Below are 57,671 nucleotides of genomic sequence, written 5' to 3'. Positions count from 1 at the left end.
GCTGGCGGCCTGGCCGGATGGCAGGCGCGCACGGTCCAGTGGCGAGCGCGCGGCAAGGGCTTGCACGGCTGCCTGACGCAAGGCGGCAAGCTGGCTGCGCGACACGGCGAACAAGCGGCGTGCACCCCACGCTTCGCTGCTGGCGCGCAAGACGCCAAGGGCCAGGAATGCCAGCGCCGGCAGCAGCATGTCGGCCAGACCAGCGCCCTGGGCCAGGCGCCCCACTGCATGCGCCAGCAGCGCCGCCTGCGGAATCCACAGCAGCGCCGCGCCGCTCATCGCCAGCGTGGCGCCACGCGCAGGGCCAAGGCCTGTAAGCAGTGCCGGGCGGCGGGGTTGGCTGCGGTGCATGGTGGTTCTCCAAACGTTGTTGCAACAAAGCGGCAGACGTACGGGGGCCATGGCCATCAGCGTAGGACGGGCCCCGGAATAAACTTTTTGTATTTTCTAGAACTTCAGAAATTTCGGAAGGTGAATGGATTATGCGCTGAAACTTCTGGTTTGTCTGTAATGGGTGACCAGGTTAGTCGGGAATTACGAACGTATTAACAACAATGGCGGCAAACACGTGCATGCGTGGTACGTGTCCGGGTGACGTGGGATAATTCACCTTTCACAAGCATCGAAAAGTTCGCAACCATGACGCCACTTGTCCAAACGTTTGTCAGTCACTTCGGCGAGATGGGCAGCCGCTGGGGCATCAACCGCACGGTGGGGCAAATCTATGCCCTGCTCTTCGTTTCTGAAGAACAGCTGCATGCCGACGACATCGGCGAAAAACTCGGTATTTCGCGCTCGAACGTGAGCATCGGCCTGAAAGAACTGCAGTCGTGGGGCCTGGTGCGCCTGTCGCGCATTCCGGGCGACCGCCGCGAATACTTCACGTCGCTGGGCGACGTGTGGGAAATCTTCCGCGTGGTCGCTGCCGAGCGGCGCCGGCGCGAAGTCGCCCCGACGCTGTCGGTACTGCGCGAGTCGCTGATGGCCAACGCCAATCACCCCGAAGACAAGTTCGCGCAGGAGCGCATGCGCGAGATGCACGAGCTGGTCGACCTGGCCAACAACTGGTTCGACGACCTGCAGCGCCTGTCGCCCGAGTCGATGGCGCAATTGATGAAGATGGGTTCCAAAGTCCAGAAGCTGCTCTCGGCCAAGGACCGCCTGTTCGCTGCCAAAGACGGCAAGGCGCCGAAGCAAACACCGGAAGAATAAGGCGGTCGGCAGAGCCGTGCTCGCCTCTTTCGGCCGACCGGCTAGACTGGGCTTTTCCTTTTTCTCTTACCAGTCCAGTCCATGAATATCGCTTGTATCGCCTGGGGCTCGCTGCTCTGGAAACCCCAGGGCCTGAAGCTCGCCTCCGGATGGCATCCGGGTGGCCCCGCCATGCCCATCGAATTTGCCCGCCAGAGCGACGACAGTCCCGAACTGGCACTCGTGCTGTGCGACAGCGCGCGCCTCATGCCCACCTACTGGGCCTACGTCGCCACCGATGACCTGGATACCGCCCGCGCCATGCTGTTCGCGCGCGAAAAGATCAGGGCTGCGTTCCCCGAGTGGGTCGGCAGCGTGCCGACGCAGGATGGCGCAGAAGACAATCCGCGCGTGGCCGCCTGGCTGCGCGCCAAGGGCATTGACGCCGCCATCTGGACCGCGATCCCGCCGAAATTCAATGGCGTGAGCGGCCGCGTGCCGACCGTCGACGAAGCCGTGGCATGGCTGGACAGCTGCAGCGGCGCGCAGCGCGACGCCGCCGAGGATTACATCCGCCGCACGCCGGCCCATATCGACACCGCGTACCGGCGCATCATCGCGGCGCGCCTGGGCTGGCACCCGCTGCGCGAAGCGCATGTGACGCAGATGCGCTGACCGGCGCGATGCGTTGCCGCACCCACGCCTGCGCATGCGCCAGCGTCACCCTGGCCATCGCGGTCGGAAAATGAATGAAACCATGTGGCGCTTCGGGCGCCACGTTCAGTTCGACGTCGGCCACCTGCTGCCAGCGCTGCGCCATGCGCAGCGTGTCGTCGAGCAGCGGATCGCCGCTCCCAACGATCATCAGCGCCGGCGGCATGCCGGCCAGTTCGCCGAACAGCGGTGACAGCGGCGGCTGGCGGCGCGCGACGTCGTCCAGGTCGGGCGTGAGCCTGCGCAGTCCGGCCAGCATGCGCGGCCCGTCGAGCACCAGCGTTTCGGGCCCTGCCCTGCGCACGCTGTCGGTGCCGGCCATATCGTAGACGCCGTAGTACAGGACGGCCCCGGCGATGCGCGCCAACAGCGCCGGCCAGGCCCGCAGCCCTTGCAGCGTGGCCGCAGCCAACTGCGCGCCCGCCGATTCGCCGACCACGATCACCGGCAAGCCGGCATGGTCGGCATGGTCTGGCAAGCCGTCCTGCAACAGCCAGCGCGCCGCAGCCAGACATTCTTCCATCTGCTCGTGCACGGAGGCGCGCGGCGCCAGCCGGTAATCGACCGACACCACTGCCAGGCCACAGCAGCTGGCGAAGGCCGCATTGAACGCATCGTTCATGGACGCATTGCCGACCACCCAGCCGCCGCCGTGGATGTCGAGCACGATGCCGGCCACCGGCCCGCGCGGGCGGATGATCCGGACCTGCACCTGCACTCCCTCCAGCCCCACCATGCGCGTCTCGACCTGCAGGCCAGCGCGGCGCAGCTTGCGGTCAGCGCCGACCTGGGACAAGCGCAGCAAGCCCTGCACAAGCGGCGGCATGAAGCGGTGGCGCGATCCGAAGCGCGGCGCGCGCGCAAGCCGCGCATTGAAGCGTTTTGCTTCGTTCAGCGTGGCGTCGTCAAAGGTCAATGGCATCGGCGTTTCTGAAACATGGCGTATGAGAAAAGAGTCAAACGGCCGGCAAGCGTACCACCGCATTCAAACCACCCTCGGGATGGTTCGACAGCACCAGCCGGCCGCCATGCGCCTCGATCACGCCGCGCGCGATACCCAGGCCCAGTCCCATGCCGCCATCATTCTGCTCGCGCCCATGCGCCAGCCGCACATACGGGTCGAACAGGCTGGCAAACGCTTCATCGGGCACGCCGGGCCCGTGGTCGCGCAGGCAGATCAGCACCCAGCCAGGCTCCTGGCGCACGCTGATTTCGGCGCGCGCGCCGTAGAACAGCGCGTTGTCGAGCAGGTTGCCAAGCGCGCGCTTGAGCGCCAGCGGCTTGCCGCGCACCGTCACGCCGGACGGCTGCCAGGCCACTGCGTGCCCCGCCAGTTCGGCGCTGCGCACCATGCGGCCCAGCATCGTATCGAGCTTGATCTCGGTCGGGTTTTCGTGGATGTCGCTGTCCTTCACGCATTGCAGCGCGCCCTTGACCATCATGTCGAGTTCATCGAGGTCTTCCTCGAATTCGTCGCGCAGGGCTTCGTCGTCCAGCAGTTCGGCGCGCAGCTTGAGCCGTGTGATCGGGGTGCGCAGGTCGTGTGAAATCGAGATGAACAGGCGCTCGCGGTCGTCGATATAGCGCCCGATGCGCTCGCGCATCGCGCTGAAGGCGCGCGCGGTGTTGATGAATTCGCGGCTGCCGGTTTCAGGCAGCGGACGCGCCTCGTCGTCATGACCCTGGCCCAGCGCCGACGCGGCATCGGACAACGCGGCCAGCGGCCGCGTGATCGAGCGCACGACGAGCAGACAAAGCAGCAGCACCACGGCCAGCGACAGGATCTGCGGCATCAGGCGATCCCACGCGAACGGGTCGCTGCTGTCGAGGAAATACGGGTTCGGCATCAGCGCCGCCATGTACAGCCAGTTACCGGGCTCGATCTCGGTCTGGATCACGAGGATCGGGGCCGGATCGGGCTTGAGCAGCAGCACATGCTGGACCCAGGCATTGGGCAGGTCGTCCAGGCGCACATCGTGTTCGGCCACCACCAGCCGGTCAGGCCGGGCAAAGGCGAGCCGGAAGCCCGGCGAATGCGGCAGGTCGCTCCTGAGCGTGGCGTCGACGGTGGCAATCACGCTTTGCGCCAGCGGGTGCGGCGCGATCTGCTCGATCGGCACGTAGGCATGATTGAGGTTGACGAAAAAGCGCGTGCCGCCCATTTCACGCAACTGCTGGATGATCAGCAGCCGATAGGCCGGCGGCAGGCTGCGAAAGAAGCGGATTGCGCCGGCCGCGCTGTGCGCCACGTACTGGGCCGACGACTGCGCCTCGACCTGCGATTTGGCGCGCAGCTGGCTGGCCCAGATCGCACTGGCCGCCAGCTGCGTCACCAGCACCCCGGCCACCATCACGAGCGTCAGGCGGCCAAGCAGCGACGCCGGCAACCAGCGCTGCAACGGCTGGTGCAGCACGCGCGCGAGCGGGTTGCTGCTACGGCTAGACACTGGACACGCTGACGTCGGCCGAGAACACATAGCCGGCCCCGCGTACGGTCTTGATCAGCGCCGGCTGCTTGCCGTCGTCGTTCAGCCGCAGGCGCAGGCGGCTGATCTGCACGTCCAGCGAGCGGTCGAGCGGGCCGGCGTCGCGCCCGCGCGTTTCTTCGCACAGCAGGCCACGGTCGAGGATCTTGCCTGGGTGCTCGGTGAAGTATTTGAGCAGCTGGAAATCGAGCCCCGTGAGCGCCACCGGATGGCCGGCGCTGTCGGTCACCGTGCGCTCCATCAGGTCGAGGGTGAAGCCGACAAACCGGTGGTAGCGCACCGACGGCGTCTCGGGCGCGGCGCGGCGCAGGATCGCCTTGATGCGCGCCAGCAGCTCGCGCGGGCTGTAGGGCTTGGCGATGTAGTCGTCGGCGCCCAGCTCGAGGCCGACGATGCGGTCGGTTTCGTCCGAGCTGGCCGTGAGCATGATGATCGGCACGTTCGAGCGCTGGCGCACCTGCTTGCACAGCGCGAAGCCGTCGGTATCGGGCAGCATCACGTCCAGGATCACCATCGACAGCGTCTCGAGGTGCGCATGGAATTCGGCCAGGAAGCTCTCGCCGTTGTGCGACAGGATCACGTCGTACTGGTTTTTCTCCAGATACGTCTTGAGCAGCACGCAGGTCTTTTTATCATCGTCTACGATCAGTATCTTGCGCACCCGGCGTCCCCTGGCTGGTTAAATTGAATAGTCTGAACAAGGCGGCGAGGCGGCGCTGCGCCACCGCCACCGGCACGGCGTCGTCGAGCAGGTAGCGATGCACCTCGGCGATGATGGCGTCGCGGCTGGCTTCGTCGGTTGCCATGCGGTGCACGAGGCTGGGCGCCTGCACGGCCTGGCCGCCGGCGAAGGTCGTCCACGACGCCCGCGCGCAACTGTCCATGCGCGCCGGATCCGCATCGCGCCGCACCGGCACCGCGCCCTTGAGCAGATTGAAGTCGGCCTGGATCGACGGCGACAGCAGCAGGCGCGCCATCTTTTCCTGGGCTTCGCGGTGCCGGTAGTCGCCGGCGAACATCGACAGCGTGTCGACACTGTACAGGTGATACGCACCGGTGCCCGGTGCGCCGACGCAGCCATAGTCCTGGTCGAGCACCATCCGGTGTTCGGCCAGCTCGGGCTTGGCCCAGTCGCCCATGATCATCATGCCGGCCTGGCCGGCGGCGAAGCGGCGCACGACCTCGGTCCAGGGCCGCTCGGCCAGCTGGCCGCCGGCCCAGCCCTTGATCGTGCGCAGGCGCTGCAGCGCGTGCGCGGTGCGCGCATCAAAAGCGGCGGCCGGACTGCGGCGCACGAACAATGCGCGATAGAAGGCCGGCCCGCTTTCGGCCAGCACCAGGTTTTCGAACAACGCCGCCACCTGCCAGGCTTCGCTACTTTGCGCCAGCGGTTGCACGCCCGCGGCCAGCAGGCGCGCGGCGACGGCATCGAATTCGGTCCAGGTGGTGGGCGGCGTGAGCTTGAGCCGGGCGAACAGCGCGCGGTTGTAGAACAGCGTATTGACGCGGTGGATGCCCAGCGGCGCGGCCATCGTGTGCTTGCGGTACTGGATCAGGTTCTGGACCGTGGGGAACAGCACGCCGCGCCAGTTGTCGGCAACGGCCACGTTGTCCAGTTCGAGCAGCAGGCCCATCTCAGCCCATTCGGCGACCGACACGCCGATGATCTGCGTGACTTCGGGCGCGTCGCCGGCCAGCACCCTGCCCTTGAGGACCTTGCCGGCGCCGATGCCGGCGCCACCGGGAATCGCGGCGTCTTCCCACTGCACGCCTTCCTTGCCAAGGCGCTGCGCCAGCAGGTCGGCCGCGCGGCGTTCGCTGGCCGAGGTCCACCAGTGCAGCACCTGCAGGCCGGACGATGGCGCTGCGGACGACGTTGCAGGCGCCGGTGGCACGATCGCCAGCATTGGCGCTGCCGCCTGCACGGCGCCGGGGAAGGCGCAGGCAGAGGCCAGTACGGCAGCAATCCGCAGGCGTCGCCAGTCGCACCAACGCCCTGCCACTTTTCCGATCGACGCTCTCACCCGGTATCCCGCAGAAAACGCTGATTATAGCCCCGTGTTCCGCTACCCAGCAGGCATTTCGGCCACGCCGTCAGCGCCGGTCGATGCGCGCCACCAGTCCCGGCCTGCCATTGCGGTCGAACGCTGCGACCTGCACCAGCCCACGCTCGGTGATCGGCCCGGCCACCGGCCGGCTGCTGGCGCTCGGCGTGCTGCCATCCACGGTATAGCGCAGCGCGATCCCCGGCAATACATGGTTGACCAGGACCTTGTCGCCGTCGAGCAGCAGGCCGGGTGGCGCAATGCGGTACGCCACGCCGGTGCGATCCAGATCGAGCCGCGGCAGCACGCGCTGGCCCAGCGCATTGACAAAGCCCGACCAGGCCGTGCGATGCAGCGCCGCCGCCTTCGTGGCATCGGGCTCGGTGGCCCAGGCCGGATCCGGCGCCCAGGCCCGTTCTGCCACCGCCAGCAGGCGTGGCATGACCAGGTAATCGATGCGGGCCGGGTCGCGCACCGTTTCGGTAAACAAGGTCGCTTCCAGGCCGCGCACGCGGCGCTTGCCGTAATCGGTCAGGCCGTCCTTGCCCACGCGCGCAGCCTCGGTCGCGTTCTTCAGGTAGTCAAACGGGATGAAGTCATACGGGGTCTCAAGTTCGACGTAGTCGCCCCAGTTCACGCCCGGTTCTTCCGGGTTGGCGTTGTGGGCCATGTCCATGTACATCTTGGTCACGGGCGCGAGCACGATGTCATAGCCGGCGTTGGCCAGCCGATAGGCCAGGTCTTCGGCGCCTTCGGTATTGTTCCAGACCCAGGCCAGGAATCCTTTTTGCGTGAAGCGCGGGTTCGGGATCAGCTTGTTCTTGCCATGCAGCGTGGTCTTGCGCGCCGCCAGCTCTTCCCAGCCCGACGTGTAGAGGCCATGCTTGCGCAGCATGCCGTCAACCCGTTCATAGAAATAATCCCACAGGTCGGCTGTCGATTCGAGGTGTTCGCGCGCCATCATGGCGCGGCTGGCCGGGGACTGCTCCCAGGCGCCATTGGGCAATTCGTCGCCGCCCATGTGGATCGTATGCAGCGGCACGCCCGCTTCGCGGTGCAGCTTCACCACTTCGTCCACCACGTGCTGGACGAACGTGAAGCTCGATTCCAGACCCGGATTGAGCACGTGATCGTTGTACAGCTGCGGCGACTTGTAGACCGAGCGATCGGCGAAATCATTGAGCAGGTACTTGGCCGCGTCCTTGTCGCCGGCTGCCTTCAGGCGGTGGTAGCGCGCTTCCATCGCCTGCACGGCGGCGCGCGCGTGGCCCGGCATTTCGAGCTCGGGAATCACTTCGATGTGACGCGCCGCCGCGTAGCGCAGGATCTCGATGTAGTCGGCGCGCGTGTAGTAGCCGCTGCCGCCCGTATCGCGCGGGTCGGGTCCGGAGCCATAGGCCGGCTGCAGGCGCACGCCCGGCCTGGCGCTATGGCCGCGCACGGCGCCGATTGACGTCAGTTCGGGCAGGCCGGCGATCTCGAGGCGCCAGCCTTCGTCCTCGGTCAGGTGGAAGTGGAACTTGTTCATCTTGTAGCGCGCCATCAGGTCGAGCCACTTGAACACGGTTTCCTTGGTGTGGAAGTTGCGCGAGACGTCCAGCATGAAGCCGCGATAGGCAAAGCGCGGCGCATCGACGATCGTCACCTCGGGCACCGACTGCTCGGCGGCGCCAGGCAACGGCAGCAGATCGCGCAGGGTCTGCAGGCCATACGCCACGCCGGCCGGGCTGTTGCCGACGATGGTGATGCCGCTGGCTCGCACTGCAAGGCTGTACGCTTCGGGCGAGGTCTGTCCTTCGACCTTGCCCACGCTCAGGCGCAGCGCCGGCCCGCTGCCCTGCAGCGATGCCGGGAACAGCGAGCGCGCCAGGTCCGCTTCGCCTGCCAGCGCCGCTGATGCGTTCACCACCGGCTTGCCTGTCAGGCGCAGCTTGCCACTGCCCTGCGTCAGTTGCAGGGGCGTCGGCAGCACAAGGGGCACGGCGCTCGCCGGCAGCAGGTCGGCACGCTGGTTGCTGCGATACGTATCGGCTGCGGTGACCACGGGCCGGGCACCCATGTCGCCCTTGTCGAGCTGCTCGGGCCGCGTCACCGGCAGCAGCGCAAAATCGGTGATCGCCACGCCGACCTCGGGCTGCGCGTCGTACACCAGATAGGGCCCGATGGGCGCCCGCGCCATCTTGATGATCACCTGCGGGTGGTAGTAATCAATGTCGAGCGACTGCCCCGGCGCCAGGCCCGCGAAGTTTGCTTGCGGGCGCAGGCGGTACAGATTGCCGGCGACCTGCTCCATGCGCAGATTGCCTCCCACCGCGCCCTGCACGACGCCATCCATGCTGTTGAAGTACAGCGTCCAGCCCTTGGCTGGCAGGCGCTGGCTGTCGTTGTTGGTCAGGGTCATGCGCGCCTTGGCGCGGCCTTCCGGCATCTGCGGCGTGTACTCGTTGCGCAGCAATTCCCAGCGCATCTGCAGCCGGGCGCCGCTGGCGACGCCTTCCATGCTGGCTGCAGCAGATGCTGCGAGCGGCGTGGGTGGTGCGGCGGCCATGCCGGCCAGCGGCGCAGCCAGAAGCAGCGATGCCAGGGCGCAGCGTCGAACCAGGTGTGTGGTATCCAAGAGTGTCTCCAATCCAGCCAAAAATGGGTTCGTCGTTCAGGGTTGCGGGGGCTTGTACCACCGGTCGAAATCACGTTGCAGCCTGGCGGCCGCAGGTTCGGGCGCCAGCGTCCCTTTCAGCACGTCGGCGTTGACGCGCCATAGCACGCTTTCCATGCTGGGTTGTCCGCGATGCAGCACTTGCGCATTCAGGCGCACGGTCGACGCGCAGCTGTTGCGCCACTCGACCATCTGCTTGGCGACCGGATCGCGCATCGCAATCAGGTGATTCGACAGCGTGAAAAAGCCGGTCAGCCGGTTGCTGTAGATGTCAGCAAATTCCTGCGAGCCAACCCAGGCCAGGAACTTGAAGGCATCCTGCTTGTTCTTCGATGCGCGGTTCACGCCCAGCCCCAGGTCCATGTGGTCCGAGATGAAGCAGGCATCGCCCCGCCGCTTCACCGGCGCGGCAAACACGCCCAGCTCCAGGCCGGGCGCGCTGCTGAAACGCGCGATATCCCAGGACCCGGCCGGATAGATCGCGGCGCGACCCGTGGCGAACATCGCCTGGCTCTGGCCATAGGTTTGCGTTGCGGCGCTGGCGGGCAGATAGGCGCCCATGCGCGCACCGAAGCGCAGCGCCTCGACGAACGGCGGATCAGTCAGGCGCGCGCGCCCGTCGGCCAGCGCCTTCTGGCCGGCTTCGCCGCGCCAGAAATTCGGCCCGATATTGGTAAATACCAGCTGGCTCGCTTCCCAGCCATCGGCCATGCCGAGCGCCAGCGGCGCGACGCCGTTCTTCTTCAGCACATCGAGCACGCGAAAGAATTCATCCACGGTGCGCGGCGCCTGCAGGTCGTATTTTCTGAAGATCGCCTTGTTGTACATGAAGCCGTGGATCACCGACGCCACCGGCATGCAGAAGGCTTCCTTGCCGCCGGCCGTCTGCCAGGCCACCATCGCGCCCGGCTCGAAATACTGCATCCCGGGCTTGCCATCGAGGCGCTCCAGGTGCCCCTGCGCGTACAGGGTCAGGGATGCGTCGAACGGGCGGCATGCAACCAGGTCACCGGCGCTGCCGTCGGCCAGGCGCGCCGCGAGGCGGCCATCGTAGTCGGTCGGCGCGGTCGGCGCGAACTTGACGTCGATGCCGGGATGGCTGCGCTGGAACGCGGGGATCAGCACCTTTTCCCACAGCGCCTTGTCGTCCACGCGCCAGCTCTCGATCACGAGCGTGCCGGCGTGCGCGAGCGGCGCCGCAAGGGTCAATAGTGCGCACAGCATCCATCCGGCAAAGTGCATCGACCTGCCCTTCTCAGTAGTGCGCGTACGGATTCTTGTTCCGGTTCGCGTAGTACAGCCAGGCGGTGCCTGCCACGCTGCCCGAACTGGTGAAGTCCGCATTGGTATTGCGCGTTGCGTACGGCATGCTGCCCAGCTTGTCGACCATGTAGTTCAGCGACTCGAGCATCTGGCTGGCCCCGTTCCCCGCACACTGCATGGTGGGTGCGCCCTGGCGCATCGCCATGATCGCACCCAGGCTGCCCTCACTCCAGACAAACGGCGCACTTGACGGCACGTTGTCGTAGATGACGTCGTAGAAGCCGACGATGCCAGTCACATTGCGCGACGGGTAGTCCAGGCGGCCGCCGACATTGAAATAGTCGCACATCCCCGGCAGTGCAGCGGCGAAGTTCTGTCCGGCGCTGCCGACGTTCCCCAGCGCCAGTACCGACCACGAATAGGTGTCGAGATAGCGCTCGCCCGTATTCAGGGTGCCGGTATTGGCGTCGTAGCCACCCAAAAAGCGCGTGCCGTTCCACAGGCTTTCCGCCATCTGCCGCAACTGCGTGGCGGCGGTCAGGTATTGGCTGCCGCCATTGAGCGCGTGGTACTGGTGCAGGCTGGCGTAGGCGTCGAGCTGGTGCTCCAGCGCGAAGATGCCGGTGCGGCCCGCCACGTAGTTGGTCGGTGCGAAGCGCAAGCCGCTGCGGCCCACGCCATTGATCGTCACGGCCACGGTTTCTGCGCGCAGGTAGTCGTGCAGGCGGGTCGACATGGCCAGGTACTTCGTGCTGCCAAAGGCTTTCTGGTAGGCGTTGAGCGCCATGCCGAACCAGGCGTTGGCGCCGGCGATGCGCATGTCCACGCCAGGATTGGCGTCGGCGCCATCGACCAGATAGGCAAACACCCAGGCGCCGGACGCCGACTGCGACCTGGCCAGCGCGTTGATGATCTGCTCGGCGCTGGCCTGCTCGCCGGCCAGGCTGAAGGCGATCACGGCCAGCGCCTGGTCGTACAGGAAGGCCGAGTCCATGTCGTGGAAGCTGCGGATCAGGCGCCCCGCGCCATACGGCCCGCCAGTGACCTGCGGCGTATTCATCATGCGCTGCAATGCGGCGATCTGCGCGTTGGCGGATGTTGCCGGCGCCGGGAAATAAGCGGCGGTGTAGGCCGTGACCGCCGCCGGATCGACTGGCAGCGACAGCTTGGTCGTGCCCGTGATCTGGCCGCTGCAAAAGCCGCCGGCCGCATTGCAGTTGGGGCCCGAGAGCGGATCGTACGATGCCGGATGCAGCACCAGCACGGCGCGGTCGGCGCTGCCCACCGAACGTGGCAGGGTCAGCGTGAACGTGCCGTCGGCGTTGATGACGGCGCTTGCATCGGCCTGGTAATAGAACACGTCGTGGTGGACGAACACGCCGATACGATAGTTCTGCACGCTCCCCGCCGGCAGCGTGTGCGCGCCCCGGAAGACGGTCTGCGTGGCCGACTGCGTCAGTTGCGAGACGCCGAACGCCACCGCCGGGGCACTGGCGAGCGGCGGTTCGTTGTACGGAAAATCCCACCCCGACCAGAGCGGCCACGGTGACGCGGCGGCCACGGCGACAGGCACCGCCGACAACTGCCGCGACATACCTGCCTGCACGCCATCATCGGCGGCGTTACCGCCACAACCGGCCAGCACCAGCGCCGTCGCTACCGCCGTTGCCACACCACCCCGACCATTGTTCGCATCACGCATCGCATTCTCCTGAAGGACACACTGCTGACATTTGCTTTACCAGTCGACACCCACGCGCACACCGAACATGCGCGGCTCGTTGTACTGGCCTATGACGTACCCAGGGTCGACGATGCGCGCATTGTTTTTGGCAAGCACGTCGTTCAGGTTGTTCACATACACCTCGGCGCGCCAGTTGCCGCTCGGTGCCGTCAAGCGCAGCGACGCGTCATACGTTGCGTAGGCGTTCTGCTGGTTGCCGACCTTGGGGTTGTCCAGGTTCTGGATGCTGAAGTACATCTTGTCCTGCCAGCGCGCCGACAGGCGTGGCGTGAGTTCGTAGTCGCCGGCCAGCATGAAGCGCTGCGAGACTTCGATCCGCGCCGAGTTGCGCGGCGCGTTCGGCAAATCATTACCCACCACGTTCGCCGGGAAGCGGCCGACCAGCGCCTGGTTCGGGCCCGTGTAGCGCACGCACGGCTCCACGCCGTAAGTGGCGCGGAATGGCCCGCACGGTACGTCACGCCAGGTCTGCGTGTAATCCGGGTACGACACCACCTTGGCGCGCAGGTGCGAGTACTGGAAATTGACTTCGGCGCCGGCCCATGGGCGGTATTTGCCTTCCAGTTCCAGGCCCGAGATCTTCGCTTCGGCCGCATTCGTGGTGCCGTACAACACCGCCGAATCGCACGATGGATTGGCGGCGGTGCACGGGATCGCCGGGATGATCTTGCCCATCTCGACCGCGCCGGTCATCTGCATGTCCTTGTAGCGGCTGTGGAAGGCGGTGGCCGAGAACGACAGGCGGTTGTCCAGCATGCGGCCCTTGTAGCCGACCTCGAAGTTGGTCAGCGTTTCAGGCTTCCATGGCAGGAAGGTGTAGTGCGGGCCCGGCTCACGGTCGGCGCAGTTGCCGCCCAGGCCGCGTGCGCAGATATTCTGCTTGTCGCTGAAGCCGCCGGCCTTGTAGCCGGTCGAGAGCGAACCGAACACGAAGTCGTCCGGCGTGACCTGGTAGCTCAGGCCCAGGCGCCAGGTGAACTTGTTCCACGAATCGCGGTTGCTGCTGATGTCGGGCGTGATGCCGGCCATGCCGGCCACGCCGTAGTACGAACCCATGCCGGGTTTGAGGTCGCTGCTGTTGAAGAAGCGGCCCGGGATCGGCGTGTACTGGCCCTGGAAGTACGAGTACGGATCGCCCGTGGTGCCCGAATCGTAGAACTTGCCGTTCTTGTCTTCGCGCTCGTCGCGCGTCATGCGCCCGCCGACCGTCAGGTTCCATTTCGGCGCGAAGGCCCAGTCGACTTGGCCGAAGGCGGCCATCGATTCGGACTGGCGGTCGGTCTGGTCGTACAGCGCGTAATACGGCGCGCCCGGTGCGTTGACCATCGCCGAGATCGAGTCTTCGCCGAACTCGATCGCGTTCTTTTCGTGCATCCAGAACAGGCCGGTGACGTAGCGCAGATTGCCCTGCTCGCCGCGCAGCTGCAGTTCCTGGACCGTGGTCTTGAACTTGGACGAATTGGTAAAGCCGGCTGAATCGTTGACGAAGCCGCCGTAGATATTGATGTCTTCGGCCAGCGGCTGGTAGCCCGAGTCGCCGTCGCGGATCTGGCGCCGGTTCTGCTCCGAGTACGACACGTTGTATTCGACGGTCGTGTGGTCGTTCACGCTCCAGGTCAGGCGGTTGCGGAAGGTGTCAATGTTCCAGTCGAGTTCACCCGGCCGGTTGATCTTGACGTCCCACTGCCCGCCCGGACAGGCGTGGGCCGTGCCGGCCGCCATCGTGCAATCCTTGAGCGCGATGTCGCCGGCGCCCTTGTTGGTATAGCGCTCGTAGGCGCCGAGCCATTCGAGATCGTTGCGGATCTTCCAGCGGCCCTGCAGGCGCGCCGCCCATTCGTCCTTGTTGCCATAGGCATCGCTGGCGCCGACCTTGCGGTTGTAGCGCTGGTCGACATCGGGAATGACGTTGCCGGCCGCATCGCGCGCCGGCGTCACGCCGAATTCCGGAAAGTTCGCCGCGTAGAAATCCTGCTCCTGGTTCAGGTAGCTGTCGCGCTTGATGACCATCATCGTGGCACGCATCGCGAAGGTGTCGCTGACCGGGATGTTCTGCACGGCCGTCACCTGGCGCAGGTTGTAGCGCCCGAGCGTGAGGCCAGCATTGCCTTCGGTCGAATTGAACTGCGGCTTGTTCGGGATGATGTTGATGCTGCCGCCCGTCGCATTGCGGCCAAACAGCGTGCCCTGCGGGCCGCGCAGCACTTCGACCTGCTCCAGGTCGAACAGCAGCGCCAGCGCCGATTGCGGGCGCGGCGTGTAGATACCGTCGACGTTCAGGCTGACCGCCGGATTGCCGATCTCGGTGAAGTCGTTGCTGCTCACGCCGCGCACCGAAATCTTCACGCCCGAGCTGCCATCGGTCGCACTGCCCAGCTGCAGGTTGGGCACTTCACCACTCAGGCCGCGCACGTCGGTGATGCCCTTGCGGGTCAGTTCTTCCTGGCCGACGGCGGTCACCGACACCGGCGTGCGCAACAGCGACGTCGAATGGCGGGTGGCCGTCACCCGCACCTCGGCGATCGCTTCACCGGTGTTTTGGCGGGGCGTTGGCGCCTGTGCAGCGTCCTGCGCCAGGGCCGGCATGGCGATGCAGGCGCTGGCGACAGCCGCGCTGATCAGCGTTTTATGTGGTTTCAGTAGAGACATCCGGTGCTCCTGGTATGAAATGAAAAACGATGGACCGCGCAGCAGCGCCGTGCGGACAAGTCCTGGTGGGGTGGAAATCAGGGTCGGGCGGATGCGCCCGGACTGCGCCAGCGGCGGATCTTGTGGCCGTAGGCTGCGTACCAGAGGATCAGGCCGTAGCACGGCAGCAGCATCCAGTAAGCGCCGCGCGAGGTATTCAGATCGGCCAGGTGGCCGTACAGCAGCGGCAGCACTGCGCCGCCGGAGATCGCCATGACCAGCAGCGCCGAGCCGCTTGCCGTGTAGCGGCCCAGGCCCTGCAGCGCCAGCGGCCAGATGGCCGGCCACACCATGGCGTTGGCCAGGCCCAGCAACGCCAGGTACATGACGGTGTCGGGCACCGTCGGCACGCCGGCCCAGCCAATCAATGCCTGCGAGACGCCGCTGTCGGTGGGCGAGCCGGTGGCCACGCCGACCGTCAGCAGCAGGCCGGCCACGGCCGACAGCAGCAAGGCGCGCTGCTGCGACAGGTAGCGCGGAATCGCGACCACGCCGATCAGGTAACCGAGCACCATGCACATCATCGTGTACGACGTCAGCACGCCGAAGTTGGCCACGTTCAGTTCATGCCCATACAGGCCGATGGTGTCGCCGGCGATGACTTCCACGCCAACGTAGGCAAACAGCGCCATGGCGCCCAGCACCAGTTGCGGGAACTGCAGCACGCCGGTGCGCTCGACACCTGCCTCGGGCGTGTCGGCCTCGGGTTCGATATCGCGCAGGTTCGAAAAATGGATGAACACCATGATCACGAACAGCACCGCGGCCATGCAGACATACGGCAGCACCAGGCGCTCGGACAGGCCGGCCCGCGCGGCGCTGCGGGCAACAGGGTCGAGCGCTTCGAGCGCCGTGTGCGAGAAGCTGTCGATGTCGGCCAGCATCAGCGTGGAGAACACCAGTGGCACCACCACCCCGGCACCCTTGTTGAACAGACCCATGATGCTGATGCGCATGGCGGCGCTCTCACGCGGGCCAAGGCAGACGATATACGGATTGATCGCGGTCTGCATCAGCGTCATGCCGCTGGCAAGTGTGAACAGCGCCACCAGGAACAATTCGTAACGCGCACTTTGCGCGGCCGGGATGAACAGCAGCGCGCCCACACACATGATGCCCAGACCGATTGTCATACCTTTCTTGTAGCCGGTGCGTACCAGCACCGCAGCCGATGGCAGGGCCATGGCCGTGTAGGCGATGTAGAAAGCGAAGGTCACCCACAGGGCCTGGAAGTTGTTCAGGCCGCAGACGATCTTCAAAAAGGGAACCAGCGAGCCATTGAGCCAGGTGACGAACCCCAGAATGAAAAACAGCAGGCCGACGAATGCCATGCCGAGGACAACGTCGCGCCTGGAATTGCCGGCCACCGGCGCGCTGGCGAGGGTCACAGCCATGCTGTGCTACCTGCGTCAATGGCGGCCAACAGCGCGCACGACAAGCGGTGCGGGAGCGTTTTGAACTGTTGCATGAATGTCCTCGTGTTATCGATGATTCATGCTAGCAGCGGTGCCAGCGGGCGACTACCTACCGCCAAGAAACACATAACCTCATGATTTCATTGAATTGTTGGTTGCTCACCGACGGCTGTTGCTCACACTTCTTTACAAACGGGGCCTGATCACACCTCCAGGCGCGAGAAATGCGCAGCGCTTGCTTGCTTGCTTGCAAAACTTTACAAAACGACGCGAGAAATTACAGGAGTGTGACGTCAGCGCCACATGAAGGCGGTTTCGCCGATTGCGACGTGCGATGTCGGCATGCTTTACACCGTAGCCGCGCTGTATGCAGCATTAATCTATAACTGACTGATTATTCAGTAATATTCGTCGTCGGCATGCGACTTGCTTAATTTTGAACACCAACTAAAAAACATACTGGAGACTTCGATGACCATTCCTTGCAGCCTGCGCCGTTCCGGCACGGCACTCTTCGCCGCATTCGCACTGGGCGGCCTGGCCGTGCCCGCATCCGCCACGACGATCCTCTTCGTCGGTAACAGCTTCACCTATGGCGATCCTGCTGGCGCCAAGCCGCCCCTCGTGCAGAACTACCGCCCCGATACCGTGACCGACCTGAACGGTCTGGGCATCGGTGGCGTACCGGCGCTGTTCAAGGCCATGACGATGCAGGCCGGCCTGGATTATCAGGTGAGCCTGGAGACCGAGCCCGGTTCGGGCCTGGATTTTCACTACAAGAACCGCTTCAACACGATCGTGAAACCGTTCGACATGGTGCTGCTGCAAAGCTACAGCACGCTCGACGGCGCCAAGCCCGGCAACCCGGAAACGCTGATCCGCTATTCCGGCCTGCTGGCCAATGCGTTTCGAGAACAGAATCCGGATGTCGACGTGCGCCTGACGTCGACCTGGTCGCGCGCCGACCTGACGTACCAGAATGCCAATAGCCCGTGGTTTGGGAAATCGATCTACGCAATGGCGCAGGACGTGCGCGCCGGCTACGATGCCGCCGATTCGGCCTCAAGCATCATCAGTGGCGTGATCCCCGTGGGCCAGGCCTGGAGCCAGGCCATCGCAGGCGGCCTGGCCGATGCCAACCCGTACGACGGCATTGGCGCCGGCCAGATCAACCTGTGGGCGCCGGACTCCTACCACGGCAGCAACTACGGCTACTACCTGGAAGCGCTGACCATCTTCGGCAACGTCACCGGCCTCGATCCACGCTCGCTGGGCGCGGACGATTACGTCGCGCGCGACCTCGGCATCGATGTGGCGACTGCGCTGGCCCTGCAAGGCTTTGCTGCCGCGCAGCTGGACGCGGAAGAAGTGCCCGAGCCCGGCATGCTGGCCATGTTCGCGACTGTCGGTGGCTTGCTGGTCGCCGTGCGCCGCCGTCGTGGCAATGCCAAGGCACGCCACGGCGCAGCCGCGTAGCACCTGATTACGACACTGGCTGCCATGTCTGTACGAATTGCCATAACTTCTGGCTGATTTGCACGATGTGGCAGTCAGGCATGTCAATACTGCAGGTTCTGCCAAATTTCCGTTTGGAAATTACTCACACTTTCTCACTTTTCTCATCAAATTTACCGATCTCCGGTCTGCCAGTAGATACAAGAATGGCAAGAAGGCACACGATCCGACAGACTTTTAGCAGGGAAAGATATTGAACGTCGCCAACAGTTTCTCTGAATCTATATTTTTCAGGTTAAATGGTGAAAAATCACTATGCGAGACTTTGATGCCGACCCAACCCAACCTGCTGCCTGTCTACCGCCATGCCGACCGCTTGCTGATCATCGTGCTATGGGCGATGCTGGGCTTTTCGCTGGCATTGGCCGGCATGCACGACACCATGAAATGGTCGCTTTTCGTCGGCCTGCCGATCGTGGCCATCGCGAGCAGCGTCACGTTCCTGGCCAGCGGCACGCTCACGAGCCGGCTGGTCAATGCCGGCGCGCTGATGGCCATGTGCGCGCTGCACATCCATCAAGGTAACGGCCGGGAAGAACTGCACTTCGGGATCTTTGTCTCGCTGGCGATCCTGCTCTGCTACCGCGACTGGCGCGTGATTCTGTTCGCGGCAGGCCTGACCGCTGTGCACCACTTCAGCTTCAACTACCTGCAAGAGCTCGGCTACGGCGTCATTTGCCTGACCCGGCCGGGACTGGCGATCGTCTTCATCCACGCCGGCTACGTCATCGTCGAAACGATGGTGCTGTGCTACATCGCGCTGGTGCTGCAACGCGAAGCGCTGCGCTCGGCCGAACTGCGCGCCAGCGTGTCGATGCTGCAGGCCCAGCACGGGATCATCGACCTGCGCTCGCTGGCGCCGGTCACCAGCAGCAGCGGCCGCGCCCTGCGCGATGTGCTGCACACGCTGCAGACGGCGATTGGCCAGGTACGCGACACGGTCGAGACAACACGCGGCGCCGCCAGCGACATTGCCGAAGGCAGCGCGCTGCTGTTCGAACACTCGCGGGACCAGACCGAGGCCTTCGGCCGCGCCGCCGCCTCCATCGACGAACTGGGCGACATCATCCGCGCCAATGCGGAGCACGCCCGGCAAGCCAATGCGCTTGCCACGCAGGCATCGGGGATTGCCGTCCTCGGCGGGCGCCAGGTCGGCGCGGTCGTCGAGCGCATGGGCCTGATCGACACGTCGTCGCGCCAGATCGCCGAGATCACCGCCGTCATCGACGGCATCGCGTTCCAGACCAACATCCTGGCTCTCAACGCTGCGGTGGAAGCCGCCCGTGCCGGCGAACAGGGACGCGGTTTCGCCGTCGTCGCTGCCGAAGTGCGCCAACTGGCCCAGCGCTCGGGCGCCGCCGCCCGCGAAATCAAGGGCCTGATCGAGGAATCGGTGCGCCAGGTCAGCGCCGGCAGCGCGCTGGCCCAGGAAGCCGGGCGCACGATGGACAACATCGTGCAAAGCGTGACCGACGTGACTGGCATGGTCGGCCGGATCAGCGCGGCTGGCGACGATCAGGCCGTGCGTGTGGAGGCGGTGGCCGACGCCATCGGCGCCATGGACAGGTCCTTGCAGCACAATACGCAGATGGTCAGCAAGACCGCGGCCGCGGCCGATTCGCTGCAGCAGCGGGCTCATGGCCTGGCGCAGATCGTGCGCATCTTCCGGCTCGACCCGCCAGGCACGGCCCAGATGGGATTATCCTGAGCGCAGTACAATGACGACGTCATGAAATTCATGTTGACTACCCAGGCGGCGCGTGGCGTCGTCCCCGTCGCCCTGCTGCTCTGCCTATTGGCCTGGCCGCAGGGCGATGCGCGCGCGCAGGCAACGTGGAAGATGACCGGGTTCGGCACCGTCGCCGCCGTCCATGCCACGCAAGACTATGGCGACTACACGGTCAACCCCAACTCGCCTGGCCAGGCGGGCTACTCCAAAGCGTGGGCCTTCGACGTCGATAGCCGCGCCGGTGCGCAGCTTGATGTCCGGTTCGACAAGCGCTGGTCGGCCGTGGTCCAGGCAACGCAGGAAAAGAGCATCGAGAATTCCTACAAGACCTACCTTACCTGGGCCAACGTGAAGTTTCAGGCAACGCCGGAGCTGTCGCTGCGCGCCGGGCGCATTGCACTGCCGCTGTTCCTGGCCGCTGACTATCGCAAGGTGGGCTACGCCCTGCCCTGGATGCGCGCGCCCGTCGAACTGTACAGCCTGATACCGATTTCCTACAGCGACGGCGTCGACGCCTCGTACCGCTGGCATACCGGGCAGGTCAAGCACGAGACCACGCTCTCGCTCGGCCATGCGGCCGCGCGCCTGAACAAGGACCTCACCGGCAAGGCCCGCAACATCGTCGGCCTCACCGAGAGTGCGACCGCCGGCGCACTGACCGTGCGCTTCACGGCGGCCCAGGCGCTGTTGGTGGTGCCGGGTGCGGAAGCGTTGTTCGACGGCCTGCGCGCCTTCGGCCCGCCGGGCGAGGCGCTGGCAGACCGCTACGATATCGCCAAGCGCCATGTGCGCGTGTTCAGCGCCGGCTTCAACTACGATCCGGGCAACTGGTTCATCACCGGCGAGAGCGGGCGCATCAACACCAGCTCGCTGCTGGGCGATCAGACTGCCTCGTATCTGTCTGCCGGCCGGCGCTTCGGCAATGTCGCGCCCTATGTCACCTACGCGCGCCTGGTCGCCAACCTCGCCACGCAGACAGCCGGGCTGCCGCTGGACGACTTGCCGCCCGAAGCGGCGGCGCTGGCGGGCTTGTTGAACAATGCATTGAATGACCAGCTGCGCCAGATTGGCGTGCAGGACACGGCCAGCGTCGGCGTGCGCTGGGACGTCGCGCCGAACATTGCACTCAAAGGGCAGTTTGACCGCGTCAAGCCGCGCGGCGGCTCGATCGGCACCCTGATCAATGTCCAGCCGGGGTTCCGTTCCGGCCAGGCGTTCAACGTCATCAGCCTTGGCATGGACGTCGTTTTCTGACCATGATGAACCGTTCTCTTTCCACACTGCTGCTGTCGATGTGCCTGGGTCCCGCACTTGCGCTGGCACCCAACGCTGCCTCGGGAGCAGAGCTGGCCGTGATCGTCTCGGCGCGCAGCAACATCAGTATGCTCAGTGCCGACCAGGTCGCCGAGATCTTTCTGTTCCAGACCAATCGTTTCCCGAACGGCAGCGAAGTGGTTCCTATCGATCAGGATCTGGGTTCGCCGCTACGTGACGAGTTCTACAGCAAGGTCACGAACCGCACCCCGGCGCTCGTGAAAGCGCACTGGGCCAGACTGATCTTTACTGGCCGCGGTCAGCCACCGGCCGAGGTCGATGGCAACGCCGCCATGCGCAGAATGATCGCCGAGAACCCGGGAATGATCGGTTATGTCGAGCGCACGGCACTGGATCCCAGCGTGCGCGCGGTGCTGATCGTACGCTGACAGGCGTTGCTGCCAGCGCACGATCAGCTGTTTTCAGCGATTTTCGGGATCGGCACGCCGTTCCGGCGGATCGCCCTCTTCGAAGCCGGCGACAAACACCAGCAGCACATCATTCAGGATTTTTTCCTGGCCTGCTTCGAGCAGCGCATTGGCCACCCGCGACAGTTCGACCGGATCGGCCTTGCCATAACTGCCATCGATTGCCCTGCGCGTTACCTTGCCAAGTTCAAACGCCAACTCGGCGGCTGCAGTACTTTCTGTAGATCTCATATCACCCTTTGTCGTGTCGAGCGAGCGCTCCATGCAAAACCGCCATCGTTAGCGGTCCCGGTTCCATGCATGATACCGGCGAATCGAGAAATGAGATTTCTCGCGATGTGCGTTCATGGATGCTGGGAGTCAGATTGCCAAATACAGAATGCAGGCGTTGGCACTCCTGGAAGCCAGCGATGTAATTGACCATGTCAATCCTGGCTTCTGCATGATTCACATCATCGCAGACCAGAATGCCTAGCATACTCGGCGCCACGTTTGGGCCACGGGTCTGCGCAAGAAAGGTCGAGCATGACAGCCAAGTACAACCAGCCGATGCCATTCCAGATGCAGGTGATATCCGGGGCACAGGCCAGATCAGCGCTGCTGGGTCGAACTGCCTGGCAAGGTGCTCGCACAACATGCAGGACATGCGTGCTGTGGGTCGTGTCCACGAACCTGCACTTCCAGACTGGCTTCAGGCGGACCAGCAATGGTAATAAGAACCACTGACCGAACGAGGGAAGCCACTATGGCGCGTTCAAGGGCCCCCTAAGGAAATCCAGGAGACGAGATCACCCTATCCGATCCAAGCCTCACTTCATATCAGGCTGTCATCAGTCGATTTACGTATTTTTGTAGTTTCAATGAACCGGTATAGGGCACTGGCTCATACTTAAATAATGGACATGGCAACAGGCCATATTGCACGCCGAGCATTAGCCTGGGATTGGCTGTTGGAATGCTCCCTTTGTGCAAACCACGTGTATCAATGAAAAAGGTCGTTCCGGCGCTGCCGAGAATCACCTTATGCTCTCCACCGACCTGATTGTCTGGGAGAGGATGGAGACGTACTGGCATTCTGTCGAGATGGGTACCGGTTGCAAAGGTGTGAGGTCCACATTCAGCGTCCACATCTGTAAGATACACCATTAGTTTGATGCTGCCCATTTCACAATCACGATGGAATCTTTGTACTTTATCCGGTGTATTTGAATGAGGAAAAGTCCACCGAAGACTCATCCCCGTTATGACTGGCATGAATCCAAGATACTCGCAAGCCAATGTCAGGATGTCTGGATGGTTAGCGAGTTCCATCACGTTGGGACAGTTGACTACGGTAGACAGTGGGTAATCGCCGATTGTGCAGTTTTCAGGAACATCATCTAACGAAAAAGTTTTTCCAGATCCTTTGGTATCCAGTATGGGACAAGTTAAAAGATATGAGTGGATTTCTTGACATTGCACGTCAGAAAGAATGGGAGCCAATTCGATGTAGCCACGGCTTTTAAAATCTTTTAACTCGGCTCTTGGTTTTGGACCAGCAAGCGTGCAGTGCGGAAAGCAGCGTAGTAAAAAAAAGAGCAAGATGCGATGAGAGAATCGTCGAACTTTAAGATTGGTGATAAGCCGCTGACAATAATAAAATCCTAGCCGGAGGCGCTCGATCATAGATGCAGATGCAAAAGTGATGTAATTTTGCACAATCATAGTCCTTAACTTAGCTGAGCCAGCGATACCACCATTTTCATCGCTCACATGCGGTCTAACGGCATCGAGATAAGAACGATTTCCCATTAAAATTTCACTAAAAAAGATAACACATCAGCAACCAGGCGTGCGGCGTATGGAAGATTATTGGATCATGATGCACAATTTGTATTCTATTAGCATAGACTGCTGCAAAATTGATTTAGATCAAACCGTATTTATCTGCAAGAGTTACAGATATTCCCTACTCATGAAGATGCGTATTCATCGTGGGCTTCATCGCTACGTCCAGCAAATCGATGATTACAGTAGAAGCACAGCATTGCTTGAATCCGGAAGGACCGATTGCGTTGTGCTCCATCGGGCCGTATCGAAGGAGACAGGTGTCGGCTTGTTGATGCTGGCTCGGGGTGCACAGCTTTAAAGGCCAGCGATGTAATTGGCCACGTCAAGTTTAATTTCGGCCTGATTCGCGCAATTGCATTGCCAAACGCGCTTCATCTTTACATCCGGGAGAAGCGTACAGCGACGGCGTTCTCCCAGCAGTACCTTTGCGGCTCATGCTGCAAACGAAGCCAGACTTCGTCAGCATGGCCGGATACTGGTCGCTCACATACTGGCGGCCGCGACCGGAATGGGCAACCAGTCCAGCCGCTGGACGGCATGCCTGTATCGGCATGCGCGAAAAACCACGACACTTCGCATGTCACTTGACGGCTCTGCAGCCGCCAGTTCGCCAGCTAGTCGAACTTGCTGAAATCCGGCTTGCGCTTCTCGAAGAACGCGGTGAAGGCTTCCTTCGCTTCGGCGCCGCCCAGCATCGCGCTGAACTTCTCATTTTCCGCCGCGATGGTGTCCCTGACGTGCGCGGTGCGCGCGCGGCGCATCAGCGCCTTGGTGGTGCGGATCGAGGCTGGGGGCAGCTTGACCAGTTTTGCCGCCTGCGCCTGCGCGAACGCGAGCAGTTCCGCTGCCGGCAGCACGCGCGCGACGATGCCCATCTCCAGCGCTTCCTGGGCCAGGAACGGCTCGCCCAGCATCAGCTTTTCGGCGGCGCGCGTGTAGCCGGCCGACTGCGCGACCAGCAGCGACGAGGCAAACTCAGGGCACAGGCCCAGCTGCGAGAACGGCATCGAGAATTTGGCGTTGTCGGCCGCGTAGACCAGGTCGCAATGCATCAGGAGCGTGGTGCCGATGCCGACGGCGGCGCCGGCCACGGCAGCCACCACCGGTTTGGTGCAGCCTTCCAGCGCCAGCATGAACTGGAACACCGGACGCTCCGGCGTCATTGCGCCTTCGCCGGTGTTGTTCAGGAAATCGTCGAGGTCGTTACCGGCGGTGAAGATCTCGGGCTGGCCGGTGATCAGGATGGCGCGGACCGTCGTGTCCTGCTCGGCGGCGCGCAAGGCGTCGGCCATCGACTGGTACATCGCGCCGGTGATCGCGTTCTTGCGTTCGAGGCGGTTGAAGGTGATCGTGAGGATGCCGTCGGCGGTCGTGGTGAGGATGCTCATGTGGTTGTCTCCCGTTTATTCTTGGGCTGGTTGGACGCGTGGGCGGGAGACCCGCCCACCCTACACAGTCGATTGTAGGATGGCCCGGTCTCCCGCCCACGCGGTGATCGTACTGGCTGGCTTAGACGCGTTCGATAATGCCCGCAGCGCCCATGCCGGCGCCGACGCACATCGTCACCATGCCGTACTTCAGGTTATTGCGACGCAGTGCGTGCACGACGGTCGCGGCGCGGATCGCACCGGTTGCGCCCAGCGGGTGACCCAGGGCAATCGCGCCGCCCAGCGGGTTGACCTTGCTGGTGTCCAGGCCCAGGTCGCGGATCACGGCCAGCGCCTGCGCGGCGAAGGCTTCGTTCAGCTCGATCCAGTCCAGCTGGTCCTGCGTGATGCCAGCGGCGGCCAGCGCTGCAGGAATCGCGAACTTCGGACCGATGCCCATGATTTCCGGCGGCACGCCGCGCACGGCGAACGACGAAAACTTGGCCAGCGGCGTCAGATTGTGCTCGCGCAGGATTTTTTCGCTGACGACGATCAGGGCGCCGGCACCATCCGACATCTGCGACGACGTGGCAGCCGTGACCGAACCCTTGGCCGCAAACACGGGCTTGAGTTTGCCCATGCTTTCCATGCTGGCGTCGGCGCGCGGGCCTTCGTCGGTGTCGACCGTGCGGGTCTTGACGTCGATCTGGCCGGTGGCCAGGTTTGGCGTGCGGGTAATGACCTCGACCGGCGTGATCTCGTCCTTGAAGTGGCCGGCCTGCTGCGCGGCGATGGCGCGGCGGTGCGATTCCAGGCCGAAGGCGTCCTGGTCTTCGCGCGAGATCTTCCACTGGTTCGCGACGTTCTCGGCCGTCAGGCCCATGCCGTAGGCCAGGCCCACGTTCTCGTCCTTGAACGTGTCCATGTTGATCGACGGGTGGTGGCCCATCATCGGCACCATCGACATCGATTCGACGCCGCCGGCGATCATCACGTCGGCTTCGCCCACGCGGATGCGGTCGGCGGCCATCGCCAGTGCGGTGATGCCCGAGGCGCAGTAACGGTTGACCGTCACGCCGCCCACGGTGTTCGGCAGGCCAGCCAGCACCACCGAGTTACGGGCGATGTTGAAGCCCTGCTCGGCTTCCGGGAACGAGCAGCCGATGATCGCATCGATGATCAGCGCCGGGTCCAGGTTCGGCACGGCTGCCATGGCGCCGCGGATCGCGTGCACCAGGAGGTCGTCCGGGCGGGTCTTGTTGAACATGCCGCGCGGCGCCTTGCCGATCGGGGTGCGGGTCGCTGCGACGATGTATGCGTCTTGAAGTTGTTTGCTCATGTCAGTGTCCTGTTCTGTCGACGCTTAGTTGCGCACTGGCTTGCCGGTCTGCATCATGCCCATGATGCGTTCCTGCGTTTTCGGATTGTTCAGCAGCGCCACGAAGGCTTTGCGCTCCAGGTCGAGGATCCACTGCTCGCTGACCACACTGCCCTGGTCGATGTCGCCGCCAGTGACGATCTCGGCGATGGTGTCGCCCAGCTGGTAGTCATAGGCCGAGATGAAGCCGCCGTCGCGCATATTGACCATCTGGCCGCGGATCGTGCCCCAGCCGTAACGGCCGGTGACCGGGAACGTGCGGCGCGCCGGTGCGCGGTAGCCAGCGTCGGCCATGGCGCGCGCCGTGGTTTTCGCCACGTGCAGCAGTTCGTAGGCGTTGAAGACAATCACGTCGTCTTCTTTCAGGTAACCCATGGCCTTGGCTTCCAGTGCCGACTTCGACACTTGCGCGGTGGCCGCGTTCATGAAACCGTTCTTCAGGAATTGCAGGATATCGTTGCCCTTGGCTTCGGTTGCCGCGCGCAGCGCTGCTTCCTTCAGGCCGCCGCCGGCAGGCACCAGGCCCACGCCCACTTCGACCAGGCCGATGTACGACTCGATCGACGCGACACGCTTGCTCGCATGCAGCGCCAGCTCGCAGCCGCCGCCCAGCGCCAGGCCCGCCACTGCGGCGACGACCGGCACGTTCGAGTACTTGAGCGCCATGAAGGTGTCCTGCAGCTCACGCACGATCGGCTCCATCGCTTTCGCGCCGCCGGCCATGAAGGCTGGCAGTGCCGATTGCAGGTCGGCGCCGGCCGAGAACGCGCCGCCTTCAGCGGCGTCGGTGTTCCAGATCACGATGCCCTTGAAGCCGGTTTCGGCTTCTTTCAGCGCGCGCTGCAGGCCCTTGATGACGCCATCGCCGATGACGTGCATCTTGGTCTTGAGCGAGACGACCAGGACTTCATCGTCCGAGTGCCACAGGCGCACGGACTCGTCTTCGAAGACGGTGGTGCCAGCGGTTTTCGGATCGGCGCCGCCCAGGCCCACGACCGGTGCGCGGAACTGCTGGCGCTTGTACACAGGCAGATCCGACAGCGGCACATAGCCGCTCTTGGCAACCGAGTACGAACCTTCAGGGGTGTGCACACCCTTCTCGGCGACCGAACCCTCGAACACCCAGGCTGGCAGCGGTGCAGTCGACAGCGCCTTGCCGGCGTCGATGTCTTCCTTGACCCACTGCGCGATCTGCGTCCAGCCGGCGCCCTGCCACGTTTCGAACGGGCCGACGCTCCAGCCGAAGCCCCAGCGCATGGCGAAGTCGATGTCGCGCGCGTTGTCGGCGATCGATTCGAGGTGGAACGCGATGTAGTGGAACGCGTCGCGGAAGATCGCCCACAGGAACTGCGCCTGCGGGTTGGTCGATTCACGCATGGCCTTGAACTTCTTGACCGGGTCTTTCTCTTTCAGGATGCGGCCAACGATGTCGGCTGCCTTGGCGCCGCCGGTGACGTACTCACCCGTGGCGAAGTCCAGGCGCTGGATCTCCTTGCCGACCTTCTTGTAGAAGCCGGCGCCGGATTTCTGGCCCAGTGCGCCTTTTTCGATCAGCTTGGCCAGGATGTCCGGCGTCTTGTAGACGCTGAAGAACGGGTCGTCCTTCAGGTTGTCCTGCATGGTCTTGATCACATGGCCCATCGTGTCCAGGCCGACCACGTCCGCGGTGCGGAAGGTGCCCGACTTGGCGCGGCCCAGCTTGGCGCCGGTCAAGTCATCGACCACGTCCACCGACAGGCCGAATTTCTCGGCTTCGACGATCGTGGCCAGCATGCCGAAGATACCGACACGGTTGGCGATGAAGTTCGGGGTGTCTTTCGCGCGCACGACGCCCTTGCCCAGGGTCGAGGTCAGGAACGTTTCAAGCTGGTCCAGGATGTCAGGACGGGTGTCCGTGGTCGGGATCAGTTCGACCAGATGCATGTAGCGCGGCGGGTTGAAGAAGTGCACGCCGCAGAAACGGGCCTTCAGTTCGGCGTCGAAGCCTTCGGCCAGCTTGTTGATCGACAGGCCCGACGTGTTCGATGCAAAGATCGCGTTTGGCGCGATGTGCGGCGCGACCTTGGCATACAGGTCGTGTTTCCAGTCCATGCGCTCGGCGATGGCTTCGATGATCAGGTCGCAACCGGCCAGCACGTCGAGGTTGTCTTCGTAGTTGGCCACTTCGATCAGGGCCGCGTCATCCTTGTTGCCCAGCGGGGCTGGCGACAGCTTTTTCAGGTTCTCGATGGCGCGCAGGACGATGCCGTTCTTCGGGCCTTCCTTGGCAGGCAGGTCGAACAGCACGACTGGCACCTTGGCGTTCACGCAGTGGGCGGCGATTTGCGCGCCCATCACGCCGGCGCCCAGCACGGCGACTTTCTTGACGATGAAATTGGACATGTAAGATTTCCTTGTTGGGTTGGGCGTGATTGCTTAGAACAGGTCGGCGTCCAGCGCCGTCAGGTTCGCGGCGCCCGAGCGTGCCTGGCGGATCAGCATCGCGGTTTCCGGATACAGACGTGCGAAGTAGAAGCGGATCGTCGCCAGCTTCGATTCATAGAAGCGGTCGCCCGAATCGAGCTTGGCCAGTGCGATCTTGGCTTGCTGCGCGAACAGGTAGCTGTAGACCAGGTGACCGGCCACGCGCAGGTAAGGCACGGCGGCCGCGCCCACTTCGTCCGGGTTCTGGAAGGCCTTCATGCCGATTTCCATCGTCAGCTTGGTGACCTTGTCGCCCAACTCGCCCAGTGGCGTGACGAATTCGGACATGTTCTCGTCCAGGCCATTGTCTTCGACGAAGCTCTTGATCTTCTCGCCGAACTTGCGCAGCTTGGCGCCGTTGTCCATCAGGATCTTGCGGCCCAGGAGGTCCAGCGACTGGATCGTGTTGGTGCCTTCGTAGATCATGTTGATGCGCGCGTCGCGCACGTACTGTTCCATGCCCCATTCGGCGATGTAGCCGTGGCCGCCGTACACCTGCATCGCTTCGGAGGTCGCGATCCAGCCGTTGTCGGTGATGAAGGCCTTGATGATTGGCGTGAGCAGCGCGACTTCGTCAGCCGCTTCCTTGCGCACGTCTTCATCGGTGTGGTTCAGTTCGCGGTCGATCTGCAGCGCGACGTACGACGAGAATGCGCGACCGCCTTCGGCGAAGGCTTTTGCGGTCAGCAGCATGCGGCGCACGTCCGGGTGCACGATGATCGGATCGGCTGGCTTGTCCGGTGCTTTCACGCCCGACAGGCTGCGCATCTGGATACGGTCTTTTGCGTAAGCCAGCGCGTTCTGGTACGCCACTTCGGTCAGGCCGAGCGACTGCATGCCCACGCCCAGGCGGGCCGCGTTCATGAACACGAACATCGCCTGCAGGCCCTTGTGCGGCTGGCCGATCAGCGTGGCGCGTGCATTGTCCAGGTTCATCTGGCAGGTCGAGTTGCCGTGGATGCCCATCTTTTCTTCGATGGCGCCGCAGGCGATGCCATTGCGCTCGCCGATCGAGCCGTCTTCGTTCGGCATGAACTTCGGCACCAGGAACAGCGAGATGCCTTTCGAGCCTTCCGGTGCATCCGGCAGGCGCGCCAGCACCAGGTGGACGATGTTGTCCGAGATATCGTGTTCGCCGGCCGAGATGAAGATCTTCGAGCCGGTGATCAGGTAGGTGCCGTCGCCTTGCGGTTCGGCTTTCGAGCGCAGCAGGCCCAGGTCGGTGCCGCAGTGGGCTTCGGTCAGGCACATGGTGCCGGTCCATTCACCCGAGACGAGCTTTGGCAGGTACAGGCGTTTCTGGTCGTCGGTACCGTGCTCGAGCAGGCACTCGTAGGCGCCGTGCGACAGGCCCGGGTACATCGACCAAGCCTGGTTCGACGAGTTGAGCATCTCGTAGAACGAGTTGTTCAGCGTGATCGGCAAGCCCTGGCCGCCATATTCGGGATCGCATGCCAGCGCAGCCCAGCCGCCTTCGACATACTGTTTATACGCCTGCTTGAAGCCCTTCGGCGTGGTCACGCTCTTGTCGGCAGCATTGAAGGTGCAGCCTTCGCGGTCGCCCGAGTGGTTCAGCGGGAACAGCACTTCCTGGGTGAATTTTGCACCTTCTTCGAGTACCTGGTTGATGATGTCGGTATCGATTTCCTGGTATTTCGGCAGATTCTTGAATTCTTCGGTGACATTGAGGAACTCGTGCAGAACGAACTGCATATCCCGGATTGGCGCGACGTACTGACCCATGGTTTTCTCCTGAAGAGTGTGACGATTGTTGGACGTGACAGGCGGCCTTATGCCGCCTGGTGGTCTTGCGATTGTTGGGAATTGCGGTAATTTTCGATCAGGCGTTCAAAGCCGGCCCGGGCCCGTTCGACGGCGCCCGGATTGCGCAGGAAACGCGCATCGTGGTGCAGCGCCAGGATCAGCCCGTGCATCTCGAACACCAGTTGCTCGGCATCGAAACCGGTGTGCAGGTGCCGCAGCTCGATCGCCTGCTCGACACTGCGCAGCAAGGCGCCCTGCCACGCGCGGACCATCGACACCAGCTCTTCGCGGATCGGGCCTTCGCGGTCGTCGTATTCGACGGCGCCACTGATATAGATGCACCCGGACGCGATCTCGACCGACACCCGCTTGACCCAGCGCGTGTACATCGCCACCAGGCGCGGCAGGCCGCGGGTTTCCTTGATGCTCGGGTAAAAGACCTCTTGCTCGAAGCGGTGGTGGTACAGCTTGACCACCTCGAGCTGCAGGTCTTCGCGCGAACCGAAGTGCGCGAACACGCCGGACTTGCTCATGCTCATCCGGTCGGCCAGCAGGCCGATCGTCAAGCCTTCGAGGCCGTTGCGGCTGGCGAGTTCGAGCGCGACGTCGAGAATTGCCGCCCGCGTCTGCTCGCCCTTGCGCATGAATTTTGCTGAAGTACTGATAGCTTCCCCTGGTCTCGAAAAAATCCGAACGCTCGTACTATTATCTATCGGGCCTGGAATGTCAAACGGGAACTTAGAGGTGCGGTTCTATTGATGAAAAACAACCCGCGACACCCGGAGAAAGCGCCTTTTGCTGACGGCCCGGCTTGCAGGCGAGCGGCAGAAAACAGTTGTTTCATCTGCTAAAGGTACAGCATTTTCGGGGTGACCGGTGCGTCATTTACGAGCACGGCGCACCCGTTTGCAGCTTGACTGTTACCATTAATAATCCAGCAACATTCAGCGCGCCGACGAAAGGTCCACAGCATGAGCAGCAACGATCAGAATCAACAGATCGTCGAACCCGACGACAGCGCGCTGCAAGTGGCAATTCGCGCTTTCTCGCTGCAGGAAGGTGGCACCGAACCCGCTCAGGCAGCGGCAGCAGGCGCTGATTCGATGCAGCATTTCCTGGTGCTGATCGGCCACGCCAGTGCGCGGCTGGACAGCGGCGCGACGGCGGACGACGCAGTTGCCGACCTGGTCCGGCGCGGACTGGACCGGGACACGGCGCAGGTCGTCGTCGACAAGGCCGTCGATGTCGTCGCGTCGAACCGGGCGCTGGAAAGTGCGCAACCCGCACAGCAGGTGCGCGCCCGATCCGGCAAGAGCATCCGGGTCTTCGCCATCGTGCTGGTGGTCGTCGCGCTGGTCGTGGCCTTGCTGGTCATGCGATAGCGCCCGCCACGTCTATTCGCCCGCCTGCTCCATGGCGCGGCGATCGCGCTTGGTTGGCCGCCCCTTGATTTCCAGGCTCGGTTCCGGATACAGGCGCCGCGCGACTTTGTCGAGTTCGCGCTTGGCGATGCTCTCGTCGGTTTCGAAATACAGCGTGCGCGCCACCGGGGCACCGCCGCGCGCGCCTGAAATGGCCGCGACGATGATTTCCCAGCGATCCGAGCCGTTATCGATCAGCATCTTGTCGTTGATCTTGACCGTGCGCGCCGGCTTGACCGGCTCGCCGTCGATCCGCACCCGGCCCCGCTCGACCGCATCCTGGGCCAGCGAGCGTGTCTTGAAAAAGCGTGCTGCCCACAGCCATTTGTCCAGTCGGACGTTCTCTTTGTCTTTGTCCATCGTTATCCCTTATTACGCATACCCGATGGCGCACACGCGCATCACCAGTTTGTAGCCGACATACGCGCAGCCGTTGACGGCGCGGCGCAGCCAGCCGATGTCGGCAAATTCCTGTGGACAGACTTCGACCCCGTCCGCGATGCCCCGTTCGATGTGCGCGCGCATCGACGCGGCAAAGACCGGATCGTCCACGACGATATTGGCTTCCTGGTTTACGAACAGCGACAGGCCATCGCAGTTGCTCGAGCCAACCGTGGCCCAGTGGTCATCCGCCACCGCCACCTTGGCATGCAGTTGTGTCCTGCGGTACTCGACCACGCGGATGCCATCGGCCAGCAGTTTCGGATAGAACGATTGCGCCACCGCGTCCTGGATCGCGAACTCCCCCACCCCGATCAAGAGCGTGACGGCGACGCCGCGCTGCGCTGCATGCGCGAGCGCCTGGCGAAACTTGCGGCCCGGCGCAAAATACGGCGTGGCCAGCAGCACGCTGTGGCGCGCATGGCCCAGCGCCTGCAGATAGGCGCGCTGGATCGTGGTGCGGTTGCGCAGGTTGTCGCGCACGACGAAGGCGGCGCGCGCGGGACTGGCGCACGACGGTGGCGGCTGCTTGCGCATTTCGCGGAACAGTTCCAGGCGCTTGCGCAGCCGCAGGCGGCCCGTGCGGGTCCACTGCCCTTGCGCTTCGTGATGGATCTGCGCGACGAGCGGGCCGCGCACCCGCACCGTGAAATCCCAGCGCGGCGCCGGCAGGCGACGACCGTCGGCGTGGTCGCACAGCCAGTCGTCGTTGACATTGATGCCACCGACAAACGCAACCTCGCGGTCGATCACGGTGATCTTGCGGTGCGAGCGGGCGATGCCGCGCTTGCACAGCGGATTGAACACCCGGTACTGGGCGCCGGCCTGGGTCAGCACCTGGCCCAGCCGGGAGGTGACGCGGTGGCCGGTGCCGAACCAGTCGACCAGTACCCGCACCTTCACGCCGCGTTTGGCGGCGCGCGCGAGCGCATCGCGCACGGCATCGCCTGTTTCGTCTTCGGCAAAAATATAGGTTTCGAACAGGACTTCGTGGCGGGCAGCGTCGAGCGCGGCAATCAGCGCCGGGAAGAATGCAACGCCGCTCTCCAATAGCGTGATGTCGTTATTGTCGACGAAGGTGACGCTGCGCATGGCCTCAGGCCAGCTCGAGTTCCGCCACGATCGGTGCGTGGTCGGACAGCTTGGCCCACAGGGCCCCGTGCATCACTTGCGCCGAGTTGACCTTGAAGCCGCGCACGTAGATGCGGTCCAGGCGGAACCACGGCAGCATCGCCGGGAACGTGCGCGCCGGCGCCAGGCGCGGCTTGCGCCCGGCCCAGCTGCGCACCATGTCGCCCATCGGCGAACGCGGCCCCAGCTCGTCGAACACTTCGCACACGCCCAGGCCGGCGCGCAGCTTGTCGCTCAGCGTGTTGCGCCAGTCGTTGAAGTCGCCCGCGATGATGACCGGCTCGCCGTTCGGCGCCGACGAATTGACGGCGTCGATCAGCGACTGCGTCTGGCGCCCGCGCCCGCCTTCAAACAGGCCCAGGTGCACGACATAGCAGTGCACCGGACACTCGGGCGTACCCAGCACGCAGTGCAGGATGCCGCGCTGCTCGTAGGCATGGTCCGAGACATCGTGGTTGTGCGAGTTTTCGATCGGGTAGGTACTGAGCAGTGCATTGCCGTGGTGACCGTGGTCGTAGACCGCGTTCATGCCATAGGCCGTGTGGTGCAGGTCGGAGGCGAAATAATCGTACTGGGCGGTTTCAGGCCAGTGGCGATGGCCACGGTCTTCCTTGCCGAAGCGTGCCTGGTGCCGGTCGTGCCGGCCCTGGACTTCTTGCAGGAAGACGACGTTGGCGTCGAATTCAGCGATCGCTTTCTTCAGTGCGATCACGCGGGGCGTGCTGCGCAGCGAGGAAACGCCCTTGTGAATGTTGTAGGTAGCCACACGAATTTTCATGGGAACATTCTACCCGGATCGGACTGCCGTTCTCGTGAAACGGACCCAATCGTGCGCTTATTAAAGCGCTGGCGCGTTCGGCAGGTTGCCAGCTCTCGCACTCTTTTTAGAAACCAACAGTAACAAACTGCCTTCAGGCGATCGCGTGCGCCTGGTCGTACACCGCTTCGTGGCCCGAGACGATCATGCGGCGCGGGCGGTGTGCAGCCGCCTCATCTTTTTGGGCGCGGGGCGCCATCGGGCCACACAAACGCAAGCCATCCATCAGGTCGATATAGATGCAATCGTCGCCGAGTGTGATTGCTTTTACTTTCTTGTCGCTATTCAGTTTGAAGTTATCCATTTTTCTCTCAGAATCATCCACTTAAAAGTTGCACATCAAAAATTCACACTGGGTGAACTATTGACCTTAGACTACTGATTTCTGACTGTCAACCGTGGAATATATGGTGCCCATCCGTTGGCAACCATATTTAATTCATTCGCGAAAGGTGTCACCAAGTGTCTCGAAATGTATCTTCATAGGAGAACTCCTACTTTTTCGTGCGTATGTGAGCGCCAGCGAACAGAGCCAAATTAAAAAAAGCACTTACGTACTTTTGCTGTAAAACGTCATTTTATTGCTTCGTATGAGCGATATTCAATGATGATTTACTGCAAATATGCTTCTTTTAAGAAGTTTTATTTGCTTTGAGGATCAGAGGCGAGCTGGCGTGGCAGTTGCAGGATGGCTTCGGCATTCGAGGCCGAAAAGCATCGATCAGCTGCTTCCAGGTAAGGCAGCCAGGCGTGGGCAATGTGCTCGCGTGGACTGAGGATGATGGGGATGTCGCGCGGCACGCAGACAGAAAACACATGCTCGGTGTTCTGCATAACGCCGGGGGCGTAGCGGTGGCGCCAGAGAGGATAGATCTCGTAGATATTGGCTAACTGCCAGTCACACAGGGCGATCTGCTTCCCGTCGGCCCGGATGCCGGTTTCTTCGAACAGTTCGCGCGCTGCCGTTTCCAGCAGCGGCTCGTCGAGCCGGTCGAGCGAGCCGGTAACCGATTGCCAGAAGCCCGGCTGACCGGCGCGCTCGATCACCAGCACGTCCAGGTCAGACGTGTGGATGACGACCAGCACCGATTCAGGGATCTTGTAGGCTTCCATGACAGGAAGAGCGGGGTTGGCAGCCAGGCCACCTCCCCCGCCCGCCATTACGCGACCTTTGGCTCGTTACGCAGGCGGATGTGCAGCTCTTTCAATTGCTTCTCGTCGACTTCGGACGGTGCATTGGTCAGCAAGCACTGCGCGCGCTGCGTTTTCGGGAACGCGATCACGTCGCGGATCGACTCGGAGCCGGTCATCAGCGTGATCAGGCGATCCAGGCCGAAGGCCAGGCCACCGTGCGGTGGCGCGCCGTATTGCAGCGCATCCAGCAGGAAGCCAAACTTGAGCTGGGCTTCTTCGGCGTCGATCTTCAGCGCGCGGAACACCTTGCTCTGGACTTCTTCGCGGTGGATACGGATCGAACCGCCGCCCAGCTCCCAGCCGTTCAGGACCATGTCGTAGGCCTTGGCGATGCAGGCGCCCGGATTGGTCTCGAGCATGTCTTCGTGGCCGTCTTTCGGGGCCGTGAACGGGTGGTGGGTCGCGGTCCAGCGATCGCCGTCTTCGTCGTACTCGAACATCGGGAAATCGATGACCCACAGCGGCGACCAGACGTCGTCGAACAGGCCGGCTTTCTTGCCGAATTCCGAGTGACCGATCTTCACGCGCAGCGCGCCCAGGGCATCGTTGACGACCTTGGCCTTGTCGGCGCCGAAGAAGATCAAGTCGCCGTCCTGTGCGCCCGTCAGTTCCAGCACCTGCGCCAATACTTCGTCGGACAGGTTCTTGACGATTGGCGACTGCAGGCCGTCACGGCCCTTGGCTTTCTCGTTGACCTTGATATAGGCCAGGCCACGGGCGCCGTAGATCGCGACGAACTGGGTGTACGCGTCGATTTCCGAACGTGGCATCGAGCCGCCCTGCGGCACGCGCATGCCGACCACGCGGCCATTTGGCAGGTTGGCGGCGCTGTTGAACACCTTGAACTCGACCGTCTTCATCAGCTCGGTCAGTTCGGTGAATTCGAGCTTGACGCGCATGTCCGGCTTGTCCGAACCGTACATCGCCATCGCGGTGGCGAAGTCCATCACCGGGAACGGGTTCGGCAGTTCGATGCCGGTCGTGTTCTTGAACACGACGCGCATCATTTCTTCGAACATGTCGCGGATCTCTTGTTCGGTCAGGAACGAGGTTTCGCAGTCGATCTGGGTGAATTCAGGCTGGCGGTCAGCGCGCAGGTCTTCGTCGCGGAAGCACTTGGTGATCTGGTAGTAGCGATCGAAGTTGGCGACCATCAGCAGCTGCTTGAACAGCTGCGGCGACTGCGGCAGCGCGAAGAAGTTGCCCGCGTTGACACGCGACGGCACCAGGTAGTCGCGCGCGCCTTCCGGGGTCGACTTGGTCAGCATCGGGGTTTCGATGTCGATGAAGCCCAGGTTGTCGAGGTACTTGCGCACTTCCATCGACACCTTGTAGCGCAGCTTCAGGTTGTGCTGCATCTGGCCGCGGCGCAGGTCGAGCACGCGGTGCGTCAGGCGGGTGGTTTCCGACAGGTTGTCGTCGTCCAGCTGGAACGGCACCGGCACCGAGGCGTTGAGCACTTCGACTTCGGTCGCGGTGACTTCGATCTTGCCCGAGGCCAGGTTGGCGTTGACGGTACCGGCCAGACGGTTGGTCACGGTGCCGACGATGCGCAGGCAATACTCATTACGCACGTGCTCGGCTGCCTTGAAGACGGCGGCGTTGTCCGGATGGCAGACCACCTGCACCAGGCCTTCGCGGTCGCGCAGGTCGATGAAGATCACCCCGCCGTGGTCGCGGCGGCGATGCACCCAGCCGCACAGGCTGACGGTTTGGCCCAGCAGTTCCTCGGTGACGAGGCCGCAGTAATTGGTACGCATGGTGGACATAGTTTTCGTTCCAGGTTGATTGATTTGTCGGCGCCGCCATCGCAGGCGGCCCAGATTCTGTGATGCGTTATTTGACTGCCGCAGGATTGGCGGCGCCGAGCGGCACGTGGCTCGGTGCGACCACGCCCATCGAGACGATGTACTTGAGCGCCGCGTCGACGGTCATGTCGAGTTCTTTCACGCGGCTGCGTTCCATCATCAGGAAAAAGCCCGAGGTGGGGTTTGGCGTCGTGGGCACGTACACGCTCACGAAGTCGCCCACCAGGTGGTTGGTCACGTCGCCGCCCGGCACGCCGGTCAGAAACGCGATCGTATACGAGTCGGCGTGCGGATACGGGATCAGCACCGCCTGGCGGAAGGCATTGCCGGACGACGAGAACAGCGTGTCGGACACCTGCTTGACGCTGCCGTACAGCGAGCTGACCACCGGCACGCGCTTGAGCAGGCGCTCACCCACGCGCACGATGTACTTGCCGACCAGGTTGTTGGTCAGCAGGCCCGTGACGAACACGATCGCCAGCGTCAGCACCGCGCCGATGCCCGGCACGTCCATGCCGATGAACTGGCGCGGCTGCCAGGCGGCCGGCACGAACATCAGCGACTGGTCGAGCGTGCTGATGATCAGGCTCAGGACCCAGGCGGTGATTGCCAGGGGCACCAGCACCAGCAGGCCGGTGATGAAATATTTACGCATCGGATATCCCGTTATTCTTGTTGGCGCGGCGCAGGGACGCGCCGGGCTCAGGTGCTGCTCTTGTCGCCGCCACCGCTGGTGCTGCCACCGCTGTTGCCACCGCTGCTGCCCGTGGCAGGTGCGGCAGGCGCTGGCGTGGCCGGTGCAGCTGCGGCAGCCGGCGCGGCCGCTGCGCCTGCGTCGCCCGTGCCCGTGCCCGCGGCCGTACCGGTGGCAGGCGGCGTGCCGCCACGGAAATCGGTCACGTACCAGCCCGAGCCCTTGAGCTGGAAACCGGCCGCAGTCACCTGCTTCTTGAACGATGGCTTGGCGCAGGACGGGCAAACGGTCAGGACCGGATCCGATATCTTTTGCAGTACATCTTTGGAAAAACCGCATTCTTCGCAGCGATAGGCATAAATCGGCATTCTGGTGCTCCGCAAAAATCTTCAAAACCCTGAATTATAAAGCTTTTGCCGCAGCATTTACGGCATTGCGGCGGCCCGGGTACACGACAGCGCCGCATTCGGCAAATGGCAGCAGCGTCGTGTTGTTTTTCACCACGTCAACAGGCGAACTGTTTGCTCGTGCTCAGCATCGGTGATTTAATACGGCTTCTTTACCGGATGTTGGTCGCAGGAAAGCTCTGCCACTGCGAGAACACAAGAAACAGAAGGCTGCGAGATGTTCGTATCAGCGCAGCCCATAAAAGAACACAGCTTATCAAGCCCGCTCACGCGGGCTTTTTTCTTGGGCGCGCGTCAGAGGAAGTACAGCGCCGCCAGCGCGGTGCAGGCGCCCGTCGCGAGCAAGGTCAGGAACGTCAGCATGCGATTGGTGCGGCGCTGTTCCACCACCAGCATCGCCATCATCTCGCTGTTGGCGATGTGCGGATGGTGGCCTTTCGACTCGCGCTCCAGCGCCTGGTGCACGAGGCGCGGCAGTTGCGGGAAGATCTGGGCATAGCGCGGCGCTTCGGCCTTCAGGCGCTCGACCAGCCCCTGCCAGCCCACCTGCTCGGCCATCCAGCGCTCCAGGTACGGCTTGGCCGTCTTCCACAAGTCCAGGTCCGGGTCAAGCTGGCGGCCCAGGCCTTCGATGTTGAGCAGCGTCTTTTGCAGCAGCACCAGTTGTGGCTGCACTTCGACATTGAAGCGGCGCGAGGTCTGGAACAGGCGCAGCAGGATCTGGCCGAACGAGATGTCTTTCAGGGGCCGGTCGAAGATCGGTTCGCAGCAGGCACGCACGGCCGCTTCGAGTTCGTCCACGCGCGTGCTCGGCGGCGCCCAGCCCGATTCGATGTGGGCTTCGGCCACGCGCTTGTAGTCACGCTGGAAGAAGGCCAGGAAGTTCTGCGACAGGTAATCCTTGTCGAAGTCGGTCAGCGTGCCGACGATGCCGAAGTCGAGCGCGATGTAACGGCCCAGCGTTTCGGGCGCGGTCGAGACCAGGATATTCCCGGGGTGCATGTCGGCGTGGAAGAAACCGTCACGGAATACCTGCGTGAAGAAAATCTCCACGCCATCGCGCGACAGCTTCTTGAGGTCGACGCCGGCGGCGGCCAGGCGATCGATCTGCGACACCGGCAAGCCGTGCATGCGCTCCATGACGATCACGCTGCTAGAGCAATAGTCCCAGTACATCTCAGGCACCATCAGCAGCGTCGAATCGGCAAAGTTGCGGCGCAGCTGGCTGGCGTTGGCGGCCTCGCGCATCAGGTCGAGCTCGTCGTGCAGGTATTTGTCGAATTCGGCGACGACTTCGCGCGGCTTCAGGCGCCGCGCCTCGCTCCAGACCTTTTCGATCAGGTTCGCAGCCATGCGCATCAGCGCCATGTCCTCGTCGATCAGCTTCTTCATGCCCGGACGCAGCACCTTGACGGCGACTTCCTTGCCGTTCTTGAGCGTGGCGAAGTGCACCTGGGCGATCGACGCCGAGGCGATCGGCTCGCGCTCGAAGTGGGCGAACAGCTGGTCGGGATGGGTGCCGAGCGAACGCGTGATCTGCGCCACCGCCAGGTCGGAGCCGAATGGTGGCACCCGATCCTGCAGCATGGCCAGTTCATCGGCGATATCGGGCGGCACCAGGTCGCGCCGGGTCGAGAGCACCTGGCCGAATTTCACGAAGATCGGGCCCAGTTCTTCGAGCGCCTGGCGCAGCCGCACGGCGCGCGGCGACGTGATCGTGCGCCAGAAGAAGAACGTGTTCATCAGGCGCGCGGTGCGCGGAGCGTTGATGCTGGTGACGGCGATTTCGTCCAGGCCGTACTTGGTAAAGACGGTGAGAATGCGCAGCAGGCGCAGGAATTTCAATATCATCGACGATCCGGATTCTGGTCTGCGCTTACAGCAAAGGTGGAAGAAGGTTTGGCGGCGCTGCGCTGGGCCAGCGCCTGCTCGAGCCGCGCGATGCGCTTGGCGCTGCGCTCGACGTCGTCGCGCAGGCGCACGACATCGGCGGCAAAGGCGTCGCGCTGGACCGGCCGCACCAGCACTGGCCGCTCGTCAGCCAGGAATTCAGCGAGGTTCTCGGCCAGGCGGCGCCCTGCTTCGCCCAGGCCACTGACGGTGCGGCGCGCGCCCTGATGCAGGCGGTAGGCGGCGACCGGCCCGACCACGCGCTCGAGGTCGTATTCGGCATCCCAGCGCAGGCCGTTGGCCAGTTGCGAAATCACGTTGGCAAATTCGGCATCGCCCTCGATCTTCACGTACGACAGCGCGCGCGTGCGGTCTTGCGCGATCAGCGGCAGGTCGGCCGGCTTGATGCGGATGGTGACGTTGGCTGGCGCTGCATCCTGGCTGGCCTCGAACAGGCCGTCAGGCGCCACCAGTACGCGCAGCTGGGCCACGCCGGCATCGATGCATGCCTGCTTGCCGACATGGCGCGCGAGCGCGGCCCGGGCCCAGGCTTCCTGGGCCAGCAGGTGATTGATCGCGGCAACGGCAGGCACGCTCAGCGCATGCTGGGGTGACAAGGTCGACAGGGATGGAAGATTCGGAAACATGGCGGGACTACCCTCAAAAAACAAAACCGCCCGGAGTGATTCGGGCGGTTTTGATCTTACCAGTTCGCCGGGCATGCACCCGGTGTTACGGAATCGGCAAACAAAATAATTCCGGTTCGCCTGCGGCGTACTTAGTTCGGCTGCTGAATGCCAGCCAGCACCCAGCCACCCGCGCCCGACAGCGGCTTGGACATGTTCCAGACCTCGACGAACGGCTCTGGCAATGCGTCTTTCGCGCTGCGGATCATGGCGTTGAACTGCACGCTCGCCAGGTAATCGGTGGCCGTCTGCTCGATGCCCAGCAACTGCGCATCGACATTGACGACGTCGGTGAAGTCAGCGACCGCGCCGCGTTCCTGGATCTGCAGCTTGAGTTCAGCGAAGACTTCGGGCGACGTGAATTCGCGCAGATCGTTGGCATCGCCACGATCCCAGGCTGCCTGCATGCGGATGAACGACGACTTTGCGTGACGCAGGAAGCTCTCGCTGTCGAAGTCGGCCGGCACGCCCCATTGCTGGTGCGCTGCCGGGGTAGCGGCATTGCCGAAATTCGCTGCATTCAGGCCGCCGCGGTCCTTTTCCAGCGCAACGCCGCCCTGGAATGCGGTGGGCTGTGGACGCAGGCCCGAACCGATTTCAGGTGTGCCAACGCCACCGGCCGCTTGCGGCTTGAAGCCGCCGCTGAAACCGGCTGCGGATGGATTGGCCGGCGTGTCCTTGCGGCGGAACATGCGCACCAGGAACAGGATGACGAGGCCGAACAGCGCGAACATCAGGATACCCGCGATGATGCTGGCCATGGCGCCGCCAATTCCCAGGTGCGACAGCAGCATGCCAAGGCCAAGGCCCAGCAGCGCGCCGCCAAGGATGTTGCGCATCATGCTTGGTTTCTTGGCGGCAGCTGCCGCGCCCGCGGCGCCAGCGCCGGCCGCAGCTGGCGCGGCCTGGTTCGGGGTCTGGCGCTGCATGTTCTGGGCGGGCGCCGGCGCCGGGGCCGGCATCTGGCGCACGGCCTGCGACTGGCGGCCGACCGAGCGCTTGCCACCCATCGGGCGTGCGTAGGCCTCGGCCACCATCGAGAATGCGGTGACTGCGAGGAGCGTCGTGACCAGGAATTTTTTCATTGTCTCCGTCCTTTATTGGAACATCAGTTAAAACTACAGCTTGATACCGGTGTGCAAAGCGGCCACACCCGCCGTCAGGTTGAAATACTGGACCCGCTCCAGTCCTGCGTCTTCCAGCATGCCCTTCAGGGTGTCCTGATCGGGGTGCATGCGGATCGATTCGGCCAGGTAGCGATAGCTTTCGGCATCGCCGGCAATCCGCTGGCCCAGCCACGGCAGTACCGAGAACGAATACACGTCATACGGCTTTTGCAGTGGCGCGATCACTTTCGAGAACTCAAGCACCAGCAATTTACCGCCCGGCTTGAGCACGCGGCGCATCTCGGCCAGGGCCTGATCCTTGTGCGTCATATTGCGCAGGCCGAAGGCGACGCTGACCCGATCAAAGTAATTGTCCGGGAACGGCAACTTTTCGGCATTACACAACATGGTTGGGGTGACAAGTCCTTTATTCAAGAGACGGTCACGGCCAACGCGCAGCATCGACTCGTTGATGTCGGTGAGCCAGACTTCGCCTGTCTTGCCGGCCTGCTTTGCGAAGGCCTTGGCCAGGTCGCCCGTGCCGCCGGCGATATCGAGCACCTTGAAGCCGGGCCGCACGCCCGCCTGCGCGATCGTGAACAGCTTCCAGGCGCGGTGCAGGCCGGCCGACATCAGATCGTTCATGACATCGTACTTCGCGGCGACCGAGTGGAAGACCTTGGCGACTTCCTGGACCTTCTGGTCCTCGGCGACGGTCTTGTAGCCGAAGTGGGTGGTGTTTGTCATAGTGGCATGCAGGTTGGGGGTTGCCACATTATACAAGGACCCGGCAGGAGGGCCGCGCTGCTGAGCTGGCTGTCACCAATGGGTTCCACGGGGGCGCTCGCAAGGCCGATTACGTGCCTTGTGTCCGGTTGGATTCAACTTTTTACGCTTGTTGGTTACCCACAACGCATCTGCCCGATAGCGTGCAATTAGGCCAGAATCATCGCACGTGCCTCTTTTCCAAGCCGCTCAGCGCGACTAAGATCATTAGCAACAAACAAACTCTATTTTCAAATAGTTATGCGAAAAATCAAACGTTTGATTCAATATTGCATTTCTCATTAGATTTTTATCAACAGTTGTGCGCCATGCTTGCGACAATTTTGGTTTAATTAACACGATGTTTCAGCCGGCAAGTGCCGGTCGTTGCGCCCATCGACGTTGCATGGTCCCATGGTGTGCCGGGATGCATCACAGCGTAGCGGGTGCCAACCAGTCTGATGAGGATACCGGTGCCTGTAAAACGTCTTATCTGCATTACGCGTGAAGGCAGTGCGCACGCCCGCGCCTGCCATGGCGCTCTGCCCGGCTGGGATGTCTGCGTGGTCGAGCATCTGACCGCAGCGCGCAAGGTCTTGTCCCAGCAACACTACGGCGTGGGGCTGCTGCTCGACAGCAGCGACGGCGCAGACGATGCCGAGCTCGAACGTTTCCTGCATCAGCACCACCATATGCGCTGGGTTGGCCTCTTCGAAGCGCACCGCCTCGTCCAGCCGGCCCTGCGCGAACTGATTGCGGCGCATCTGGTCGACTTTCATACGCTGCCCGTCGACACGCTGCGGCTGCAGCACTCGCTGGGCCACGCCCACGGCATGGCGAGCATGGCTGCGCGGCCGGCGCCGCACGAGGGCGCACTGCGCGTAAGCCACATCGATGGCACCTCGGCCGCAATCGCCCGCCTGCGCTCGCACATCGACAAGATCGCCGCCGTCGATGCGCCGGTCCTGATCTGCGGTGAAAGCGGCAGCGGCAAGGAGCTGGCTGCACAGGAAATTCACCTGCGTTCTCCACGCGCCACCGGCCCGTTCATTGCCATCAATTGCGCAGCCATGGCGCCGGCGCTGATTCACTCGGAACTGTTCGGCCATGAACGGGGCGCCTTCACCGGCGCCATGCGTGACAAGCAGGGCCTGCTCGAAGCAGCATCGGGCGGCAGCATTTTCCTCGACGAGATCGGCGACCTGCCACTGGACCTGCAGGCAAGCTTGCTGCGTTTCCTGCAAGAGCGCGTGATCTACCGGGTCGGCGGCACGCGCACCGTCGCGGTCGATGCACGCGTGATCACCGCCACCCACGTCGACCTGCCCCAGGCCGTGGCCGAAGGCCGCTTCCGTGAAGACTTGTACTACCGCCTCAGCGTGTTCCCGATCCGCGTTCCGGCGCTGCGGGAACGCAAGGAAGACTTGCCGCTGCTGACCGATCTCATCTTCAACAAGTTTGCCAGTGAACGCAGCCCGCAACTCAAGGGCGTGAGCCGCGAAGCCTTGCAGGCCATGACGCGCTACGACTGGCCCGGCAATGTCCGCGAGCTGATCAACCGCGTGCGCCGCGCCATGGTATTGGCCGAGCATCGCCTCGTGATGCCGGAAGACCTCGATTTGCCGGGCGTCGGCCCCATCTGCCCGAACGGCGTCGGCCTGGGCACATCGCGCCTGAGCGCCGAACGCGTGGCCATTGGCGAAAGCCTCGCCCGCAGCGGCAATAACATCAGCCGGGCGGCGCGCGAACTGGGTGTATCGCGCATGACGCTGTATCGCCTGATGGCCAAGCACGAGATTTCGGTGTAGGCCGCATGCTTTGCCCCGCGTCGGCCCCGTCCTACCGCGTTTCTCCTTGAATTCACAGGGTTTTTATGCAGCGTGCTTGCCAAGAGGCAGCACGTTGATGTGCCCCGTTCACTCTGTAAACCGGGTCTGGCGGTTGCAAATTGATACAGTTTCTTGATCAATTCTGCAACAGTGTCACATGATCGAGACACTTGTCGATTCGGCTATTGGTGTACTTCATCGTTCTGCGATCGGGCTTGCGAGCTCATCAAATTAGTCCTACAAAATCAAAGACTTGCTCAAGCGGTCTGTGCTGGCACAAGACCTGCTAATACCGAAGTGGACCGGGCGTCACGAGACCTCGGGATACTTAAACCGTGATATTAGGGGAGCAATAATGAAGCGCACTATCCTGGCAACCGCGATCGCCCTGGCTTTCAGCATGGCCCACGCCCAAGAGAACACCGTGAACGACGTCCGTGGCGGCAATACCCAAACGTCGGCGATCACCAATACGACCAACACGGACAGCAGCACGCTGACGGACTCCAGCAACAGCAATAACACTGCGACGACCAACACCACCAATACCGACAACAGCCAGGCGAACAGCAACAACGTTGCGACCAACACCAACACCAATACCAACAATAGCCAGACCGACAGCAACAATGTCGCGACCAATACCAACAACAGCCAGGCCGACAGCAACAACACGGCAACCAACACCAATACCAACACGAACACCAGCACAAACACCAACAACAGCCAGAACGACAGCAACAATACGGCCACCAGTAACAGCACGAACACGAATACCAATACGGCCACCAACACCAACACGCAGACCGACAACAGCCAGCGCACCAACACGAACACGAACACCAACACTACCACCAACACGAGCACCGCCAACAACCAGGTGGACAACTCGGACAACCGCGTCACGAACAACACAACGAACAACAGCAACAGCCAGACCAGCAATCAGTCCGACACGCGCAACATGCAGATCGACAGCAACGACACGACAACCACCACCTCCACGACCACCAGCAACAGCGACAGCAGCCAGGACAGCTCGGGCCAGAACAACAGCTCGGGTGACGCCAGTGCCGAAGTGGCCGGCGCCGCAGCAGCCAACAACGGCGGCAGCGCCAGCTCGTCGGTGGCGAACTCGTTCAACACCTCGTCGGCAACCTCGACCAGCGCGCTGACCGGCAATGTCAGCGGCAACACCATCAGCAACATCGGCAACACTGCACAGAACACGGGCGGTGCCAACGGCGCATCCGGTTCGGGCGCCGCAGGCGGCGTGGGCAATGGCGGTGGTGCCAACGGCACCGGCGCAGCCGGCGGCGCAGCCTCGGGCGCAGCAGGCGCGTCAGGTGGCGCAGGCGGCTACGCTGCTGCTGGTACGGCCTCGACGGGCTCATCGAGCGTCGGTAATGCTGCCGGCGGCGCCGGCGGCTCGACGGGCGCTGCAGGCGCCACAGGCGGCGCCGGTGCATCCGGCGCGATGGGTGGCTACGCTGCCGGCGGCAACGGCGCTGCAGGCGGCGCCGGCACAGGCGGCGCGGGTGCAATGGGCGGCGGGGCCAATGGCGGCTCGGGCGCAGAAGGCGGTGCAGCCACCGGCGGCGCAGGCGGCTCGACCGGCTCGCTGGCTGGCGGCAATGGCGGTGGCACCGGCGCTGCCACGGGTGGCGCAGGCGGCGCGGGTGGCAATACCGGTTCGGCATGGGGCGGCGCAGGCGGTGCAGGCGGCTCGGGCGGCGCAGGCGGCATGGGTGGCACCTCGGCCGGTTCGAGCCTGACGGCCTCGAACGGCGCCAGCGGCGGCGGCGCCAGCATCGGCGACGCCATGGCAACGACGGGTGCCGGCGGCACACCGGGCAGCGATCCGGCAGCAGCCGGCGGCGCCAGCGGCGCATCGACCAATACCGGTGGCACCAGCACGGCCGGCAGCCCAACCAGCGGCGCCAGCACCAATGGCGCAGGCGACTCGATGGCGGGTGCAGGCGGTGCCGGTTCAGCCGGCGGCGCGGGCGGCTCGGGTGCCGCATCGTCCAATACCTCGGGTAGCGGCGCAGCAGGTGGCGCTTCGACCGGCGGCACCGGCGGCGCCGGCGCGGCACTGGCCGGCACGGGCGGCGCAGGCGCCACCGGCACGGCAGGCGCCGGCGGCTCGGGCGCAGCAGGCACGGCTGGCATGGGCGGCAACGGTGCGACCGGCACCGGTGGCGCTGGTGGCGCGGGCCAGGGCGGCACGGCGGGCGCAGGCGGCATGGGCGGTTCGGGCGCAGAAGCGACCGCCTCGACCGGCGCCAGCGGTGCGGGCGGCGCGGCCACGGGCGGTTCGGCCACGGGCGGCTCGGCCACTTCGGGTGACGCAAACTCGGGCGCTGGCGGCAGCGGCGGCGCTGGTGGTGCAACCACGTCCGGCGCAGGCGGTTCGGGCGGCGAAATGACGGCTGGTGCAGGTACCGGCGGCTTCGGCGGCGCCGGCATGGGCGGCAATGGCGGCACCAACAACGTCAGCTCGGGCTCGTTCGACATGTCGAACTCGATGAACAACATCGCCCAGTCGGCAGCCGGCATCTCGATCATCAGCCAGAACAACGGCTTCTCCTCGCTGATCCAGCAAAGCGTCAACGTGCAGTCGAACATGAACGTCGGCGGCGCAGGCCAGTAATCAGGCAATGGGTGCAGGACACGCAGCAGTCACGCTGCGCGCCCTGCACTCCCGCCATGCGGCGCTTTGCCCGCATGGCGGTCCTTTCGAGCGAGGCATCATGAAACAACTACACCAGATTGGATTTCTCTTGCTGACGGCAGGCGCTGCTCTGCCAGCGGCAGCACAGATCACCGAGCCGGCCAGATTGCCGGTGGTAGTGAGCTTTTTGTCGACAGTGAACGTGGCGCCGCCCCCTGGCGACGATCTCGCGAGCGGTTGGGGCAAGACCACCGACGCCGCTGTCCTGGGCGACCTGCGCGGCGGCACCGACATCATCACCACCGAAGCGACGCTGGGCGGCACGGTCGGCAACAACACGGCCACCAACGTGACCACCGGCATGAACGTGATCAGCGGCGGTTCGTTCGCCAATTCCTCGGGCTTGCCAGTCGTGATCCAGAATTCCGGCGCGAACGTCCTGATCCAGAACGCGACCGTCATCAACCTGCAATTGCAATGAGCATGACACCAGGCTCTCACTTGATGCTGTTCATCGCACTGTGCGGCGCCCTGCTTGCGCCGAACAGTGCGAAGGCGCTGGACCTGGCCGGCGTCGGGCGTGTCAACGTGCCGGTGACCAGTCTCAAGGACATCAAATTCCAGCGCACGCTGCGCCAGCAATATGACTACAGCTGCGGCGCCGCCGCGCTGGCCACCTTGCTGTCACACCACTACCAGACGCCCACGCCCGAACAGGACGTGTTCCAGCAGATGTACGCCAGCGGCGACAAGACCAAGATTCACAAAGAAGGTTTTTCGCTGCTCGACATGCAGCGCTTTCTCGCCACGCGCGGCTTTCGTGCCGACGGCTTCAAGCTGCCCATTGAAAAACTGATCGCCGAAAAACTGCCGGCCATCGTCCTGATCACCGACCGCGGCTTCAACCATTTCGTGGTCATCAAGGGCGCCGAAGACGGCCGCATCCTGATTGGCGACCCGTCCACCGGCAACCGCGTCGTGAGCATGGAACGGTTCCAGGAAATCTGGCGCAACAAGATCCTGTTCGTGATCCATAGCCACAAGGATCAGGTTGCCTTCAATACACCGGAAGACTGGCGCGGCGCGCCGCGTGCGCCGTTGGGCACCGGCATGCATCAGGACCAGCTCAGCGCGACCCTGCCCAAGTTCGGGCCGGGCGATTTTTAACAGGGACACACCATGCGCTTTCCAACCTTCCCTTTGCACACTGCCCTGCCGGGCCTGCTGAGCCTGCTGAGCCTGTTTATGGGCGCCCTGCCGTTCGCCAAGGCCACCGAGCCGGTCGTACCGGTGCTTGGCAAGCCGGTCGCCGCCGCCACGCTGGACGCCGCCCGTGGCGGCTTCGAAGTGGCCGGCGGCCTGGCGCTGTCACTCGGTATCGAGCGTGTCGTGTCGGTCAACGGCGAAATCATGGCACGCACGAATATCGCGATCCCCGATCTGGCAGCCATGACGGCCGAGCAGGCGCGCCTGACCCAGGACGCGCTGGGCGCGGCGCGGATGATCCAGATCGGCGGCAATAACTATGCCGCTGCCGACCTCAACCTGCCCAATGGTGCGACGCTGGTCCAGAACACGCTCAGCGGCCAGGATATCCGCACGGCGACCACCATTTCGTCGACCGTCAACAGCATGTCGCTGATCAAGGACATCAATTTCCAGTCGACGATCCGTGACGCCGTCATACGTTCGCCGGGCGGACTATGAATGTTCAACACCACCAACAATAACTCTGGAGAATCTGGATGTATCCACACGTCGCGCGGCTCGGCGCTGCGGGCCTGGCGGCGGCCCTTCTGGCGCCGCCTGCACTCGCTCAACAAGGTGTCCCCCTGTCGAACAATGGCGCACAGCCATCCCATAGCGAACTGTCGCAGTTGAAGGACGAACTGGCGCAACAACGCGCGCTGGTCAATCGCCTGCTGCTGGAAGTGCAGGCGCAGCGCGAGCAATTGCAGCGCATGGGGACGCCGGCCGATGGCGTACTGCTGTCGCAGCAGCGCGGCATGGGCGGCTCGATGAGCGGCCAGGCGCCGGTGGCCGAGCCGCCCGTGTTGCCGCCCGCGGTCACGGGCGTACCGGCGCCGCTGCCACCCCAGCAGCGCCCTGACCAGCCCGGCGTACCCGCCCCGGCACCGGCCCAGCCCGCCGCGCCGGCGCAGGCACAAAACACCCGCCAGCAACCGAACCGGCCGCCGGAAGTCGCACCGATCGGCGACCAGCCGGGCGTGCTTACGGCGCCTGGCACCTATGTGCTCGAGCCATCGATGCAATATGGCTACTCGTCGAGCAACCGCGTGGCGCTGGTCGGCTACACGGTGATTCCCGCGCTGCTGATTGGCCTGGTGGACGTGCGTGAAATCAAACGCAACACCTTCACCACTGCGATCACCGGCCGCACCGGCATCAGCAACCGGATGGAAGTCGAGGTCAAGGTGCCGTACGTGTATCGCTCCGACGCTACCGTCAGCCGGGAAATCTTCACCGGTACGGCAGTCGAGCGCGTGTTCGATACGACCGGCAAGGGCATGGGCGACGTCGAAGTCGCCGGCCGCTACCAGCTCAACAACGGCGGCGCCGACAAAGGCTATTACATTGCCGGCCTGCGCTACAAGAGCCGCACTGGCCGCGATCCGTTCGAAGTGGTCACCGATTGCGACCGCCGCTGCATCGGCGAGAACGTCACCGGCACCGGCCTGCCGCTGGACCTGCCCACCGGCTCGGGCTTCCACTCGCTGCAAGCCACGCTGACGTGGCTGTATCCATCCGATCCGGCCGTCTTCTTCGGCAACCTGAGCTACGTGCACAACTTCAAGCGCGACGACGTGACGCGTCTGGTGCGCAATGGCGAACGCGAACCGCTCGGCTCGCTGCAACCGGGCGCCGTGCTGGGCTTTAACTTCGGGATGGGCCTGGCGCTCAACGACAAGGCGTCGCTGAGCCTGGGCTACGACCACAGCACGATCGGACGCATGCGTCAGAACGGCGCGACCTCGATCGGCTCGGTGCGTACACAGCTGGGCACCCTGCTGCTGGGGTACTCCTACCGCCTGAGCCCGAAACGTTCACTCAACATCGCCGTCGGTGCCGGCGTCACGCGTGACACGCCGGATGTGACGCTGACGCTGCGTTTGCCAATGACTTTCTAACCAGAAATTTATTCCTGAAATCGGTCATGCAGGGGGGATGACTTGTGGTAAATACGGAGACGATTGAAAAATCTTGCTTCCAATTTAAGAGTTTGCCCTATAATCAGATTCGCAATGTAAGGCGTCACCCTGGTTTTTGTCCTAGGTACGCAAACAGGGCATCAACGTAAAATTAATTTTTGAGGGAATAAAAATGGCGACTGGCATTGTTAAGTGGTTCAATGACGCAAAAGGTTTCGGTTTCATCACGCCTGACGGCGGCGGCGAAGATCTGTTCGCGCACTTCTCGGCGATCAACGCCAACGGCTTCAAGTCGCTGCAAGAAAACCAGCGCGTGACGTTCGACGTCACCACCGGTCCTAAAGGCAAGCAGGCTTCGAACATCCAGCCACAAGCTTAAGGTCCGCTGGCCCGCTACGGCGGGCAAGCAACGCAAAAGAGCACATCTTCGGATGTGCTCTTTGTCTTTGTGGCGACTGAAAAGCTGGGGTCAAAAAAGCGGGGGTCAGGTCTGACATTCGGACACGATCTCGACAGTCGGGCAGTTGGACCTGGCTGGGACCGGGCCACGCTAATGCTGTGCAGGACACTATTCGACCTGGTTAAGGCTGAGGTCGTGTCTGAATGTCAGACCTGACCCCGGCTGTTCCCTGCTATCCGACCTAGTTAAGGCTGAGGTCGTGTCTGAATGTCAGACCTGACCCCGGCTGTTCTCCGGCTGTTCGGACACTATTGACCTAGTTAAGGCTGAGGTCGTGTCTGAATGTCAGACCTGACCCCGGCTGTTCTGAATGTCAGACCTGACCCCGGCTGTTCGCTGCCGTGACGATCAACGGCGTCCCGGTGGCTTTTGACGGACATGCCACCAGCTGTGGCGCCTGCCTGATGTCGACGGCCACCGACAGCGGCCGCGACTGACGCCATGCGTTAAATCACTTGCAGCCGCAGCTACCCGAGCCGCAGCCACCGCCACCCGACTTCGCCGCCGCCACTTCTGCGAACTGCGTCACCGGCGCGCGGCCGCTCTGTTCGTCGTAGCCGGCCGCCTGCAGGCGCGCCACGTACTGCTTCCACAGCGATTCCTGACTGCGGCCCAGCTCATACAGATAATCCCAGCTGAAGATGCCGGTATCGTGGCCGTCCGAAAAGGTTGGCTTGATCGCGTAGTTGCCGACCTGCTCGACGTCGGCGATGCCGACTTCGCGCTTGCCAAGTTGCAGCACTTCCTGGCCCGGGCCGTGGCCCTTCACTTCGGCCGATGGCGAATACACGCGCAGATATTCGAACGGGAGCGAAAAGGCGCTGCCGTCGTCGTAGGCGACGTCGAGCACGCGCGATTTCTGGTGGACAGTCAATTCAGTTGGATGGGGCATAACACTCTCTATGTCAGGAAAAACGGCGCGCGATGGCAGCGCCCAATTGATCGTGCAGCGCACGACGCGCCGCGAGGATAGCAGGTTCTGTCGCGCGCACCGCCTGTGCCCATACGGGCGCCGGGAAGTGCGCATCGTCGGCGTAGCGCGGGATGATGTGCCAGTGCAGGTGCGGCACCACGTTGCCGAGGCTGGCCACATTGACCTTCAATGGCTGCATCACCTCGCGCACCGCCGTTTCCACCTGGAACACGGCATCGTTGATCAAGAAGCGATCGTCCGCCGACAGGTCGCTCATTTCGCGCACATGGTCGTGCCAGATCACGCGGCAAAAGCCGGGATAGCTGGCGTCGTCGACCACGATGACGCTGAACTTCTCGCCGGCCCAGACAGCAGGCAGCGTCAGGTCGCACAGCTCGCAACCCGGTTCGCGCAGCGCCGTCATACCAGCACCCGCTCGATGCCGCCCGCATTGGCGCGTGCAACATACTCGGGCAGCCAGTTCTCGCCCAGCAGGTGCTTGGCGATTTCGACGACGATGTAGTCGGCCGTGGTGCCCGAGTCGTCGTTGTAGCGGCTCAGGCCCTGCAGGCACGACGGGCAGCTGGTCAGGATCTTGACGTCGCCCTTGAAGCCATCTTCACGCAGCTTGTCGGCGCCCTTGACCATCTCGCCTTCCTTGCGCGAACGGACCTGGGTCGCGATGTCCGGCCGCGAGACGGCAAACGTGCCCGACTCGCCGCAGCAGCGGTCGTTCTTTTCGATCTTCACGTTGTCCACCGTCGACACCAGCGCGTTGACCGTCTTGATCGAATCCTGCAGCTTCATCGGCGTGTGGCACGGCTCGTGGTACATGTAGCGGGTGCCGTTCACGCCTTCGAGCTTGACGCCTTTTTCGAGCAGGTATTCATGGATGTCCATGATGCGGCAGCCCGGGAAGATCTTCTCGAACTGGTACGTTGCCAACTGGTCGTAGCAGGTGCCGCACGAGACCAGCACCGTCTTGATGTCCAGGTAGTTGAGCGTGTTGGCCATCCGGTGGAACAGCACACGGTTGTCCGTCACCATCTTCTCGGCCTTGTCGAACTGGCCGGCGCCGCGCTGCGGATAACCGCAGCACAGGTAACCCGGTGGCAGCACGGTCTGCACGCCCACTTCCCACAGCATCGCCTGCGTGGCCAGGCCCACCTGCGAGAACAGGCGCTCCGACCCGCAGCCAGGGAAGTAGAACACGGCCTCGGTATCGGCATTGGTCTTCTTGGGGTTGCGGATGATCGGGACGATCTTGTCGTCCTCGATGTCGAGCAAGGCGCGCGCCGTTTTCTTGGGCAGGTTCCCCGGCATCTTCTTGTTGATGAAGTGGATGACCTGCTCGCGCACGGGCGCCTTGCCGGTGGTCGGCGCGGGCGCGGCCAGCTGCGGCTTGGCAAAGCCCTTGAGCATGCGGTTGCCGAAGCGCTGCGCCTTGAAGCCGAAGTCGACCATCACCTTGCGCGTGGCATTGATGGTGGTCGGGTCGGTGGCATTCAGGAAGAACATCGCCGCGCGATTGGCCGGCTTGAAGCTGCGCTTGTCCATCTTGCGCAGCAGGTTACGCATGTTCATCGACACGTCGCCGAAGTCGATATTCACCGGGCATGGCGTGACGCACTTGTGGCACACGGTGCAGTGGTCCGAGACGTCCTCGAACTCTTCCCAGTGCCGGATCGAGACGCCGCGGCGGGTCTGCTCTTCGTACAGGAACGCTTCAATCAGCGCCGACGTGGCCAGGATCTTGTCGCGTGGCGAATACAGCAGGTTCGCCTGCGGCACGTGGGTCGTGCAGACGGGCTTGCACTTGCCGCAGCGCAGGCAGTCCTTGATGCTGTGGGCGATCTCGCCGATATCGCTTTGCTGCATGATCAGCGACTCGTGGCCCATCAGGCCGAACGACGGCGTGTACGCGTTGCGCAGGTCGGCGTGGGCGCCTTCCAGATTGAGCAGCTTGCCCTTGTTGAAGCGCCCTTCCGGATCGACGCGGATCTTGTAGTCGCGGAATTCCTGGATTTCTTCGTCCTTCAGGAATTCGAGCTTGGTGATGCCGATCCCGTGTTCGCCCGAGATCACGCCGTCGAGCGAGCGCGCCAGCTTCATGATGCGCTCGACCGCCTTGTGCGCATCCTGCAGCATGTCGTAGTCGTCCGAGTTCACCGGCAGATTGGTGTGGACGTTACCGTCGCCGGCGTGCATGTGCAGCGCGACGAATACGCGCGAACGCAGGATGCGCTTGTGGATCGCCGTGCTCTCGTCGAGGATGCAGGTGTAGGCGCTGCCGTTGAAGATCTGGCGCAGCGGGGAACGAAGCTCCTGCTTCCAGGAGATGCGCACCGTGTGGTCCTGCACCAGGTCGAACAGGCGTGCATCGGGCTGGATCGCCAGGCGCGCATCGAAGGTGGCCGACAAATGGTCGAGCCCGAGCGATTCGAGCTGCTCACGCGCCTCTGGCAGCGGCATGTCGAGATTGGCCAGGATGAAGCTCCAGCGTTTGGTCACCAGGTCGACCAGCGCGCGCGCCTGCAGCGGGCGGTCGCCCATGATTTCGTCGCGCTCGACGCCTTCGCCGCTGCTCGCGTCATCGCTCTTGGCCAGCGGCAGATGGTCGCTCGCCAGGTAGTTGCGCAGGCCGTCAGCCAGCTGCAGCTTGTTCTTGATCGACAACTCGACGTTGATGCGCTCGATGCCGTCGGTGTATTCGCCCATGCGCGGCAGCGGAATGACCACGTCTTCATTGATCTTGAAGGCGTTGGTGTGGCGCGCGATGGCCGCCGTGCGGGCGCGGTCGAGCCAGAATTTCTTGCGCGCTTCGGGGCTGACGGCGACAAAGCCTTCGCCCACGCGGGTATTCGCGATGCGCACGACTTCGGAGGCAGCCAGCGCCACCGCGTTTTCGTCGTCGCCGACGATGTCGCCGAACAGCGCCATCTTCGGCAGCACGCCGCGTTTGGACTTGGTGGCATAACCGACCGCGCGCAGATAGCGCTCGTCCAGGTGTTCCAGGCCGGCCAGGCGCAGCGTGGAAAACGCCGGGTCGCCGTTCTTCGGCAAGCCGTTGAGGTAATTCGTGATCTCGACGATCGACGGAATCGCATCGCGCGCCTGGCCAAAGAATTCGAGGGCCACGGTACGCGTGAACTTCGGCATCTTGTGCAGGATCCAGCGGCCCGACGTGATCAGGCCATCGGTGCCCTCTTTCTGGATGCCCGGCAGGCCGGAAAGGAATTTGTCGGTAACGTCCTTGCCCAGGCCTTCCTTGCGAAAGCGCTTGCCGTCGATGGTCAGGGTCTCGGTGCGGAACGGCGCGCCTTTCGGTGCGCCCTTGACCGACGGGTGCGTCCATTCCAGCAAGAATTCAGCCTGCGGCGCATCGTGGATCTTGCCCAGGTTGTGGGCGATACGCGTGACATCGAGCCAGTCGCCGTTGGGGTCGACCATGCGCCACGAGGCCAGGTTGTCGAGCGCAGTGCCCCACAACACGGCCTTCTTGCCGCCCGCGTTCATCGCGATATTGCCGCCCACGCAGGATGCGTGCGCCGACGTCGGATCGACCGCGAACACGAAGCCGGCCTTCTCGGCCGCCTGCGACACACGCTGCGTGACCACGCCTGCATAGGTGTGGATGGTCGCGTACTCGCGGTCCAGGCCCGGCATGGCGGTCATTTCGACTTCGCCGATCCCGATCAGTTTTTCGGTGTTGATCACGGCCGACATGGGCGTGAGCGGAATCGCGCCGCCCGTGTAGCCGGTGCCGCCGCCGCGCGGGATGATCGTCAGACCCAGTTCGATGCAGCCCTTGACCAGGCCGGCCATTTCGTCTTCGGTGTCGGGCACCAGCACCAGGAACGGGTACTCGACGCGCCAGTCGGTGGCGTCGGTCACGTGCGAGATGCGGTGCATGCCGTCGAAGCGGATATTGCGCTTGTCGGTGTAGGCGCCCAGCACCTTCAACGCGCGCTTGCGCAGGTCGTACGTCTCGGAGAATTCGCGACCGAAGTCGTCGACCGCGCGGCGCGCGGCCGCCAGCAACTGCTCGACGGCGCGGCTGCGCGTTGCGGCCACGGCCGGGTCGCCGTCATCCTGGGCGTCGACCGTGGTGCGGCGCTTGTCGACTTCAGCCAGGCGGTGGTGCAGCGCCTCGATCAGGTTGGCCCGGCGCTTCGGGTTGTCCAGCATGTCGTCCTGCAGGTACGGATTGCGCCGCACGACCCAGATGTCGCCCAGCACCTCGTACAGCATGCGCGCCGAGCGGCCGGTCTGGCGGGCGCCGCGCAAGCTGTCAAGCAACTCCCACGACGACTCACCGAGCAGCCGGATCACGATTTCGCGATCCGAGAACGAGGTGTAGTTGTACGGAATCTCGCGCAGGCGCGCGGGGGCGTTATCGGCTAGCAGGGTATGGATGTGTGCGGGGGCGTTCATGAATACTCGTCGACAGTCGGACAGGCCCGAAGGACGTTCATTCTATCGTATTGCGTTGCACCACGCTTGGGGCGGCCCCATCCGCCGTTGCGTCCGACGCAACAAAATATTCATACTGTGTCGGATATGCAAACATTATTCACCCACAGGCGCGGGCACACGGTATTTATCAAGCACGACGCCGCGAATGACATATGTCGTCCGGCCTGGTTTGCACCGTTATCGCGTCATGTCCGGCACCTCGAACGCCTCACCGGTTTCGAAGAAATGCCCACCAGCCACATAATGGATGCTCTTCTTTCCACCTGCCGCCATATTCCAGTGCCCATCGGCAAACACCGCCGGATCCGCCCAGGCCGCCACGACCTCGCCCAGGAACAGGTCATACGTGTCCTGGATGTGCGGTTCGGGGAGTACGCGGCACTCGAGCCAGGCCAGGCAGCCGTCGAGCAGCGGCGCGCCGACCTGTTCGCCGGTCCAGGCGCCGGCGCCGAAGGCTGCAAACTTGTCCACGTCGCGGCCCGACGTCGAACCCACCTGCAGGGTCAGGCGCGCCAGTTCGCGCGACGGTATGTTCAGCGCGAATTCGCCGGATGCCTCGATCATGCTGCGGGTGAGTGTGTTCTTGTCGATCACCACCGCCACCTTGGGCGGATCGAAGTCGAGCGGCATCGACCAGGCGGCCGCCATCACATTGACGGCGTCGCCGTGGCGCGTCGATACCAAAACCGTCGGCCCATGGTTCATCAGGCGGTAGGCTTTGGCGAGGGGTACGGGAACGCGGTCGGTCATGCCGGAGTCCTTGAATTGATGGCGCAGGCAGTCAGCGCTGCGCCGGCGGGATGTCCTTGAGCGGCGCGGCGAACGCGGCGTGCGCGGCCGGATCGATGGGACGGTGTTTTATCGTCGTGCCGGCCGGGTCATTGGCCAGGTAATTGCCATTCTTGTGGTCATGTGCGGGCCGGATCGGCCGCGGTGCGAAGCCGCCGCCGCAGATCGGGCACACGTTCAGCAAAATGGTATCGACACAGGTGGCGCAAAACGTGCATTCATACGAGCAGATGCGCGCCTGTTCCGACGAAGGTGGCAGCGCGACATTGCAATGTTCGCAGGTGGGACGCAGTTCAAGCATGGCAAACTCCCTGGGTCTTAGCCCGTAATACGCGTCAGCATGTCGCCGAGCGACTTCCAGAAACTGTCCGGCACGTACAGCAGCGCCAGCGTCATGGTCAGGTAGCGCGCGAACTTGCCGATCGCCATATACATCAGGCTCGGCCAGAACGGCAGGTGCAGCCAGCCGGCCAGCGTGCACAGCGGATCGCCCACCCCCGGCAGCCACGACAGCAACATCGTCTTGGCGCCGTAACGCTTGAGCCAGCCGAACCAGCGGCTCTGGCGCTCTTTGGCAAACGCCACCTTGGCGCGGTAGCCAAGGAAGTAATCGACCGCGCCGCCCAGCGTATTGCCAATGGTCGCGACCAGGATCGCCGGCCAGAACAATGCGGGATTGGCCTTGATCACCGCAAACACGGCCGGCTCGGAACCGAGCGGCAGCAGCGTGGCGGAAATAAAACTGATGATGAAGACGGAGGTCAGCCCAACCGTCGGCGCCGCAACGAGGTCAAGCAGCCATTGGACAGCGGTTTCGATCATGCGAGCTTAGGCGAGGGAAATAGGCGTCCATTATAATGGTCCGGAACTTTCGTCACGACACGATACGATCGCCTGTCACCCAGCGCGCCGTATCGTACTGCGCGCCACGGTCACCCACCCTAGCGGAACAGTTTGCGTCGTCCGTCCCGCCAGCCGCATTGGCCTGACCCTTGTGTTTCGACCATGAC

General features: G+C 63.5%; 51 protein-coding genes (2 of these 51 only partly in view). 16 read left to right on the top strand and 35 right to left on the bottom strand.

Translation table 11 applies throughout. The features are described from left to right. Positions 1-351, bottom strand: partial view of a thiol reductant ABC exporter subunit CydD gene (gene cydD, locus AC56LW_RS16635; protein WP_499636148.1) — the beginning only. Its footprint begins 1,335 nt before the window's first position; the window shows 351 of its 1,686 coding nt (coding positions 1-351); its start codon is at positions 349-351; its stop codon lies off the left edge, out of view. 288 nt (positions 352-639) lie between these two features. Here cydD and AC56LW_RS16630 point away from each other — a divergent pair, with 288 nt between their 5' ends. Both AC56LW_RS16630 and AC56LW_RS16625 read left to right on the top strand, forming a co-directional pair. After that, positions 640-1,212: a GbsR/MarR family transcriptional regulator gene (locus AC56LW_RS16630; RefSeq protein ID WP_499500596.1), complete on the top strand. Its 573-nt coding sequence runs from the start codon at positions 640-642 to the stop codon at positions 1,210-1,212. A gap of 81 nt (positions 1,213-1,293) precedes the next feature. Then, positions 1,294-1,866: a hypothetical protein gene (locus tag AC56LW_RS16625; RefSeq protein WP_499636145.1), complete on the top strand. Its 573-nt coding sequence runs from the start codon at positions 1,294-1,296 to the stop codon at positions 1,864-1,866. Here the strand turns inward: AC56LW_RS16625 and AC56LW_RS16620 are convergent. The 9 genes from AC56LW_RS16620 to AC56LW_RS16580 all read right to left on the bottom strand — a co-directional run bounded on the left by AC56LW_RS16620 (position 1,805) and on the right by AC56LW_RS16580 (position 16,181). Continuing rightward, on the bottom strand, positions 1,805-2,827 hold the full coding sequence (locus AC56LW_RS16620) for an alpha/beta hydrolase (RefSeq protein WP_499636142.1): 1,023 nt from the start codon (positions 2,825-2,827) through the stop codon (positions 1,805-1,807). The two genes, AC56LW_RS16625 and AC56LW_RS16620, sit on opposite strands and share 62 nt — an antisense overlap. 34 nt (positions 2,828-2,861) lie before the next feature. Next, on the bottom strand, positions 2,862-4,382 hold the full coding sequence (locus tag AC56LW_RS16615; RefSeq protein ID WP_499636139.1) for an ATP-binding protein: 1,521 nt from the start codon (positions 4,380-4,382) through the stop codon (positions 2,862-2,864). Further along, entirely contained in the window at positions 4,345-5,052 is a 708-nt protein-coding gene (locus tag AC56LW_RS16610; protein WP_332530582.1) for a response regulator, read from the bottom strand. The genes AC56LW_RS16615 and AC56LW_RS16610 overlap by 38 nt, the downstream gene beginning before the upstream one ends. After that, entirely contained in the window at positions 5,024-6,394 is a 1,371-nt protein-coding gene (locus AC56LW_RS16605; protein ID WP_499636136.1) for an ABC transporter substrate-binding protein, read from the bottom strand. The genes AC56LW_RS16610 and AC56LW_RS16605 overlap by 29 nt, the downstream gene beginning before the upstream one ends. A gap of 91 nt (positions 6,395-6,485) precedes the next feature. Next, complete coding sequence (locus AC56LW_RS16600) at positions 6,486-9,053, bottom strand: family 20 glycosylhydrolase (RefSeq protein WP_499636133.1); 2,568 nt, start codon at positions 9,051-9,053, stop codon at positions 6,486-6,488. Positions 9,054-9,089: 36 nt separating this feature from the next. Further along, positions 9,090-10,334, bottom strand: a complete 1,245-nt coding sequence (locus tag AC56LW_RS16595) for an ABC transporter substrate-binding protein (RefSeq protein WP_499636130.1) — start codon at positions 10,332-10,334, stop codon at positions 9,090-9,092. Positions 10,335-10,347: 13 nt separating this feature from the next. After that, positions 10,348-12,057 (bottom strand): hypothetical protein, encoded by a 1,710-nt coding sequence (locus AC56LW_RS16590; protein ID WP_499636127.1) that lies wholly within the window; start codon positions 12,055-12,057, stop codon positions 10,348-10,350. Positions 12,058-12,093: 36 nt separating this feature from the next. Then, complete coding sequence (locus tag AC56LW_RS16585; RefSeq protein WP_332530587.1) at positions 12,094-14,748, bottom strand: TonB-dependent receptor; 2,655 nt, start codon at positions 14,746-14,748, stop codon at positions 12,094-12,096. A 77-nt stretch (positions 14,749-14,825) separates the two neighbouring features. Further along, positions 14,826-16,181 carry a sugar MFS transporter gene (locus tag AC56LW_RS16580; RefSeq protein WP_499636123.1) on the bottom strand — a complete coding sequence of 452 codons (1,356 nt, stop codon included), beginning with the start codon at positions 16,179-16,181 and terminating at the stop codon, positions 14,826-14,828. 492 nt (positions 16,182-16,673) lie between these two features. Here AC56LW_RS16580 and AC56LW_RS16575 point away from each other — a divergent pair, with 492 nt between their 5' ends. The 4 genes from AC56LW_RS16575 (at position 16,674) to AC56LW_RS16560 (ending at position 21,149) form a co-directional block, all read left to right on the top strand. Continuing rightward, positions 16,674-17,678 carry a PEP-CTERM sorting domain-containing protein gene (locus AC56LW_RS16575; protein ID WP_499636120.1) on the top strand — a complete coding sequence of 335 codons (1,005 nt, stop codon included), beginning with the start codon at positions 16,674-16,676 and terminating at the stop codon, positions 17,676-17,678. Between the two features lie 307 nt (positions 17,679-17,985). Then, positions 17,986-19,425 (top strand): methyl-accepting chemotaxis protein, encoded by a 1,440-nt coding sequence (locus tag AC56LW_RS16570; RefSeq protein ID WP_499636117.1) that lies wholly within the window; start codon positions 17,986-17,988, stop codon positions 19,423-19,425. 21 nt (positions 19,426-19,446) lie between these two features. Continuing rightward, positions 19,447-20,700, top strand: coding sequence for a hypothetical protein (locus AC56LW_RS16565; protein ID WP_499636114.1), 1,254 nt, complete (start codon positions 19,447-19,449; stop codon positions 20,698-20,700). A 2-nt stretch (positions 20,701-20,702) separates the two neighbouring features. Further along, on the top strand, positions 20,703-21,149 hold the full coding sequence (locus AC56LW_RS16560) for a type 2 periplasmic-binding domain-containing protein (RefSeq protein ID WP_499636111.1): 447 nt from the start codon (positions 20,703-20,705) through the stop codon (positions 21,147-21,149). Positions 21,150-21,182: 33 nt separating this feature from the next. Here AC56LW_RS16560 and AC56LW_RS16555 read toward each other — a convergent pair whose 3' ends face one another. The 7 genes from AC56LW_RS16555 to AC56LW_RS16525 all read right to left on the bottom strand — a co-directional run bounded on the left by AC56LW_RS16555 (position 21,183) and on the right by AC56LW_RS16525 (position 30,634). Continuing rightward, a complete protein-coding gene (locus AC56LW_RS16555) occupies positions 21,183-21,452 on the bottom strand; it encodes a hypothetical protein (protein WP_499636109.1) in 270 nt (89 codons plus the stop codon). A gap of 555 nt (positions 21,453-22,007) precedes the next feature. Next, positions 22,008-22,979 carry a phytanoyl-CoA dioxygenase family protein gene (locus AC56LW_RS16550; RefSeq protein WP_499636106.1) on the bottom strand — a complete coding sequence of 324 codons (972 nt, stop codon included), beginning with the start codon at positions 22,977-22,979 and terminating at the stop codon, positions 22,008-22,010. Positions 22,980-23,632: 653 nt separating this feature from the next. Continuing rightward, a complete protein-coding gene (locus AC56LW_RS16545; protein WP_499636103.1) occupies positions 23,633-24,406 on the bottom strand; it encodes an enoyl-CoA hydratase in 774 nt (257 codons plus the stop codon). A gap of 121 nt (positions 24,407-24,527) precedes the next feature. Continuing rightward, positions 24,528-25,724, bottom strand: coding sequence for an acetyl-CoA C-acyltransferase (locus AC56LW_RS16540; RefSeq protein WP_183554062.1), 1,197 nt, complete (start codon positions 25,722-25,724; stop codon positions 24,528-24,530). A 24-nt stretch (positions 25,725-25,748) separates the two neighbouring features. Further along, positions 25,749-28,145 (bottom strand): 3-hydroxyacyl-CoA dehydrogenase/enoyl-CoA hydratase family protein, encoded by a 2,397-nt coding sequence (locus AC56LW_RS16535; RefSeq protein WP_499636100.1) that lies wholly within the window; start codon positions 28,143-28,145, stop codon positions 25,749-25,751. A 33-nt stretch (positions 28,146-28,178) separates the two neighbouring features. Beyond that, the gene (locus AC56LW_RS16530; protein ID WP_183554066.1) at positions 28,179-29,969 is read right to left on the bottom strand and encodes an acyl-CoA dehydrogenase C-terminal domain-containing protein; all 1,791 of its coding nucleotides are present in this window, start codon (positions 29,967-29,969) and stop codon (positions 28,179-28,181) included. A gap of 47 nt (positions 29,970-30,016) precedes the next feature. Then, positions 30,017-30,634 carry a TetR/AcrR family transcriptional regulator gene (locus AC56LW_RS16525; protein ID WP_332530595.1) on the bottom strand — a complete coding sequence of 206 codons (618 nt, stop codon included), beginning with the start codon at positions 30,632-30,634 and terminating at the stop codon, positions 30,017-30,019. Positions 30,635-30,961: 327 nt separating this feature from the next. Here AC56LW_RS16525 and AC56LW_RS16520 point away from each other — a divergent pair, with 327 nt between their 5' ends. Beyond that, entirely contained in the window at positions 30,962-31,372 is a 411-nt protein-coding gene (locus tag AC56LW_RS16520; RefSeq protein WP_499636096.1) for a hypothetical protein, read from the top strand. A gap of 12 nt (positions 31,373-31,384) precedes the next feature. On the opposite strand, the gene AC56LW_RS16515 is transcribed toward AC56LW_RS16520, so the two are convergent. From AC56LW_RS16515 to ubiE, 12 genes are all read right to left on the bottom strand, one after another. Beyond that, on the bottom strand, positions 31,385-31,771 hold the full coding sequence (locus AC56LW_RS16515) for an RNA-binding S4 domain-containing protein (protein ID WP_183554073.1): 387 nt from the start codon (positions 31,769-31,771) through the stop codon (positions 31,385-31,387). A gap of 12 nt (positions 31,772-31,783) precedes the next feature. Next, complete coding sequence (gene clsB, locus AC56LW_RS16510; protein ID WP_332530598.1) at positions 31,784-32,944, bottom strand: cardiolipin synthase ClsB; 1,161 nt, start codon at positions 32,942-32,944, stop codon at positions 31,784-31,786. 4 nt (positions 32,945-32,948) lie between these two features. Continuing rightward, entirely contained in the window at positions 32,949-33,761 is an 813-nt protein-coding gene (locus AC56LW_RS16505) for an endonuclease/exonuclease/phosphatase family protein (RefSeq protein ID WP_332530599.1), read from the bottom strand. Between the two features lie 133 nt (positions 33,762-33,894). Next, positions 33,895-34,104, bottom strand: coding sequence for a hypothetical protein (locus tag AC56LW_RS16500; RefSeq protein ID WP_183554079.1), 210 nt, complete (start codon positions 34,102-34,104; stop codon positions 33,895-33,897). A 338-nt stretch (positions 34,105-34,442) separates the two neighbouring features. Beyond that, positions 34,443-34,913 carry a dihydroneopterin triphosphate diphosphatase gene (gene nudB / locus AC56LW_RS16495; protein ID WP_499636091.1) on the bottom strand — a complete coding sequence of 157 codons (471 nt, stop codon included), beginning with the start codon at positions 34,911-34,913 and terminating at the stop codon, positions 34,443-34,445. A gap of 47 nt (positions 34,914-34,960) precedes the next feature. Beyond that, the gene (gene aspS / locus AC56LW_RS16490; RefSeq protein WP_332530601.1) at positions 34,961-36,763 is read right to left on the bottom strand and encodes an aspartate--tRNA ligase; all 1,803 of its coding nucleotides are present in this window, start codon (positions 36,761-36,763) and stop codon (positions 34,961-34,963) included. A 67-nt stretch (positions 36,764-36,830) separates the two neighbouring features. Further along, positions 36,831-37,457, bottom strand: a complete 627-nt coding sequence (locus AC56LW_RS16485; RefSeq protein WP_183554081.1) for a DUF502 domain-containing protein — start codon at positions 37,455-37,457, stop codon at positions 36,831-36,833. Between the two features lie 47 nt (positions 37,458-37,504). After that, on the bottom strand, positions 37,505-37,864 hold the full coding sequence (locus AC56LW_RS16480) for an FmdB family zinc ribbon protein (RefSeq protein WP_499636087.1): 360 nt from the start codon (positions 37,862-37,864) through the stop codon (positions 37,505-37,507). 333 nt (positions 37,865-38,197) lie between these two features. Next, positions 38,198-39,754 (bottom strand): ubiquinone biosynthesis regulatory protein kinase UbiB, encoded by a 1,557-nt coding sequence (gene ubiB, locus AC56LW_RS16475; RefSeq protein WP_332530603.1) that lies wholly within the window; start codon positions 39,752-39,754, stop codon positions 38,198-38,200. Beyond that, entirely contained in the window at positions 39,751-40,440 is a 690-nt protein-coding gene (locus AC56LW_RS16470) for a ubiquinone biosynthesis accessory factor UbiJ (RefSeq protein ID WP_499636083.1), read from the bottom strand. Before AC56LW_RS16470 ends, ubiB begins: the two co-directional genes overlap by 4 nt. A 131-nt stretch (positions 40,441-40,571) precedes the next feature. Next, positions 40,572-41,564 carry a Tim44 domain-containing protein gene (locus tag AC56LW_RS16465; protein WP_499636080.1) on the bottom strand — a complete coding sequence of 331 codons (993 nt, stop codon included), beginning with the start codon at positions 41,562-41,564 and terminating at the stop codon, positions 40,572-40,574. A 33-nt stretch (positions 41,565-41,597) separates the two neighbouring features. Then, positions 41,598-42,332, bottom strand: coding sequence for a bifunctional demethylmenaquinone methyltransferase/2-methoxy-6-polyprenyl-1,4-benzoquinol methylase UbiE (gene ubiE / locus AC56LW_RS16460; protein ID WP_183554091.1), 735 nt, complete (start codon positions 42,330-42,332; stop codon positions 41,598-41,600). A gap of 491 nt (positions 42,333-42,823) precedes the next feature. Between ubiE and AC56LW_RS16455 the strand changes: the two genes are divergently transcribed. From AC56LW_RS16455 to AC56LW_RS16420, 8 genes are all read left to right on the top strand, one after another. Continuing rightward, positions 42,824-44,158: a sigma-54 dependent transcriptional regulator gene (locus tag AC56LW_RS16455; protein ID WP_499636077.1), complete on the top strand. Its 1,335-nt coding sequence runs from the start codon at positions 42,824-42,826 to the stop codon at positions 44,156-44,158. Between the two features lie 376 nt (positions 44,159-44,534). Next, complete coding sequence (locus AC56LW_RS16450) at positions 44,535-46,832, top strand: hypothetical protein (protein WP_499636075.1); 2,298 nt, start codon at positions 44,535-44,537, stop codon at positions 46,830-46,832. 100 nt (positions 46,833-46,932) lie between these two features. After that, positions 46,933-47,334 (top strand): hypothetical protein, encoded by a 402-nt coding sequence (locus tag AC56LW_RS16445; protein ID WP_499636072.1) that lies wholly within the window; start codon positions 46,933-46,935, stop codon positions 47,332-47,334. A 2-nt stretch (positions 47,335-47,336) separates the two neighbouring features. Beyond that, entirely contained in the window at positions 47,337-48,020 is a 684-nt protein-coding gene (locus AC56LW_RS16440) for a C39 family peptidase (RefSeq protein ID WP_332530609.1), read from the top strand. Positions 48,021-48,032: 12 nt separating this feature from the next. Beyond that, on the top strand, positions 48,033-48,560 hold the full coding sequence (locus AC56LW_RS16435; RefSeq protein ID WP_499636068.1) for a hypothetical protein: 528 nt from the start codon (positions 48,033-48,035) through the stop codon (positions 48,558-48,560). A 38-nt stretch (positions 48,561-48,598) separates the two neighbouring features. Continuing rightward, a complete protein-coding gene (locus tag AC56LW_RS16430) occupies positions 48,599-50,002 on the top strand; it encodes a hypothetical protein (protein WP_332530611.1) in 1,404 nt (467 codons plus the stop codon). Between the two features lie 193 nt (positions 50,003-50,195). Further along, a complete protein-coding gene (locus AC56LW_RS16425) occupies positions 50,196-50,402 on the top strand; it encodes a cold-shock protein (protein ID WP_183554103.1) in 207 nt (68 codons plus the stop codon). Positions 50,403-50,824: 422 nt separating this feature from the next. Beyond that, on the top strand, positions 50,825-50,920 hold the full coding sequence (locus AC56LW_RS16420) for a PAAR domain-containing protein (RefSeq protein ID WP_332530612.1): 96 nt from the start codon (positions 50,825-50,827) through the stop codon (positions 50,918-50,920). 14 nt (positions 50,921-50,934) lie between these two features. On the opposite strand, the gene AC56LW_RS16415 is transcribed toward AC56LW_RS16420, so the two are convergent. From AC56LW_RS16415 to AC56LW_RS16390, 6 genes are all read right to left on the bottom strand, one after another. Further along, the gene (locus AC56LW_RS16415; protein WP_332530613.1) at positions 50,935-51,375 is read right to left on the bottom strand and encodes a gamma-butyrobetaine hydroxylase family protein; all 441 of its coding nucleotides are present in this window, start codon (positions 51,373-51,375) and stop codon (positions 50,935-50,937) included. Between the two features lie 13 nt (positions 51,376-51,388). Further along, a complete protein-coding gene (locus tag AC56LW_RS16410) occupies positions 51,389-51,820 on the bottom strand; it encodes an HIT family protein (protein WP_499636061.1) in 432 nt (143 codons plus the stop codon). Beyond that, on the bottom strand, positions 51,817-55,830 hold the full coding sequence (locus AC56LW_RS16405) for a DUF3683 domain-containing protein (protein ID WP_499636058.1): 4,014 nt from the start codon (positions 55,828-55,830) through the stop codon (positions 51,817-51,819). Before AC56LW_RS16405 ends, AC56LW_RS16410 begins: the two co-directional genes overlap by 4 nt. A 219-nt stretch (positions 55,831-56,049) precedes the next feature. Then, a complete protein-coding gene (locus tag AC56LW_RS16400) occupies positions 56,050-56,622 on the bottom strand; it encodes a flavin reductase family protein (protein ID WP_499636055.1) in 573 nt (190 codons plus the stop codon). Positions 56,623-56,653: 31 nt separating this feature from the next. Further along, entirely contained in the window at positions 56,654-56,962 is a 309-nt protein-coding gene (locus AC56LW_RS16395) for a DUF1272 domain-containing protein (RefSeq protein WP_499636052.1), read from the bottom strand. Positions 56,963-56,979: 17 nt separating this feature from the next. After that, positions 56,980-57,483: a YqaA family protein gene (locus tag AC56LW_RS16390; protein ID WP_258837230.1), complete on the bottom strand. Its 504-nt coding sequence runs from the start codon at positions 57,481-57,483 to the stop codon at positions 56,980-56,982. 183 nt (positions 57,484-57,666) lie between these two features. On the opposite strand from AC56LW_RS16390, the gene ilvA reads away from it, so the two are divergent. Then, positions 57,667-57,671: the start of a threonine ammonia-lyase, biosynthetic gene (gene ilvA, locus AC56LW_RS16385; protein ID WP_499500542.1), read on the top strand. It continues 1,534 nt past the right edge of the window; 5 of the gene's 1,539 nt are visible here — the first part of the coding sequence; its start codon is at positions 57,667-57,669; its stop codon lies off the right edge, out of view.

Source organism: Telluria sp. LT2P80 (assembly GCF_059685955.1).
This window is presented reverse-complemented; position numbering and strand designations above follow the sequence as displayed.

What these genes read in the sequence shown, in the direction of transcription:
- AC56LW_RS16630 (WP_499500596.1), top strand. Translation starts at nt 640, where the DNA reads ATGACGCCACTTGTCCAAACGTTTGTCAGTCACTTCGGCGAGATGGGC.
- AC56LW_RS16625 (WP_499636145.1), top strand. Translation starts at nt 1,294, where the DNA reads ATGAATATCGCTTGTATCGCCTGGGGCTCGCTGCTCTGGAAACCCCAG.
- AC56LW_RS16620 (WP_499636142.1), bottom strand. Translation starts at nt 2,827, where the DNA reads ATGCCATTGACCTTTGACGACGCCACGCTGAACGAAGCAAAACGCTTC.
- AC56LW_RS16615 (WP_499636139.1), bottom strand. Translation starts at nt 4,382, where the DNA reads ATGTGTTCTCGGCCGACGTCAGCGTGTCCAGTGTCTAGCCGTAGCAGC.
- AC56LW_RS16595 (WP_499636130.1), bottom strand. Translation starts at nt 10,334, where the DNA reads ATGCACTTTGCCGGATGGATGCTGTGCGCACTATTGACCCTTGCGGCG.
- AC56LW_RS16590 (WP_499636127.1), bottom strand. Translation starts at nt 12,057, where the DNA reads ATGCGTGATGCGAACAATGGTCGGGGTGGTGTGGCAACGGCGGTAGCG.
- AC56LW_RS16585 (WP_332530587.1), bottom strand. Translation starts at nt 14,748, where the DNA reads ATGTCTCTACTGAAACCACATAAAACGCTGATCAGCGCGGCTGTCGCC.
- AC56LW_RS16580 (WP_499636123.1), bottom strand. Translation starts at nt 16,181, where the DNA reads ATGGCTGTGACCCTCGCCAGCGCGCCGGTGGCCGGCAATTCCAGGCGC.
- AC56LW_RS16575 (WP_499636120.1), top strand. Translation starts at nt 16,674, where the DNA reads ATGACCATTCCTTGCAGCCTGCGCCGTTCCGGCACGGCACTCTTCGCC.
- AC56LW_RS16570 (WP_499636117.1), top strand. Translation starts at nt 17,986, where the DNA reads ATGCCGACCCAACCCAACCTGCTGCCTGTCTACCGCCATGCCGACCGC.
- AC56LW_RS16565 (WP_499636114.1), top strand. Translation starts at nt 19,447, where the DNA reads ATGAAATTCATGTTGACTACCCAGGCGGCGCGTGGCGTCGTCCCCGTC.
- AC56LW_RS16560 (WP_499636111.1), top strand. Translation starts at nt 20,703, where the DNA reads ATGATGAACCGTTCTCTTTCCACACTGCTGCTGTCGATGTGCCTGGGT.
- AC56LW_RS16555 (WP_499636109.1), bottom strand. Translation starts at nt 21,452, where the DNA reads ATGGAGCGCTCGCTCGACACGACAAAGGGTGATATGAGATCTACAGAA.
- AC56LW_RS16550 (WP_499636106.1), bottom strand. Translation starts at nt 22,979, where the DNA reads ATGGGAAATCGTTCTTATCTCGATGCCGTTAGACCGCATGTGAGCGAT.
- AC56LW_RS16545 (WP_499636103.1), bottom strand. Translation starts at nt 24,406, where the DNA reads ATGAGCATCCTCACCACGACCGCCGACGGCATCCTCACGATCACCTTC.
- AC56LW_RS16540 (WP_183554062.1), bottom strand. Translation starts at nt 25,724, where the DNA reads ATGAGCAAACAACTTCAAGACGCATACATCGTCGCAGCGACCCGCACC.
- AC56LW_RS16535 (WP_499636100.1), bottom strand. Translation starts at nt 28,145, where the DNA reads ATGTCCAATTTCATCGTCAAGAAAGTCGCCGTGCTGGGCGCCGGCGTG.
- AC56LW_RS16530 (WP_183554066.1), bottom strand. Translation starts at nt 29,969, where the DNA reads ATGGGTCAGTACGTCGCGCCAATCCGGGATATGCAGTTCGTTCTGCAC.
- AC56LW_RS16525 (WP_332530595.1), bottom strand. Translation starts at nt 30,634, where the DNA reads ATGCGCAAGGGCGAGCAGACGCGGGCGGCAATTCTCGACGTCGCGCTC.
- AC56LW_RS16520 (WP_499636096.1), top strand. Translation starts at nt 30,962, where the DNA reads ATGAGCAGCAACGATCAGAATCAACAGATCGTCGAACCCGACGACAGC.
- AC56LW_RS16515 (WP_183554073.1), bottom strand. Translation starts at nt 31,771, where the DNA reads ATGGACAAAGACAAAGAGAACGTCCGACTGGACAAATGGCTGTGGGCA.
- clsB (WP_332530598.1), bottom strand. Translation starts at nt 32,944, where the DNA reads ATGCGCAGCGTCACCTTCGTCGACAATAACGACATCACGCTATTGGAG.
- AC56LW_RS16505 (WP_332530599.1), bottom strand. Translation starts at nt 33,761, where the DNA reads ATGAAAATTCGTGTGGCTACCTACAACATTCACAAGGGCGTTTCCTCG.
- AC56LW_RS16500 (WP_183554079.1), bottom strand. Translation starts at nt 34,104, where the DNA reads ATGGATAACTTCAAACTGAATAGCGACAAGAAAGTAAAAGCAATCACA.
- nudB (WP_499636091.1), bottom strand. Translation starts at nt 34,913, where the DNA reads ATGGAAGCCTACAAGATCCCTGAATCGGTGCTGGTCGTCATCCACACG.
- aspS (WP_332530601.1), bottom strand. Translation starts at nt 36,763, where the DNA reads ATGTCCACCATGCGTACCAATTACTGCGGCCTCGTCACCGAGGAACTG.
- AC56LW_RS16485 (WP_183554081.1), bottom strand. Translation starts at nt 37,457, where the DNA reads ATGCGTAAATATTTCATCACCGGCCTGCTGGTGCTGGTGCCCCTGGCA.
- AC56LW_RS16480 (WP_499636087.1), bottom strand. Translation starts at nt 37,864, where the DNA reads ATGCCGATTTATGCCTATCGCTGCGAAGAATGCGGTTTTTCCAAAGAT.
- ubiB (WP_332530603.1), bottom strand. Translation starts at nt 39,754, where the DNA reads ATGATATTGAAATTCCTGCGCCTGCTGCGCATTCTCACCGTCTTTACC.
- AC56LW_RS16470 (WP_499636083.1), bottom strand. Translation starts at nt 40,440, where the DNA reads ATGTTTCCGAATCTTCCATCCCTGTCGACCTTGTCACCCCAGCATGCG.
- AC56LW_RS16465 (WP_499636080.1), bottom strand. Translation starts at nt 41,564, where the DNA reads ATGAAAAAATTCCTGGTCACGACGCTCCTCGCAGTCACCGCATTCTCG.
- ubiE (WP_183554091.1), bottom strand. Translation starts at nt 42,332, where the DNA reads ATGACAAACACCACCCACTTCGGCTACAAGACCGTCGCCGAGGACCAG.
- AC56LW_RS16450 (WP_499636075.1), top strand. Translation starts at nt 44,535, where the DNA reads ATGAAGCGCACTATCCTGGCAACCGCGATCGCCCTGGCTTTCAGCATG.
- AC56LW_RS16445 (WP_499636072.1), top strand. Translation starts at nt 46,933, where the DNA reads ATGAAACAACTACACCAGATTGGATTTCTCTTGCTGACGGCAGGCGCT.
- AC56LW_RS16440 (WP_332530609.1), top strand. Translation starts at nt 47,337, where the DNA reads ATGACACCAGGCTCTCACTTGATGCTGTTCATCGCACTGTGCGGCGCC.
- AC56LW_RS16435 (WP_499636068.1), top strand. Translation starts at nt 48,033, where the DNA reads ATGCGCTTTCCAACCTTCCCTTTGCACACTGCCCTGCCGGGCCTGCTG.
- AC56LW_RS16430 (WP_332530611.1), top strand. Translation starts at nt 48,599, where the DNA reads ATGTATCCACACGTCGCGCGGCTCGGCGCTGCGGGCCTGGCGGCGGCC.
- AC56LW_RS16425 (WP_183554103.1), top strand. Translation starts at nt 50,196, where the DNA reads ATGGCGACTGGCATTGTTAAGTGGTTCAATGACGCAAAAGGTTTCGGT.
- AC56LW_RS16415 (WP_332530613.1), bottom strand. Translation starts at nt 51,375, where the DNA reads ATGCCCCATCCAACTGAATTGACTGTCCACCAGAAATCGCGCGTGCTC.
- AC56LW_RS16410 (WP_499636061.1), bottom strand. Translation starts at nt 51,820, where the DNA reads ATGACGGCGCTGCGCGAACCGGGTTGCGAGCTGTGCGACCTGACGCTG.
- AC56LW_RS16405 (WP_499636058.1), bottom strand. Translation starts at nt 55,830, where the DNA reads ATGAACGCCCCCGCACACATCCATACCCTGCTAGCCGATAACGCCCCC.
- AC56LW_RS16400 (WP_499636055.1), bottom strand. Translation starts at nt 56,622, where the DNA reads ATGACCGACCGCGTTCCCGTACCCCTCGCCAAAGCCTACCGCCTGATG.
- AC56LW_RS16395 (WP_499636052.1), bottom strand. Translation starts at nt 56,962, where the DNA reads ATGCTTGAACTGCGTCCCACCTGCGAACATTGCAATGTCGCGCTGCCA.
- AC56LW_RS16390 (WP_258837230.1), bottom strand. Translation starts at nt 57,483, where the DNA reads ATGATCGAAACCGCTGTCCAATGGCTGCTTGACCTCGTTGCGGCGCCG.